The organism is Streptomyces sp. NPDC052687 (assembly GCF_040678395.1).
Taxonomy (GTDB): Bacteria; Actinomycetota; Actinomycetes; order Streptomycetales; family Streptomycetaceae; genus Streptomyces.
Genome location: NZ_JBFATR010000002.1, coordinates 328,374 through 383,448, shown reverse-complemented (window position 1 = coordinate 383,448; position 55,075 = coordinate 328,374). Strand labels below are relative to the sequence as shown.

At 73.3% G+C, this 55,075-nt stretch carries 56 protein-coding genes (1 of these 56 running past the window's edge); 19 read left to right on the top strand and 37 right to left on the bottom strand.

Going from position 1 to position 55,075, the window contains the following annotated elements:
- The 9 genes from AB0K92_RS04620 to AB0K92_RS04580 all read right to left on the bottom strand — a co-directional run.
- A protein-coding gene (locus tag AB0K92_RS04620; RefSeq protein ID WP_365919336.1) for an amino-acid N-acetyltransferase crosses the window boundary here: on the bottom strand, positions 1 to 135 show its 5' portion. The gene continues 462 nt to the left of window position 1, outside the view; only the first 135 of its 597 coding nucleotides appear in the window; it begins with the start codon at positions 133 to 135; its stop codon lies off the left edge, out of view.
- 9 nt (positions 136 to 144) lie between these two features.
- Entirely contained in the window at positions 145 to 642 is a 498-nt protein-coding gene (locus AB0K92_RS04615) for a BlaI/MecI/CopY family transcriptional regulator (RefSeq protein ID WP_365919334.1), read from the bottom strand.
- Positions 643 to 766: 124 nt separating this feature from the next.
- Positions 767 to 958 (bottom strand): hypothetical protein, encoded by a 192-nt coding sequence (locus tag AB0K92_RS04610; RefSeq protein WP_166001116.1) that lies wholly within the window; start codon positions 956 to 958, stop codon positions 767 to 769.
- 52 nt (positions 959 to 1,010) lie between these two features.
- Entirely contained in the window at positions 1,011 to 1,685 is a 675-nt protein-coding gene (locus AB0K92_RS04605) for a hypothetical protein (protein ID WP_365919413.1), read from the bottom strand.
- Between the two features lie 449 nt (positions 1,686 to 2,134).
- The gene (locus AB0K92_RS04600; protein WP_086736398.1) at positions 2,135 to 2,932 is read right to left on the bottom strand and encodes a type III pantothenate kinase; all 798 of its coding nucleotides are present in this window, start codon (positions 2,930 to 2,932) and stop codon (positions 2,135 to 2,137) included.
- 9 nt (positions 2,933 to 2,941) lie between these two features.
- Positions 2,942 to 3,916: a carboxylating nicotinate-nucleotide diphosphorylase gene (nadC, locus tag AB0K92_RS04595; RefSeq protein WP_365919332.1), complete on the bottom strand. Its 975-nt coding sequence runs from the start codon at positions 3,914 to 3,916 to the stop codon at positions 2,942 to 2,944.
- Positions 3,917 to 3,921: 5 nt separating this feature from the next.
- Positions 3,922 to 5,652 carry an L-aspartate oxidase gene (locus tag AB0K92_RS04590; RefSeq protein ID WP_365919330.1) on the bottom strand — a complete coding sequence of 577 codons (1,731 nt, stop codon included), beginning with the start codon at positions 5,650 to 5,652 and terminating at the stop codon, positions 3,922 to 3,924.
- Positions 5,649 to 6,659, bottom strand: a complete 1,011-nt coding sequence (panC, locus tag AB0K92_RS04585) for a pantoate--beta-alanine ligase (protein WP_365919328.1) — start codon at positions 6,657 to 6,659, stop codon at positions 5,649 to 5,651. The genes AB0K92_RS04590 and panC overlap by 4 nt, the downstream gene beginning before the upstream one ends.
- Positions 6,656 to 7,588: a DUF2520 domain-containing protein gene (locus tag AB0K92_RS04580; RefSeq protein ID WP_166001104.1), complete on the bottom strand. Its 933-nt coding sequence runs from the start codon at positions 7,586 to 7,588 to the stop codon at positions 6,656 to 6,658. The genes panC and AB0K92_RS04580 overlap by 4 nt, the downstream gene beginning before the upstream one ends.
- A gap of 181 nt (positions 7,589 to 7,769) precedes the next feature.
- Between AB0K92_RS04580 and AB0K92_RS04575 the strand changes: the two genes are divergently transcribed.
- Complete coding sequence (locus AB0K92_RS04575; RefSeq protein ID WP_365919326.1) at positions 7,770 to 8,993, top strand: beta-eliminating lyase-related protein; 1,224 nt, start codon at positions 7,770 to 7,772, stop codon at positions 8,991 to 8,993.
- Between the two features lie 687 nt (positions 8,994 to 9,680).
- Here the strand turns inward: AB0K92_RS04575 and AB0K92_RS04570 are convergent.
- Positions 9,681 to 9,890 carry a hypothetical protein gene (locus AB0K92_RS04570; RefSeq protein ID WP_365919324.1) on the bottom strand — a complete coding sequence of 70 codons (210 nt, stop codon included), beginning with the start codon at positions 9,888 to 9,890 and terminating at the stop codon, positions 9,681 to 9,683.
- Positions 9,891 to 10,063: 173 nt separating this feature from the next.
- Here AB0K92_RS04570 and AB0K92_RS04565 point away from each other — a divergent pair, with 173 nt between their 5' ends.
- A complete protein-coding gene (locus tag AB0K92_RS04565; protein WP_365919322.1) occupies positions 10,064 to 11,170 on the top strand; it encodes a DUF5937 family protein in 1,107 nt (368 codons plus the stop codon).
- A gap of 58 nt (positions 11,171 to 11,228) precedes the next feature.
- Here AB0K92_RS04565 and AB0K92_RS04560 read toward each other — a convergent pair whose 3' ends face one another.
- From AB0K92_RS04560 to AB0K92_RS04550, 3 genes are all read right to left on the bottom strand, one after another.
- Entirely contained in the window at positions 11,229 to 11,861 is a 633-nt protein-coding gene (locus tag AB0K92_RS04560) for an AAA family ATPase (protein ID WP_365919320.1), read from the bottom strand.
- 146 nt (positions 11,862 to 12,007) lie between these two features.
- Complete coding sequence (locus AB0K92_RS04555) at positions 12,008 to 12,679, bottom strand: response regulator transcription factor (protein WP_365919411.1); 672 nt, start codon at positions 12,677 to 12,679, stop codon at positions 12,008 to 12,010.
- A 101-nt stretch (positions 12,680 to 12,780) separates the two neighbouring features.
- The gene (locus AB0K92_RS04550) at positions 12,781 to 13,983 is read right to left on the bottom strand and encodes a sensor histidine kinase (RefSeq protein WP_365919318.1); all 1,203 of its coding nucleotides are present in this window, start codon (positions 13,981 to 13,983) and stop codon (positions 12,781 to 12,783) included.
- 118 nt (positions 13,984 to 14,101) lie between these two features.
- Here AB0K92_RS04550 and AB0K92_RS04545 point away from each other — a divergent pair, with 118 nt between their 5' ends.
- A complete protein-coding gene (locus AB0K92_RS04545) occupies positions 14,102 to 15,109 on the top strand; it encodes an SAM-dependent methyltransferase (protein ID WP_365919316.1) in 1,008 nt (335 codons plus the stop codon).
- Positions 15,110 to 15,306: 197 nt separating this feature from the next.
- Here the strand turns inward: AB0K92_RS04545 and AB0K92_RS04540 are convergent, their stop codons facing one another.
- Positions 15,307 to 16,458, bottom strand: coding sequence for an NADH-quinone oxidoreductase subunit D (locus AB0K92_RS04540; RefSeq protein WP_365919314.1), 1,152 nt, complete (start codon positions 16,456 to 16,458; stop codon positions 15,307 to 15,309).
- A 31-nt stretch (positions 16,459 to 16,489) separates the two neighbouring features.
- On the opposite strand from AB0K92_RS04540, the gene AB0K92_RS04535 reads away from it, so the two are divergent.
- Positions 16,490 to 16,993: a PH domain-containing protein gene (locus AB0K92_RS04535; RefSeq protein WP_365919312.1), complete on the top strand. Its 504-nt coding sequence runs from the start codon at positions 16,490 to 16,492 to the stop codon at positions 16,991 to 16,993.
- Positions 16,994 to 17,052: 59 nt separating this feature from the next.
- Positions 17,053 to 18,342: a PH domain-containing protein gene (locus tag AB0K92_RS04530; protein ID WP_365919409.1), complete on the top strand. Its 1,290-nt coding sequence runs from the start codon at positions 17,053 to 17,055 to the stop codon at positions 18,340 to 18,342.
- A gap of 74 nt (positions 18,343 to 18,416) precedes the next feature.
- Here AB0K92_RS04530 and AB0K92_RS04525 read toward each other — a convergent pair whose 3' ends face one another.
- Positions 18,417 to 19,937 carry a hypothetical protein gene (locus AB0K92_RS04525; RefSeq protein ID WP_365919310.1) on the bottom strand — a complete coding sequence of 507 codons (1,521 nt, stop codon included), beginning with the start codon at positions 19,935 to 19,937 and terminating at the stop codon, positions 18,417 to 18,419.
- Positions 19,938 to 20,173: 236 nt separating this feature from the next.
- Positions 20,174 to 21,289 carry an alpha/beta hydrolase-fold protein gene (locus AB0K92_RS04520; RefSeq protein WP_365919308.1) on the bottom strand — a complete coding sequence of 372 codons (1,116 nt, stop codon included), beginning with the start codon at positions 21,287 to 21,289 and terminating at the stop codon, positions 20,174 to 20,176.
- 369 nt (positions 21,290 to 21,658) lie between these two features.
- Here AB0K92_RS04520 and AB0K92_RS04515 point away from each other — a divergent pair, with 369 nt between their 5' ends.
- From AB0K92_RS04515 to AB0K92_RS04490, 6 genes are all read left to right on the top strand, one after another.
- Positions 21,659 to 23,464 carry a phosphatidylglycerol lysyltransferase domain-containing protein gene (locus tag AB0K92_RS04515; RefSeq protein WP_365919408.1) on the top strand — a complete coding sequence of 602 codons (1,806 nt, stop codon included), beginning with the start codon at positions 21,659 to 21,661 and terminating at the stop codon, positions 23,462 to 23,464.
- Between the two features lie 128 nt (positions 23,465 to 23,592).
- Complete coding sequence (gene folP / locus AB0K92_RS04510) at positions 23,593 to 24,639, top strand: dihydropteroate synthase (RefSeq protein ID WP_365919306.1); 1,047 nt, start codon at positions 23,593 to 23,595, stop codon at positions 24,637 to 24,639.
- Positions 24,636 to 25,139: a nuclear transport factor 2 family protein gene (locus AB0K92_RS04505; RefSeq protein WP_365919304.1), complete on the top strand. Its 504-nt coding sequence runs from the start codon at positions 24,636 to 24,638 to the stop codon at positions 25,137 to 25,139. Before folP ends, AB0K92_RS04505 begins: the two co-directional genes overlap by 4 nt.
- Positions 25,140 to 25,419: 280 nt before the next feature.
- Positions 25,420 to 25,779: a dihydroneopterin aldolase gene (gene folB, locus AB0K92_RS04500; protein WP_166001081.1), complete on the top strand. Its 360-nt coding sequence runs from the start codon at positions 25,420 to 25,422 to the stop codon at positions 25,777 to 25,779.
- Entirely contained in the window at positions 25,776 to 26,387 is a 612-nt protein-coding gene (folK, locus tag AB0K92_RS04495) for a 2-amino-4-hydroxy-6-hydroxymethyldihydropteridine diphosphokinase (RefSeq protein WP_365919302.1), read from the top strand. The genes folB and folK overlap by 4 nt, the downstream gene beginning before the upstream one ends.
- A gap of 73 nt (positions 26,388 to 26,460) precedes the next feature.
- Complete coding sequence (locus AB0K92_RS04490) at positions 26,461 to 26,949, top strand: DUF3180 domain-containing protein (RefSeq protein WP_365919300.1); 489 nt, start codon at positions 26,461 to 26,463, stop codon at positions 26,947 to 26,949.
- Positions 26,950 to 27,008: 59 nt separating this feature from the next.
- Here the strand turns inward: AB0K92_RS04490 and folE are convergent, their stop codons facing one another.
- The 6 genes from folE to dacB form a co-directional block, all read right to left on the bottom strand.
- Positions 27,009 to 27,614 carry a GTP cyclohydrolase I FolE gene (gene folE / locus AB0K92_RS04485; protein ID WP_166001076.1) on the bottom strand — a complete coding sequence of 202 codons (606 nt, stop codon included), beginning with the start codon at positions 27,612 to 27,614 and terminating at the stop codon, positions 27,009 to 27,011.
- Between the two features lie 170 nt (positions 27,615 to 27,784).
- Complete coding sequence (gene ftsH / locus AB0K92_RS04480; RefSeq protein ID WP_365919297.1) at positions 27,785 to 29,833, bottom strand: ATP-dependent zinc metalloprotease FtsH; 2,049 nt, start codon at positions 29,831 to 29,833, stop codon at positions 27,785 to 27,787.
- 205 nt (positions 29,834 to 30,038) lie between these two features.
- Complete coding sequence (gene hpt, locus AB0K92_RS04475; RefSeq protein WP_031165039.1) at positions 30,039 to 30,599, bottom strand: hypoxanthine phosphoribosyltransferase; 561 nt, start codon at positions 30,597 to 30,599, stop codon at positions 30,039 to 30,041.
- A 50-nt stretch (positions 30,600 to 30,649) separates the two neighbouring features.
- The gene (gene tilS, locus AB0K92_RS04470) at positions 30,650 to 31,648 is read right to left on the bottom strand and encodes a tRNA lysidine(34) synthetase TilS (protein WP_365919295.1); all 999 of its coding nucleotides are present in this window, start codon (positions 31,646 to 31,648) and stop codon (positions 30,650 to 30,652) included.
- 193 nt (positions 31,649 to 31,841) lie between these two features.
- Complete coding sequence (locus AB0K92_RS04465; RefSeq protein WP_365919293.1) at positions 31,842 to 32,972, bottom strand: zinc-dependent metalloprotease; 1,131 nt, start codon at positions 32,970 to 32,972, stop codon at positions 31,842 to 31,844.
- Positions 32,973 to 33,443: 471 nt separating this feature from the next.
- Positions 33,444 to 35,054 (bottom strand): D-alanyl-D-alanine carboxypeptidase/D-alanyl-D-alanine-endopeptidase, encoded by a 1,611-nt coding sequence (dacB, locus tag AB0K92_RS04460; RefSeq protein ID WP_365919291.1) that lies wholly within the window; start codon positions 35,052 to 35,054, stop codon positions 33,444 to 33,446.
- 79 nt (positions 35,055 to 35,133) lie between these two features.
- Here dacB and AB0K92_RS04455 point away from each other — a divergent pair, with 79 nt between their 5' ends.
- Both AB0K92_RS04455 and AB0K92_RS04450 read left to right on the top strand, forming a co-directional pair.
- The gene (locus AB0K92_RS04455) at positions 35,134 to 35,625 is read left to right on the top strand and encodes an inorganic diphosphatase (protein WP_029381130.1); all 492 of its coding nucleotides are present in this window, start codon (positions 35,134 to 35,136) and stop codon (positions 35,623 to 35,625) included.
- A gap of 127 nt (positions 35,626 to 35,752) precedes the next feature.
- Positions 35,753 to 37,378 carry a threonine/serine exporter family protein gene (locus AB0K92_RS04450; RefSeq protein WP_365919289.1) on the top strand — a complete coding sequence of 542 codons (1,626 nt, stop codon included), beginning with the start codon at positions 35,753 to 35,755 and terminating at the stop codon, positions 37,376 to 37,378.
- Between the two features lie 22 nt (positions 37,379 to 37,400).
- Here AB0K92_RS04450 and AB0K92_RS04445 read toward each other — a convergent pair whose 3' ends face one another.
- From AB0K92_RS04445 to AB0K92_RS04415, 7 genes are all read right to left on the bottom strand, one after another.
- Positions 37,401 to 38,399 carry a VTT domain-containing protein gene (locus tag AB0K92_RS04445; protein ID WP_365919287.1) on the bottom strand — a complete coding sequence of 333 codons (999 nt, stop codon included), beginning with the start codon at positions 38,397 to 38,399 and terminating at the stop codon, positions 37,401 to 37,403.
- A 190-nt stretch (positions 38,400 to 38,589) separates the two neighbouring features.
- Positions 38,590 to 39,351: a MerR family transcriptional regulator gene (locus tag AB0K92_RS04440; protein WP_365919285.1), complete on the bottom strand. Its 762-nt coding sequence runs from the start codon at positions 39,349 to 39,351 to the stop codon at positions 38,590 to 38,592.
- 127 nt (positions 39,352 to 39,478) lie between these two features.
- Positions 39,479 to 40,240, bottom strand: a complete 762-nt coding sequence (locus AB0K92_RS04435; protein WP_365919283.1) for an ABC transporter permease — start codon at positions 40,238 to 40,240, stop codon at positions 39,479 to 39,481.
- Positions 40,237 to 41,193, bottom strand: a complete 957-nt coding sequence (locus AB0K92_RS04430; protein ID WP_365919406.1) for an ATP-binding cassette domain-containing protein — start codon at positions 41,191 to 41,193, stop codon at positions 40,237 to 40,239. Before AB0K92_RS04430 ends, AB0K92_RS04435 begins: the two co-directional genes overlap by 4 nt.
- Before the next feature lie 98 nt (positions 41,194 to 41,291).
- Entirely contained in the window at positions 41,292 to 41,933 is a 642-nt protein-coding gene (locus AB0K92_RS04425; protein ID WP_365919281.1) for a PadR family transcriptional regulator, read from the bottom strand.
- A gap of 32 nt (positions 41,934 to 41,965) precedes the next feature.
- A complete protein-coding gene (locus AB0K92_RS04420) occupies positions 41,966 to 43,426 on the bottom strand; it encodes an aldehyde dehydrogenase family protein (protein WP_365919279.1) in 1,461 nt (486 codons plus the stop codon).
- Positions 43,427 to 43,518: 92 nt separating this feature from the next.
- Positions 43,519 to 44,343: a helix-turn-helix transcriptional regulator gene (locus tag AB0K92_RS04415; RefSeq protein WP_365761321.1), complete on the bottom strand. Its 825-nt coding sequence runs from the start codon at positions 44,341 to 44,343 to the stop codon at positions 43,519 to 43,521.
- 365 nt (positions 44,344 to 44,708) lie between these two features.
- Between AB0K92_RS04415 and AB0K92_RS04410 the strand changes: the two genes are divergently transcribed.
- A complete protein-coding gene (locus tag AB0K92_RS04410) occupies positions 44,709 to 45,179 on the top strand; it encodes an ATP-binding protein (RefSeq protein ID WP_365919277.1) in 471 nt (156 codons plus the stop codon).
- A gap of 82 nt (positions 45,180 to 45,261) precedes the next feature.
- Here the strand turns inward: AB0K92_RS04410 and AB0K92_RS04405 are convergent, their stop codons facing one another.
- The 5 genes from AB0K92_RS04405 to rpmG form a co-directional block, all read right to left on the bottom strand.
- Entirely contained in the window at positions 45,262 to 45,480 is a 219-nt protein-coding gene (locus tag AB0K92_RS04405; protein WP_073943372.1) for a DUF397 domain-containing protein, read from the bottom strand.
- Between the two features lie 318 nt (positions 45,481 to 45,798).
- A complete protein-coding gene (gene rpsR, locus AB0K92_RS04400) occupies positions 45,799 to 46,032 on the bottom strand; it encodes a 30S ribosomal protein S18 (protein ID WP_365919275.1) in 234 nt (77 codons plus the stop codon).
- A 6-nt stretch (positions 46,033 to 46,038) separates the two neighbouring features.
- The gene (locus AB0K92_RS04395; protein WP_365919273.1) at positions 46,039 to 47,169 is read right to left on the bottom strand and encodes a GTP-binding protein; all 1,131 of its coding nucleotides are present in this window, start codon (positions 47,167 to 47,169) and stop codon (positions 46,039 to 46,041) included.
- A gap of 5 nt (positions 47,170 to 47,174) precedes the next feature.
- Complete coding sequence (locus AB0K92_RS04390) at positions 47,175 to 47,423, bottom strand: type B 50S ribosomal protein L31 (protein WP_166001050.1); 249 nt, start codon at positions 47,421 to 47,423, stop codon at positions 47,175 to 47,177.
- A 5-nt stretch (positions 47,424 to 47,428) separates the two neighbouring features.
- On the bottom strand, positions 47,429 to 47,593 hold the full coding sequence (gene rpmG, locus AB0K92_RS04385; protein WP_365919271.1) for a 50S ribosomal protein L33: 165 nt from the start codon (positions 47,591 to 47,593) through the stop codon (positions 47,429 to 47,431).
- Positions 47,594 to 47,655: 62 nt separating this feature from the next.
- On the opposite strand from rpmG, the gene rpmB reads away from it, so the two are divergent.
- The 3 genes from rpmB (at position 47,656) to AB0K92_RS04370 (ending at position 48,862) form a co-directional block, all read left to right on the top strand.
- Positions 47,656 to 47,892: a 50S ribosomal protein L28 gene (gene rpmB / locus AB0K92_RS04380; protein WP_365919269.1), complete on the top strand. Its 237-nt coding sequence runs from the start codon at positions 47,656 to 47,658 to the stop codon at positions 47,890 to 47,892.
- Entirely contained in the window at positions 47,892 to 48,197 is a 306-nt protein-coding gene (gene rpsN, locus AB0K92_RS04375; protein WP_365919267.1) for a 30S ribosomal protein S14, read from the top strand. The genes rpmB and rpsN overlap by 1 nt, the downstream gene beginning before the upstream one ends.
- A 149-nt stretch (positions 48,198 to 48,346) precedes the next feature.
- Positions 48,347 to 48,862, top strand: a complete 516-nt coding sequence (locus tag AB0K92_RS04370; RefSeq protein ID WP_365919265.1) for a hypothetical protein — start codon at positions 48,347 to 48,349, stop codon at positions 48,860 to 48,862.
- 42 nt (positions 48,863 to 48,904) lie between these two features.
- Here the strand turns inward: AB0K92_RS04370 and AB0K92_RS04365 are convergent, their stop codons facing one another.
- A complete protein-coding gene (locus AB0K92_RS04365) occupies positions 48,905 to 49,603 on the bottom strand; it encodes a hypothetical protein (protein ID WP_365919263.1) in 699 nt (232 codons plus the stop codon).
- Positions 49,604 to 49,769: 166 nt separating this feature from the next.
- Positions 49,770 to 50,894, bottom strand: coding sequence for a DUF2786 domain-containing protein (locus tag AB0K92_RS04360; protein ID WP_365919261.1), 1,125 nt, complete (start codon positions 50,892 to 50,894; stop codon positions 49,770 to 49,772).
- Between the two features lie 274 nt (positions 50,895 to 51,168).
- Here AB0K92_RS04360 and AB0K92_RS04355 point away from each other — a divergent pair, with 274 nt between their 5' ends.
- Positions 51,169 to 51,921: a Clp protease N-terminal domain-containing protein gene (locus tag AB0K92_RS04355; RefSeq protein WP_365919259.1), complete on the top strand. Its 753-nt coding sequence runs from the start codon at positions 51,169 to 51,171 to the stop codon at positions 51,919 to 51,921.
- Between the two features lie 40 nt (positions 51,922 to 51,961).
- Positions 51,962 to 53,665 (top strand): bifunctional 3'-5' exonuclease/DNA polymerase, encoded by a 1,704-nt coding sequence (locus AB0K92_RS04350; RefSeq protein ID WP_365919257.1) that lies wholly within the window; start codon positions 51,962 to 51,964, stop codon positions 53,663 to 53,665.
- 48 nt (positions 53,666 to 53,713) lie between these two features.
- Here the strand turns inward: AB0K92_RS04350 and AB0K92_RS04345 are convergent.
- Positions 53,714 to 55,075 (bottom strand): tetratricopeptide repeat protein (locus AB0K92_RS04345; protein ID WP_365919255.1); only part of this gene is annotated, 1,362 nt, incomplete at its 5' end.

Here is a 55,075-nt window from a genome sequence, read left to right as displayed (position 1 = left end):
GGGGACATCGCTGGTCCGGGCCCGGCGGACGGTGATGGCTTTAGCGGTGACTTCGGGGTTCTCCCGGAGGTTCCCGGCGGGGTTCTCGGTGCCGTTCTCGGTGCCGTTCTCGGCGGAGGGCCTCTCTGCTGACATGTGCGGACGCTATCGTCCGTCGCGCTCCGACGCCGAGGCGGGGTTCTCGGCCGGGGGTTCCGGGGCCGCTTGCCGTTCCGGCGCGCGTTCCCGTTCCGGCGCGGGTTCCGGTTCCGGTGCGCGTTCCGGTTCCGGTTCCGCTGTTTCCGGGCCCTGGACGATGCGTACGGCGTCGCGGAGGGCCATGCGCTGTTCGTCGCTCATCATGCCGAAGAAGGCGACGAGCGCGGCGGCGGGGTTGTCGCTCTGCGACCAGGCGTCGTTCATCAGGGCCGCCGCGTAGGCGGCGCGCGTGGAGACCGCCTCATATCGATAGGCGCGGCCTTCCGCCTCGCGGCGGACCCAGCCCTTCTGATGGAGATTGTCCAAAACGGTCATCACCGTGGTGTAGGCGATGGTCCGTTCCCGCTGGAGGTCTTCCAGGACTTCTCGAACGGTCACCGGGCGGTTCCACTTCCACACCCGCGTCATGACCGCGTCTTCGAGTTCTCCCAATGGGCGAGGCACAGCTTGAACAATAGTAGGAGATCCGGGTTATGGCGTGCCGGACGGGCCCTTTAACTGCAAACGGGAGCAAAAAGGACGCCCGAGGCGGCGCGGGCGTGGGGGTGGGGTGGCCGGGTGCGGGTGGTCAGGCGTCCGTGGGGCCGGACGTGGCCGGGGAGGACGGGCGGGCGTTCTCCGCGCGCGCGAGGGCGGCGTCCACGGCCGCGTCCTCCTTGGCCTTGTTGGCCCCGCCCTGGGACTTCACGATCACCCGGATCACGCTGATGAAGAAGACGGCCATGACGACCGGCGGCAGGAGCGCGGAGACGTAGTCCATGGCTCCAGGGTAGTCGCGCGTGCGGGGCGCCCGGGGCGGGGGGCGGTCGGTGTCAGCCGACGGCGAGCTGCTGCGGCGGGTTCGCCGGGCTCTCGGGGTCCGCCGGGGGCTGTGGCGGCTTGCGGCGGGGGAAGACCTCGCCGGGGGTGGGGATCGGGCGGCGGGCCGGCTGCCCGGGCGCGCCGGGGGCCGGTGAGGCCGGCTTCCGCGCCGGTTTCCGCTCGGGTTCGCGGGCGGGGCGGTCGGCGGCCGCCTCGTCGGCGCAGCGGCCGCCCGGGAGGGCGAGGAGGCGGGTGCGGGACGCCGGGAGGAGGGGGTTCGGGCGGGTCTGCCCCGAGGTGTCGGCGGTGGCGGTGCGGCGGGCCAGGCGGGCGCGTACGTCCTGCTCGGCGAGGGTCTGGCAGCGGCCGAGGAGGGCGGCGGCGACGGGGTTGCCGCGCAAGGCGCGCAGGGCGGCGAGGTCGTCGGGGGCGGGGCGGTGGCCGGCGCCGAGGGCTTCCTCCAGGAGGGTGAGGTAGCCGGCCGCGGTGCCGGGGAGGGCGGCGCGGTAGCGGGCCAGGTCGGCCACGAGGAAGGCCCGCAGGCGGGCGCCTTCGCGCATCGCCTCGTCGAGCGAGTCGGCGAGGCGGAGGCAGTCCTGGACGTCCTCGGGGGAGGCCTGGCCGGGGTGGAGGGCGAGGGCGAGGGCGCGGCGGAGCACACGCAGCTCCTCCACACCGAACGCCATGCCGCCGCGGGATCCGTAGGGCGTGGGCATGACGGCGACGATACGCGCTAATCAGACAAACTTCGCACGGCTGCTTCGGTGTGGCGTGGGAGCCACCCGTATGCGGGGGCGCGGGTGTGTGTGGGGTGGCTGCGGGTGTCTGTCCGGGGGTGCCTGCGGGTGTCTGTCCGGGGGTGCCTGCGGGTGTCTGTCCGGGGCTGTCTGCGGCGGCCTGCGCGGGTGGGTGGGGGTGCCGTCTGGGGTGCGTTGTGGGGGGCGGGGCGTTGTGGGGGGGGGCGGGCCGCGCCGGGGGTGTCCGTCCTCGGTCCGGGCGGGGCTGTGCCTGGTGAGGTGCGCGGTGTCGGACGCCCGGACGCTGCGGGCGGGCCCCCCGGCACATCCCCTTCCCGCCGTCGGCGGCCGGCCTTCGTGGTGGCCGCCGACGGTCGGCCGGCCCGTCGTGGGCGCGACTACATGCGGGAGACGTTGCGCTCGTAGACCATCCTCAGGCCGATCAAGGTGAGCCAGGGTTCGTGCTCGTCGATGACCGAGGACTCGCCGAGGACCATGGGGGCGAGGCCGCCCGTGGCGATGACGGTGACGTCGTCGGGGTCGTCGGCGAGTTCGCGGGCCATGCGGTTGACGACGCCGTCGACCTGGCCCGCGAAGCCGTAGACGATGCCCGCCTGCATGGCCTCGACGGTGTTCTTGCCGATGACGCTGCGGGGGCGGGCGACCTCGATCTTGCGGAGCTGGGCGCCCTTGACGCCCAGGGCCTCGACGGAGATCTCGATGCCGGGGGCGATGACGCCGCCGACGTACTCCCCGCGCGCGGAGACCGCGTCGAAGGTCGTGGCCGTGCCGAAGTCCACGACGATCGCGGGGCCGCCGTAGAGCTCGACGGCGGCGACCGCGTTGATGATGCGGTCGGCGCCGACCTCCTTGGGGTTGTCGGTGAGGATCGGGACGCCCGTCTTCACGCCCGGCTCGACGAGGACGGCGGGGACGTCGCCGTAGTAGCGGCGGGTGACCTCGCGCAGTTCGTGCAGGACGGAGGGGACCGTGGCGCAGATGGCGATGCCGTCGATGCCGTCGCCCAGTTCGTCGCCGAGCAGGGGGTGCATGCCCATCAGGCCCTGGAGGAGCACCGCCATCTCGTCGGCGGTGCGGCGGGCGTCGGTGGAGATGCGCCAGTGTTCGACGATGTCCTCACCGTCGAACAGACCGAGGACGGTGTGCGTGTTGCCTACGTCGATCGTCAGCAGCATCCCCGTCTCCTACTCCGCCGCTCGCAGGTCCAGGCCGATGTCGAGGATCGGCGAGGAGTGGGTGAGGGCGCCCACGGCGAGGTAGTCGACGCCCGTGTCCGCGTAGGCCCTGGCGTTGTCCAGGGTGAGGCGGCCGGAGGCCTCCAGGGCGGCGCGGCCGTGGACGATGGCCACCGCCTCCTCGCACTCGCCGGGGGTGAAGTTGTCCAGCAGGATCAGGTCGGCGCCCGCGTCGACGACCTCGCGCAGCTGGTGCAGGGTGTCGACCTCGACCTCGATGGGGAGGTCGGGGAAGCGTTCGCGGACGGCCTCGAAGGCCTGGGCGACGCCGCCCGCGGCCAGCACGTGGTTGTCCTTGACGAGGGCCGCGTCGGAGAGCGACATGCGGTGGTTGACGCCGCCGCCGCAGCGGACCGCGTACTTCTCCAGGGAGCGGAGGCCGGGGGTGGTTTTGCGGGTGTCACGCACGCGTGCCTTCGTACCCTCCAGGACGTCCGCCCACGCGCGCGTGGCGGTGGCGATGCCGGAGAGGCGGCACAGGAGGTTGAGGGCGCTGCGCTCGGCGGTGAGCAGGTCGCGGGTGCGGCTGGTGACGGAGAGCAGCCTCTGGCCCGCCTCCACGCGGTCGCCGTCCGCCGCGAGGCGTTCCACCTCGAACTCGTCCTCGCAGACGATCGAGATCACGGCCTCGGCGATGTGGAGGCCGGCGACCACGCCCGCCTCGCGGGCGACGAAGTCGGCGGTGGCGACGGCGTCCTCGGGGATGGTGGCGACCGTCGTCACGTCGACGCCGCCCGCCAGGTCCTCCTGGACGGCCACGTTGGCGATGTCCTCGACCTCGACGGGGTCGAGGCCGGCCTCGGCGAGGAGTTCGGCGAGCGCCGGGTCGAGGCCGCACTCGAGGTATTCCTCGGTGTCCGCGCCGCAGGCGCAGCCGTCGCCGCAGCCGCCGTCGTCGGCGAGGGGAAGGTCGGGGGTGCTCACTGGTCTCACTGCTCCTGGGGACGGTGCGCCGACGGGTTCGGCCGGGTCGGGGGGAAGTCTGCGGTGTCGGTGGTGTGCACGGCGAGACTGCGGTCGGGGTTGAGCCGTACGACGATGTGGCGGCGCCACGCGGTGTCGTCGCGGTCGGCGTGGTCCTCGCGCCAGTGGCAGCCGCGGGTCTCCTCGCGCAGCAGGGCGGCGGCGACCAGGACGCGGGCCACACACAGGAGGTTGGTGGCCTCCCAGGTGTCGACGCCGGGCTCGGCGGTCTTGCCGTTCTCGGTGAGGGCGTCGCGGGCCTCGGTGTGCAGCCGCTGGAGGCGGTCGGCGGCCTTGGCGAGAGAGGCGGCGGAGCGCAGGACGCCCGCGCCCTCGGTCATGATCCGCTGGATGGTGAAGCGGGCCTCGGCGGGCTGCAGGGGGTGGGCGGGGACCTCGGGGTACGGGACCGGTTCGGGCACGCGCGCGTGGAGGCCGCTTTCCGCGTGGGCCGCGGCGATGTCGGCGGCGATGCGCTCGGCGTAGACCAGGCCCTCCAGGAGGCTGTTGGAGGCGAGGCGGTTGGCGCCGTGGACGCCGGTGCAGGCGACCTCGCCGCACGCGTACAGGCCGGGGACGGTCGTCCGGCCGTGGGAGTCGGTGCGGACGCCGCCGGAGGCGTAGTGGGCGGCCGGGGCGACCGGGATGGGCTCGTGGACCGGGTCGATGCCGTGGGCGCGGCAGGCGGCGAGGATCGTCGGGAAGCGCTGCTCCCACATCTCGGCGCCGAAGTGGCGGGCGTCGAGGAACATGTGCTCGGCGTCCTGCTCCTGCATACGGCGCATGATGCCCTTGGCGACGATGTCGCGCGGGGCGAGTTCGCCGAGTTCGTGCTGCCCGGCCATGAAGCGCACCCCGTCGGCGTCGACGAGGTGGGCGCCCTCGCCGCGGACCGCCTCGGAGACCAGGGGTTGCTGGCCCTCCGCCTCGGGGCCGAGGAACAGCACGGTCGGGTGGAACTGGACGAACTCCAGGTCGCTGACCTCGGCGCCCGCGCGCAGGGCGAGGGCGACGCCGTCGCCGGTGGAGACCGAGGGGTTGGTGGTGGCGGAGAAGACCTGGCCCATGCCGCCGGTGGCGAGGACCACCGCGGGGGCGTGGACGGCGCCGACGCCGTCGTGCTGGCCCTCCCCCATGACGTGCAGGGTCACGCCCGCGGTACGGCCGTCCGCGTCCGTGAGGAGGTCCAGGACGAGGGCGTTCTCGACGGTGCGCACGCCGCGCGCGCGGACGGCCTCCACGAGGGCGCGGGAGATCTCCGCGCCGGTCGCGTCGCCGCCCGCGTGGGCGATACGGCGGCGGTGGTGGCCGCCCTCGCGGGTGAGCGCGAGGCCGCCTTCCGCGGACTCGTCGAACTGGGCGCCGGTCCGGATGAGCCGGCGTACGGCGTCGGGGCCCTCGGTGACGAGGATCCGCACCGCCTGCTCGTCGCACAGGCCCGCGCCCGCGACCAGGGTGTCGTCCAGGTGCTGTTCGGGGCTGTCGCCCTCGCCGAGGGCGGCGGCGATGCCGCCCTGGGCCCAGCGGGTGGAGCCGTCGTCGAGGCGGGCCTTGGTGACGACGACGGTGTCCAGGCCGGCGGCCTCGCAGCGCAGGGCCGCGGTCAGGCCGGCCACGCCGGAGCCGACGACGACCACGTCCGCGTCGATGTGCCAGCCGGGGGCGGGCGCGTGCAGTCGTATGCCTGTGCTGGTCACGAGGCGGCTCCGAAGGTGAGGGTGATGTTGTCGATCAGCCGGGTCGTGCCGACCTTGGCCGCGACGGCGAGGACGGCCTCGCCGGTGTAGTCGTCGGGGACCTCCGAGAAGTCGGACGGGTCGACCAGGGCCAGGTAGTCGAGGACGAGCGGCGGGTCGAGGCGGGCGGCCTCGTCGAGGACCAGCCGGGCCGCCGCGCGGACCTCGGCGGGCCCGCCGGGGGCGGCCTCGGCGACGGCGTGCGCGTCGGCGGCCGCGCGGGACTCCCCTATCGCGCTCAGCGCCTCGGCACGCGCGCGCGTGGAGTGCACTTCCCGGGCTCGGGCGCGCAGCGCCTCCAGGGCCGCGTGGCGGTCCTGCGCGGCGAACAGCGCGCGGGACAGCGCGAGGGCGGTGCGGCGCTCCTGAGGGGAGAGGTAGCGGTTGCGGCTGGACAGGGCCAGGCCGTCCTCCTCGCGGACGGTCGGCACGCCGACGATCTCGACGGGGAAGTTCAGGTCCCGCACCATGCGGCGGATCAGGGCGAGCTGCTGGGCGTCCTTCTGGCCGAAGAAGGCGACGTCGGGGCGGGTGAGGTGGAGCAGTTTGGCGACGACGGTGAGCATGCCGTCGAAGTGGCCGGGGCGGGAGGCGCCCTCCAGGCGTTCGCCCATGGCACCCGCGCGGAGGGTGATCTCGGGCCTGCCGTCCGGGTACATCTCCTCGACGGACGGCGCGAAGACGATGTCCGCGCCCGCCTGCTCGGCGGTCTTCAGGTCGGCTTCCAGGGTGCGCGGATAGCGGTCCAGGTCCTCGCCCGCGCCGAACTGGAGCGGGTTCACGAAGACGGTGACCACCACGTAGCCCTTGCGGCCGACGTGCTCGCGCGCGGTGCGGATCAGGGTGGCGTGGCCTTCGTGCAGCGCGCCCATGGTCATCACGACGGCGGTGCGGCCGGGCACCGAGAAGTGGTCCAGGACGTAGCCGAGGTCGTCCAGGGTGGGGACGAGTTCGAAGTCGCGGCTCATCGGTCTCCCCCGTTCTCGGGCAGCGCCGCCCCGTCGGCGAGCACCCCCAGCAGGTCTTCGGCCAGTTCCGGCTTCAGCAGGCCGGAGGCGAGCGCCCGGTCGGCGGTCGCGCGGGCCATCGCCAGATAGCCGGCGACGGTCTGCGGGGCGTGGGCGCGCAGTTCGGCGATGTGCGCGGCGACGGTGCCCGCGTCCCCGCGCGCGACGGGGCCGGTCAGGGCGGCGTCGCCGGAGCGCAGGGCGTTGTCGAGGGCGGCGCCGAGCAGCGGGCCGAGCATCCGGTCGGGGGCGCCGACGCCCGCCGCGCGCAGCAGGTCCAGGGACTGGGCGACCAGGGTGACCAGGTGGTTCGCGCCGAGCGCGAGGGCCGCGTGGTAGAGCGGCCGGTGTTCCTCGGCGATCCACTCGGGCTCGCCGCCCATCTCGATGACGAGGGCCTCCGCGGCCAGCCGCAGTTCCTCGGGGGCGGTGACACCGAACGAGCAACCGGCCAGGCGCTGGACGTCCACGGGGGTGCCGGTGAAGGTCATCGCCGGGTGGAGGGCCAGCGGGAGGGCGCCCGCGCGCAGGGCGGGGTCGAGGACCTTCGCGCCGTAGCGTCCGGAGGTGTGGACGAGCAGCTGGCCGGGGCGGACAGCGCCGGTCTCGGCGAGGCCGGACACGAGGCCGGGGAGGGTGTCGTCGGGGACGGTGAGCAGCACCAGGTCGGCGCGGCGCAGCACCTCGGCGGGCGGGACCACCGGCACGTCGGGCAGCAGCTGCGCGGCGCGCCGCCGGGAGGCGTCGGAGACCGCGGAGACGGCCACCGGGCGGTGCCCTGCGAGCTGGAGGGACGCGGCGAGTGCGGGGCCCACGCGGCCGGCGCCGACGACGCCGACGGTGAGCCGCGCGGGGCGGTCCCGGGGATCTGGCTGTTGGCTTGTACTCACGCGACGGCGGCCTTCCCGTTCCAGTCCGCTCTGGGTACCGGACGATTTCTCGTCATGTTAACGCGATCGGTTCGAGGGGCGTTCGGTTGTCCACAGGCTGTGGGTTTCTGTCCGAGGTTCCCCGGCGGGCTGTGCGGAAAAGCGGTGTCCGCGCGGAAAGCCGCCCGCGATGATCTCGGACATGAGCGATTCGGCCCAGCAGCCGGCCCCGCGGCCGGCCTCCCCGAGCACACCGGAACCGTCGTCCGCCGACGAGCAGCGCAAGCGCCGCAGAGAGCGGCGCATCAGCGCTGGCAGGAGCGCGCGGCGCATTCTCTCGCGCCCCGCTTCCCTGTCCACGCTGCGTGAGCGCCTGGCGCTGCTGGACGCGGCGGCCGGGCTGTACGACCTGGACGAACGGGCGGACTTCTACGGCGACGGCGTCGTCGAGGCCCTGGAGGAGAAGGTCGCCGGGCTGCTCGGCACCGAGGCCGCCGCCTTCTTCCCGACCGGCACGATGGCCCAGCAGGTGGCTCTGCGCTGCTGGGCCGGCCGCACCGGCAACCCGACCGTGGCCCTGCACCCGCTCGCCCACCCGGAAGTGCACGAACGCCATGCCTTCAGCCAGGTCGGCGGGTTGCGTCCGGTCCATGTGACGCGCGCGCCCCGGCAGCCGACCGCCGAGGAGGTACGGGACCTGGAGGAACCGTTCGGCGCCCTGATGCTGGAACTGCCCCTCAGGGACGCCGGGTTCCTGCTGCCGTCCTGGGAGGAGCTGACCGAGGTGGTGGAGGCGGCGCGCGAGCGTGAGGCGGTGGTGCACTTCGACGGCGCGCGCCTGTGGGAGTCGACGGTCCACTTCGGCCGTCCCCTGGAGGAGATCGCGGGCCTCGCGGACAGCGTCTACGTGTCGTTCTACAAGTCCCTCGGCGGCTTCGGCGGTGCCGCGCTGGCCGGCCCGCGGATCCTGGTGGAGGAGGCGAAGGTCTGGCGGCACCGGTACGGCGGCACGGTGTTCCAGCAGTTCCCCACCGTGCTGTCGGCGCTCGCGGGGCTGGAGCGGGAGCTGCCGCGGCTGCCGGAGTACGTGCGGCACGCGCGCGTGGTGGCCGCCGCGCTCCAGGAGGGGTGCGCGGAGGCGGGGCTGCCGTGGGCGCACGTGCACCCGGAGGTCCCGCACACCCACGAGTTCCAGTTCTGGCTGCCGTACGACGCCGACGTCGTCGCCGAGGCGGCGGTCCGCACGGCCGAGGAGACCGGAACCCTGCTCTTCGCCAACGGCTGGGACCACAGGGTCCCCGGCATCGCCATGACGGAGCTGAACGTCCGCGCGCCGGGGCTGGAGTGGACGGCCGAGGACGTGCGGTCGGCGGTGAGGGAGTTCGCGCAGCGGTTGGCGGAGGAGAGCGGGGGCGGGAAGGGGTGAGGGGCAGGAGGGAGCGGTGAGAGGGCCGGCGGAAGAGCTGGTGGGGGGCGGTGGGGAAATTGGTGGGCTGGCCGGTGAGGTCAGGGTCGGCGCCTTGACGGGTGGTCGGCGCCGCCGGGGTCGTGGTCGGGACGTCTGTGGCGCGGTCTGCGGCGTCGGGCGGCGGCCGGTGCCCAGGGCGTGTGGCGCGCGCTGGCGGGCGGCGGCCGGTGCCATCGCGTGGCACCCGCTCGCGCCGCCGGGCGGCGGCCGGGTGCCACCACCCGGGGGGCGGCCTCGGCGGGTCGTAGCCGGCGTCTTCGTGACGCGGCCGGCGCCGTCGGAGCAGCGGCCCATGCCATCGCCTGGCGGCCCGCGCCGGCGGATCGGCCGATGCCCCCGGGGCGGCCTGCACCGACGGGTCTAGCCAGGGCCTTCGCGACGCGGCCGGCGCCGCCGGAGCAGCGGCCCATGCCATCGCCTGGCGGCCCGCGCCGGCGGATCGGCCCATGCCACCGCGCGCGGCCCGCATCGGTGGTTCCTGGCCCCGTGTCATCGCGGCGCGGTCGACACCGTGGGTCGTGGCCCGTGCCAGCGCGGCGCGGTCTGCGTCGCCGGACCGCCGTCAGCGCTCTCCGCACGCAGCCGGCGTCTGCGCGTCGCGGGCAGTGAGCCACCGCGCGTCCTCCGAGCCGGGCGGTCTGCGTGCTAGAAGCGTGGCCGCAGGCGGGTCCACCGGCTCAGGGTGTGCCGTAGGCGGCCATGGGCCGGGCGGCCGGTGAGGATCGCCTCGAACTCGCGGCGGTCGCGCCACTCGCGGACGACCTGCCAGTCGTGGGCGCCGGGCTGGGGCGGAACGGCCTCGCCGAGCCGGCGGGCGCGGTAGGCGTCGAGGAGGTACTGCTGGGTGATGCTCATGGCGGATCGCCTCTCGGGGAGGTCGGGGACACAGGGAACGGGAGGTTCCGGGAGGCTTCGCGGCGGCCCCCCGGTGACCTCAGCCTGCGCCCGGTGACGCGGGCCGGTCGCGCCAGTTGACGGCACCCGTCAATCGACGGGGCGGTGTCAGTGGGGCCGTGCACCATGGGGTCATGAGCGTGAGCATCGACATCACCGGGCTGCCGCAGGAGCGGATCTTCTTCGTGCCGTCGCCGCTGGCCGAGCTCGGCATGGCGCTGCACGCGCTCAGCGAGCCGGGGCACCATCCGGGGCTCCAGGGGTGGGCAACGGCGGTCTCCTCGCAGCTGGACCCCGGCCTCGCGGACCGCCTGTGCGAGGCGGACTTCCTGTGGCGGACCACCTTCTCCGACGTGTTCGCCCCGTTCGCCGGCGTCCCGGGCAGCACCCGCACCCTGCCGGGCGCCACGCTCACCGAGGAACTCGACCTGCTGGACAAGCTGACCGACGAGCAGTTCGTGCACGCTGCCCTGGAGTTCACCTGCCAGATCGGCTACGACACCCGGAGCGCCGGCCCGCTGGAGGACGAGACGGTGCGGCGGCGCGCGCTGGAGATGGCCGCCGCGCGGGGCTGCGTCCAGGAGCGGTTCACCCGGCGGCTGCTGGACGACCCGCCTGCCGTGCGCGGCTGGTTCCGGCAGCTGATGCGGGACTGCGAGGAGGCCTTCTTCGCGGACGTCTGGGCGCGGGTCCAGCCGCAGCTGGCCGCCGACGCGCGCCACAAGACGGAGCTGTTGCGGCGCAAGGGCCTCGCCGCCGCCCTCACGGCGGTGTCCTCGGCGGTGTCGCTGGACGAGGCGGCCGGGCTGATCACGGTCGACAAGCTGATCGAGGGCCGCACCGCCACCGGGGACGGGAGCCTGGTGCTGGTCCCGACGAGCCTGGGCTGGCCGCATGTGATGGTGCTGCACCGGTACGGCTGGCAGCCGGCGATCACCTACCCGGTCAGCGGCCCCGCGCCGCAGGCGCCGTCCGTCGAGCAGCTCACCCGCCGGCTGGAGGCACTGGCGCACCCGGTCCGGATGCGGCTGTGCCGCCACCTCGCCCGCGCCCCGCACACCACCGGCGAGCTGGCCGACGCGCACGGCATGTCGGCGCCCGAGATATCCCGGCACCTGAGTGTTCTCAAGAAGGCCGGCCTAATCACCACCCGCCGCCGCGGGCGGTACGCCCAGCACCAGCTGGATTTGTCGGCGGTGGCCCGCCTGGGCAGCGACTTCATCGAGGGGGTGCTGCGGTGACGGCGGGGGGCCCGGACGCCTCCCGGTCCGTCGGCCCGGCCCATCGACCCCCGGTCGGTCAGTCGAAGCGGATGTGGCGCAGGCCCACCCGAGCCTGGCGTAGCCGCGTGCGCAGCGCACCCCCTTGGTGCGGGCGGAGCGTGAGGCCCGCCAGGACGGCGATGCGGTCGGCCGTTCTCGGGACGGTGAAGTGATCCGTCCACAGATGCTCGGCGAACTCGGGAGCGCGCAGCCGCTCCAGGCAGTGGTCGAGTCGCTGGACGGCCCAGCTCTCGCCGCGCGGTGCGGCGTCCTTCCCGGCGGCGAACCGCAGCAGGTGGCCGAGGCCGCGCTCGCGCAGGCGCGCGAGGACGGTCTCGCGCTGCGCGAGGAGGGTGAAGTGCCGTACGTCGTGGCCGAGTTCCCGCAGCCGTCCGACGGTCTCGGCGAAGTAGCCGGAGTGGGTGACGGTCATGGGCACGATGACCACGCCGTCGTGCCGGGTCAGGGCGAGGTCGAGGACCTCGACGACGCCCTGCCGCCAGGAAACCAGGTCCTGGAAGTCGCCGCGCAGTCCGGGCGGCAGCATGCGGCGCAGGCCGAAGCCGGCGTGCTCGGGGTCGCAGACGACGCTGCCGGGCAGCCGGTGCTGTATCTCGTGTGCGGTCTGTGTCTTTCCGCCCCCGAAGGGGCCGTTGATCCACAGGAGCATGCGCAGGACCCTACCGGCGGCCCCGGACGGCGTCAGGCGCTCCGCCGGCCCCGGACGGTGTCAGGCGCTCCGCCGCCGCCACCGCGCCCCGCCGGGCCCCACCCGCCCCGCCCCGCTTTCAACCCTGCCTGCCCGCCGCCCCGCTCTCAGCCGTGCCCGCCGGCCCGCACCAGACCCGTCTCGTACGCCAGGACGACGACCTGCACCCGGTCCCGCAGGCCGAGCTTGGTCAGGATGCGGCCCACGTGGGTCTTCACGGTGGCCTCGGACAGCACCAGCCGGGCGGCGATCTCGCCGTTGGACAGACCCTGCGCGACCAGCATCATCACCTCGCGCTCCCGCTCGGTCAGCCGCTCCAGCTCCTTGTGCTGCGGCTCCTTGCCGGTGCTGGGCAGCATCGGCGCGAACCGGTCGAGGAGGCGTCGCGTGGTCGACGGGGCCACCACGGCGTCACCGCTGTGCACCGCGCGGATCGCGGCGAGCAGCTCGCCGGGCGGCACGTCCTTGAGCATGAACCCGGAGGCGCCCGCCTTCAGCCCGGAGAAGGCGTACTCGTCGAGGTCGAAGGTGGTCAGGATCAGCACCTTGGGCGGGTTCGGCTCGACGCAGATGCGGCGGGTGGCCTCCACGCCGTCGAGCTTGGGCATGCGTACGTCCATCAGGACGACGTCGACGTCCGTCGAGCGCACCACCTGCAGGGCCTCGACGCCGTCACCCGCCTCGGCGACGACCTCCATGTCCGGCTGGGCGGCGAGCACCATCCGGAACCCGGTGCGCAGCAGCACCTGGTCGTCGACGAGCATCACGCGGATCGTCATCGGGGCCTCTTCCATGTCCATGGTCATGAGCGGGTGGGGGCGTGCGGGGCGTGCGGGGCGTGCGGGGCGTGACAGGTGTCAACAAGGGGCGTGCGTATGCGTCAATGCGCTGGTTTGAGCGGCAGCAGCGCACTGATGCGGAATCCTCCGCCGGGGCGGGGGCCCGCGTCCAGGGTGCCGCCGACCATCCCGACCCGCTCGCGCATGCCGATCAGGCCGTGGCCCTGTCCGTCGACGCCGCCCTCCTCGTACAGCTCGTGCGGGGCGCCCTTGCCGTCGTCCTCGACGAGCAGGCCGAGGCCGTCGTCGAAGTAGACCAGGCGCACGCTGGCGCCGGCGTTCGGGCCGCCGTGCTTGCGGGTGTTGGTCAGCGCCTCCTGCACGATGCGGTAGGCGGTCAGCTCCACACCGCTGGGCAGCGGGCGCGGGGTGCCCTCGATCCGGAAGTCCACGGGCAGCCCGGAGCCACGGCACTGCTCGACCAGCTCCTCGATCTGCTGGACATCGGGCTGCGGGACGTACTCCCCGCTCTCCTGGTGCTCGCCGGTGCGCAGCACACCGAGCAGCCGGCGCATCTCGGCGAGCGCCTGCCGGCCCGTCGAGGAGATCGTCTCCAGCGCCTTCTTCGCCTGGTCGGGCGCCGCGTCGAGGACGTACGCGGCGCCGTCGGCCTGCACCACCATCACGGACACGTTGTGCGCGACGACGTCGTGCAGCTCGCGGGCGATCCGGGCGCGCTCGGCGGCGACCGCGACCTTGGCCTGCGCCTCGCGCTCCTTCTCCAGGCGCGCGGCGCGTTCCTCCAGCTGCGCCAGGTACGCGCGGCGGGTGCGCATCGAGTCGCCGAGCACCCAGGCCAGGGCGAACGGCACGGTCTGGAAGACGGCGACCGCGATGTCCCCGAGCAGGCTGGAGTCGGTGGCCGGCCAGCGGATCTGGGCGAGGGGCGCCGCGCACAGTCCGCCGATCAGCGCCAGCCGGGAGGCCCAGCGCGCCCCGTCGGCGGCCGCCGTGTAGACGATCAGCAGCATGGCGAAGTTCGCGGGCGTCGTGTAGACGTCCAGCGCGAGCTGGGCGACGCCCACCACCGCCGCCAGGACCAGCATCTTCTCCGGCATCCGGCGGCGCAGCGCGACCACGGCGCACAGCAGCAGGACGACCGGCAGGATGAGCAGCGGCCGGTCCGTACCCATGCCTTCCGGGTCGACCTGTCCGCTCACCAGGGAGAGCCCGAGCAGGACCGTGGCCCAGAAGCCGTCGACCCATGTCGGGTGGTTGCGGAGGAAGTCATAGAGGCGCTGCACGTAACCCAGCGTAGGGAAGCCGGATGCGTGCATGGGTCAACCGGAGGACCGATCCGGGCCACGCACGCGTACTCCGCAAGGTGGAGGAGCCCCCTCCCCGTGCGCCTAGCCTGGCGGTGTGACGGATGAGACGGCGGGGACCGGGTGGCAGGGCTGGCGGAGCTGGCGGGCGGCGACGGAGGCCGCGCTGTACGGGCCGGGCGGCTTCTACCGCAGGCCCGAGGGCCCCGCCGGGCACTTCCGTACGTCCGTGCACGCGTCGCCGCTGTTCGCGCGGGCGGTGGCCGGGCTGCTGTGCCGGGTCGACGAGGCCCTGGGCCGCCCGGAGCGGCTGGACTTCGTGGACATGGCCGCGGGCCGGGGGGAACTGGCCGGCGGAGTGCTCGCCGCGCTGCCCGCCGAGGTGGCCGCCCGCACGCGCGCGTACGCCGTCGAGATCGCCGAGCGCCCCGCCGGGCTCGATCACCGCATCGAGTGGCGCGCCCGGCTGCCGGAGTCCGTCACCGGGCTGCTGTTCGCCAACGAGTGGCTGGACAACGTACCCGTGGAGGTCGCGGAGACCGACGCGGCGGGCGTGGCCCGGCGGGTGCTGGTGCGCGCGGACGGGACGGAACGGCTCGGGGAGCCGGTCGGCGAGGCGGAGGCGGAGTGGCTGGCCCGGTGGTGGCCGCTGCCGGCCGAGGAGGGGCTGCGGGCCGAGATCGGGCTGGAGCGGGACACCGCGTGGGCGTCGGCCGTGTCCTGTGTGGAGCGCGGTCTCGCGGTGGCGGTGGACTACGCGCACACGGTGGACACGCGCCCTGCGTTCGGGACGCTCACCGGTTTCCGGGAGGGGCGCGAGACGGCACCCGTGCCGGACGGGTCGTGCGACATCACGGCCCACGTGGCGCTGGACGCGTGCACGCTCCCCGGGGGGCGCGTGCTGACACAACGCGCCGCCCTGCGCGCCCTGGGAATCGCAGGCGCACGCCCCCCGCTCTCACTCGCCTCCACGGACCCCGCGGCGTACGTGCGCGCCCTCGCGGGCGCCGGCGAGGCCGCCGAGCTGACCGCGCCGGGCGGGCTCGGCGACTTCGGCTGGCTGGTGCAGCCGGTCCGCATCCCGGACCCACTGGCCCAGGCGTGACCGCCGGCGGCCGAACCCTGACCGCTGCCGCCGCGCCCTGCCGACGACGGCTGAGGCCTGACCGCTGCCGCCGCGCCCTGCCGACGACGGCTGAGGCCCGCTGAAGTCGACTGAGGCCCGCCGACGTCGACTAGTCCCCGCTGACGTCGACTGAGGCCTACTGCCGTCGGCTGAGCCCCGCCGACCGCGGCTGAGCCCTACTTGTCGATGTCCCCGACCACGAAGAACATCGACCCCAGGATCGCCACCATGTCCGCCACCAGCGTCCCCGGCAGCAGCTCGGTCAGCGCCTGGATGTTGTTGTACGAGGCCGACCGCAGCTTCAGCCGGTACGGCGTCTTCTCGCCCTTGCTGACGAGGTAGTAGCCGTTGATGCCGAGCGGGTTCTCGGTCCAGGCGTACGTGTGCCCCTCGGGCGCCTTCAGCACCTTGGGCAGGCGCTGGTTGATCGGCCCGGGCTCCAGCTCGGCGAGCCGGTCGAGGCAGGCGTCGGCGAGGTCGAGCGCGTTGTGCGTCTGCTCCAGCAGGCACTCGAAGCGGGCGAGGCAGTCGCCCTCCCGCCGGGTGGCGACCTTGAGGGTGTCCTGGAGCTCGCCGTAGGCGAGGTACGGCTCGTCGCGGCGCAGGTCGAAGTCGACGCCCGAGGCGCGCGCGATGGGGCCGCTCACGCCGTAGGCGTGCACCGCCTCCGGGGCGAGGACGCCCACGCCCCGCGTGCGCCCCCGGAAGATCTCGTTGCCGAGCACCAGGTCGTCGTAGACGTCCATGCGCGAGCGCACGGCGGCGACGGCGGCACGCGCGCGTGCGGTCCAGCCGGCCGGCAGGTCCTCCTTCAGGCCGCCGACGCGGTTGAACATGTAGTGCATACGGCCGCCGGAGACCTCCTCCATGACGTTCTGGAGGACCTCGCGCTCGCGGAACGCGTAGAAGACCGGCGTGATGCCGCCCAGCTCCAGCGGGTAGGACCCGAGGAACATCAGGTGGTTGAGCACCCGGTTCAGCTCGGCGAGGAGCGTGCGCGTCCACACCGCGCGCGGGGGCACCTCCATGCCGAGCATCCGCTCCACGGCCAGGACCACGCCCAGCTCGTTGGAGAACGCCGACAGCCAGTCGTGGCGGTTGGCGAGCATGATGATCTGGCGGTAGTCACGCGCCTCGAACAGCTTCTCGGCGCCCCGGTGCATATAGCCGATCACCGGCTCCGCGCGCGTGATGCGCTCGCCGTCCAGGAGCAGCTTCAGCCGCAGCACGCCGTGCGTGGACGGGTGCTGCGGCCCGATGTTGAGCACCATGTCGGTGCTCTCCGCGGCGCCGCCGATGCCGACCATGGTCTCCGTCGTAGGAGTCATGGACCCAGTCTCTCCTACGTACGCTGGCCGTATGGAAACGGGGAGCGCGCGGGGCGCGCAGGTGGCGGGGGACGAACCTGTGTGGACGGGACTGCCGCCGGGGCTGCTGCGGCTGCGGCGGCTGTTGCTGGTGGTGTGGCTGGGCGCGCTGGCGGTGGCCGCGGGGCTGCTGCTCGGACTGCTGGTGGGACCCGCGTGGGCGGCGTTCGCGGTGCTGCCGCTGGCGCTGATGGCGTGGGGCTGGGGCATGGTCGAGCGCAACTGGCGGTCCTGGCGGTACGCCGAGCGCGCCGACGACCTGCTGATCAGCCGGGGTGTGCTGTGGCACGAGGAGACGGTCGTACCGTACGGCCGCATGCAACTGGTGGAGGTCACCTCCGGCCCGCTGGAGCGGCACTTCGGGCTGGCCAGCGTGCAGCTGCACACCGCGGCCGCCGCGACCGACGCGACCATCCCGGGCCTGGACCCGGCCGAGGCGGAGCGGCTGCGCGACCGGCTCACGGAGCTGGGCGAGGCCCGATCGGCGGGGCTGTGAGCGCGCCGGGCACCGAGGGCACCGAGGGCACCCGTGACCGGGTACGCCAGGCCGGCGACGTGACCGAGCGGCGGCTGCACCCCGTGACGCCGCTGCGGCGGGCGTGGGCGCCGGTCGCCGTGCTGATCGGCTGGGCGCTGCACGACCCGGACCAGGCGCAGCGCCAGCTGGACCGGCTGACGACGACCACGCTGCTGATCGCGCTCGCCGTGCTGATCCCGGCCGCCGCGCTGTACGGCTTCCTCAGCTGGTGGTTCACGCACTTCGCGGTGACCGAGACGGAACTGCGCATCCGCACCGGCCTGGTCTTCCGGCGCACGGCGCACATCCGGCTGGAGCGCATCCAGGCCGTCGACGTCACCCAGCCGCTCCTCGCGCGCGTGGCGGGCGTCGCGAAGCTGAAACTCGACGTCATAGGAACCGACAAGAAGGACGAACTCGCCTTCCTCGGCGAGGGCGAGGCCCGCGCGCTGCGCGCGGAGCTGCTCGCGCGGGCGGCCGGTTTCGCGCCCGAGACGGCGCACGAGGTGGGCGAGGCGCCGGCGCACCGGCTATTGCGCGTGCCCCCCAAGGTCCTCGCGCTCTCCCTGGTGCTGACGGGCGCCACCTGGGGCTCGCTGGCCGCCGCGCTCGTCGTGGTACCGCTGCTGTGGTTCGCCACCCACAGCCTGTGGACAGTCCTCGCGACCGGCCTGCCCCTGCTCGGCGCGGCGGGCGCGAGCAGCGTCGGGCGGTTCGTCGCCGAGTACGACTGGACGGTGGCCGAGTCCCCCGACGGGCTGCGGATCGACCGCGGGCTGCTGGACCGGGTGCACGAGACCGTCCCGCCCGGTCGGGTGCAGACCGTACGGATCGTGGAGCCGCTGCTGTGGCGGCGGCGCGGCTGGGTGCGGGTGGAGCTGGACGTGGCCGGGTCGTCGAACTCCGTGCTGCTGCCGGTCGCGCCGCGCGAGGTCGCCGAGGCCGTCGTCGGCCGCGTACTGCCCGGCGTGACCGTGCCCGCGCGCCCGGAGCTGTCGCGGCCACCGCGCCGCGCGGGCCGGTGCGTACCGCTGTGGTGGCGGGGCCACGGTTTCACCGCCACCGACGCCGTGTTCGCCGCCCGGCACGGACTGCTGCGCCGCAGCCTCGCCCTCGTCCCGCACGCCAAGATCCAGAGCGTTCGCCTCACGCAGGGCCCCTGGGAGCGCCGGTGGGGCCTCGCGGACGTCCACGTCGACACCGGCGCGAACAAGACCGTCACCGCCCGCCTGAGGCCCGTCGAGGAGGCCGCGGCCCTGCTCCGGGCCCAGGCGGAACGCTCCCGCACGGGCCGCAGGGACGCCCGGCCGGACCGGTGGATGGCGTAGCCGGGGCGCGCGCGGGGTGCCGTGGCGTGGGCGCGCGGTGGCGGGGAGCCGTGGCGTGGGCGCGCGGTGAGGGTTCAGGACGCCGCGGTGCGCAGTCCCTGTACGTCGATCCGCTCGGTCTTGTCGTGGGCGGTGAGGTCGATGACCTGGCCGGCCACCTGCCCGGCGGCGGGGCCCGCGGGCCGGAACCCGCTCTCGGTCTCGGCCTTGTGCAGCTCCAGCGCCTCCTGGCCGACGACGTCCGCCAGGTCCTCGTTCTGCACCGCCTCCATCGCGGCCGAGCTGCCCTTCGTCTTCGTACCGAAGAAGTCGAACCCGCCCTCGGTGGCGGCGCGCCGCGCGGGGGTGGGCGGTACGACGGCCACCGCGGTCGGCACGGTGAAGTGCCCCGCGGGCCGCGTCGGGGCGGAGATCCCGGTGTCGGAGGCGGCGGCCGCGTGCTCCTGCCCGGCGGCCGCCTCGGGCTTCCCCTGCGCCTCGTCCTCCCGCGCGGCCTCCGCGTCGCCGCCGCGCCCGGCGCGGGCCTCGGTGGGCTGCTGCGGAAGGGGTGCCGTACCGGACTGGGTGGCGGCGCGCGAGGGTGCCTGGGTGCCGGGGGACGGGGCGGACGTCGCGGCGGACGGAGCGGCCTTCGGGGACGGAACCGTCTGAAGGGACGGGACGGCCTGCGAGGACGAGGCATCCTCCGGCGACGGAACCGCCTGCGAGGACGAGGCACCCTCCGGCGACGGAACGGACTCCGCGTCGGCGGGGACCGGCTCACGAACCTCCGCGCCGGCCTCCGGAGCGGCCTCCGCAGCTGCCCGCCCACCGGCCTCAGGACCGGTCTCCGCAGCGGCCTGTGCGGTCTGCGCAGCCACCTCCGCAGCAGTCCCCGTACCGGCCCCCGCATCAACCTCCGGTGTGTCGCCGGACGCCGCCCGCGCCGCAGGCACCCGTACCGCACCCTCGCCGGTCGCGTCCGCGCCCAGCCGGGCCAGTGCCCGCCCGGCCCGCCGGAACAGCCGGGCGCCCTCCGGGGAGAAGAGCGCGGGCACGGCCGGCCTCGCCTCGGCGGCGGACTCCGCCTCCTCGCTCACCACGGACTCCTGCCCCCGCGCGCCCTGCCCGGAGGCCGCGGGCAGCGCCCGCGCGGGCGTGGCGGCCTCGAGTTCCAGCAGGCGCCGGCCCTCCAGCGCGCTGGCGCGTTCGGTCTCGGCGGTGGCGTAGCGCCGCAGCAGGGCCGCGTGTTCGTTGCGCAGACCGGCCAGTTCGGCGCGCTTGGCGCGCAGCCGCTGCTCCAGCTTCTGGCGCAGCTCGCGGGATTCCTCGAGGTCGGTCTCCAGCTCGGCGACCCGTTCCTCGAACCGCCACTCGTCGCTCGCCCGCGCACGAGTCAGCTCGGCGACGCGCTTGCCCGCCTGGATGTCCCAGCGCCGCATGACGACCGCGCCGACCACCGCCGTCACCGCGGCGGCGGCCGCCAGCCCGCGCAGCACCATGGGTTCCTCGAACACCCAGGGGCCGAGGGCGCAGACGAGGGAGACGCCTGCGATCGCCGACGGCGGAAGCAGCCTGTGCAGGGGAGGGGAATGGCGGTGACGTCCACGTGGCATGGCCAGAAACTTACCGCGCGTAGGGGAATCGTGGTGCCCCGGGCCGTAAAAAGAAAGCCACGGCGAAGGGTTCACCCACCATCAGGAACGGATAGCGGAGGGAATGACTCCGTCGCCGAATTCCCGTACGGCCGAAACCGGGCCACAAGCCGGGACACAACCGGACCATACCTGGGGCACAACGGTTTCCCACCCGTGCCGGAAGGCCCTCCGCCCCCGCTCAATTCAAGATCATTTCAAGCCCCGCCGAGCCGCCCGCTCATCCACTCCAGTGCCGCCGGGATCTCCCGCCGCCAGGTGTTGAAGTTGTGCCCGCCCCTTTCCAGGATGATCGACGAGATCCGCGTGGGGGGCGCCGCTTTCACCCGCTCGACGAACTCCAGGGTGTCCTTGTAGTTGGACTCCCCCGACTTGCTGCTGGTGACCAGCAGCGAGGTGTCCGGCGCGGGCAGATGCTCCAGGCACCACCACAGGTCCGCGCGGTCGCGCACCGTCTCGTCGCCCCGGTACAGGTCACCCGTCGTGGCGTCGACCGGCGCCTTGTAGTACGCGGACAGGCCGGCGCCCGCCCCGAACACCTCGGGGTGGTGCATCGCGAGTTTCAGCGCGCAGTAACCGCCCGTGGAGTCCCCGATGACGCCCCAGCGGCCGGGTTTCCCGTCCACCCGGTAGTGGGCGCCCACGGCCTCCGGCAGGTCCTTCGCGAAGAACGACTCCGCCTGCGGGCCGCCGGGCACGTCCACGCACTCGGTGTCCCGCGGCGGCGCCACGGTCGGCCGGAGCATCACCAGGATCATCGGTTCCATCCGCCCCGCCGCGGCCAGTTCCCGCGCGGTGCGCGGAAAATGGAGCTTGTCCACCAGCGCCCTGGCCGTGCCGGGATACCCCGTGAGCACGATGGCCGCGGGGAAGGTCCGTGCGCGGTGGCGCGGCTGGAAGTACTCCGGCGGCAGGTACACGTACGCGTGCGTCGCGATGTCGGTCGTACGGCCCGCCACGGCCACCTTCTGCACCCGGCCGCCGCTCGCCGGCAGGGCACCGGGCGCCCCGGCCACCCGCTCGTTCTCCAGCACCTCCAGGCCGCCGCCCCCCGCGTGGTCGACGACCACGCCGAGGTCGTCCTCCTGCCCGAACAGGTCCGCCCAGCCGGCGTAGAAGCCGAACGCCTGGTTGGCGGCGAGCCCCACCGACGCGAACAGCGCCACCTGTGTGGCCAGCAGCAGGCCGATCCGGCCGGCGACCGCCCGCGGGCCGCGCCGGGCCAGCCGCGGCCACAGCCACACCGTCGCGGCGAACAGCGCGACGGCCGATCCTGCCGCCACCGCGAGCGTCACGTCGCTCGTGAGTCCCATGGGGTGTCACCCGTCCCCGTCCCTTGGCGCTTTCCCTGACTTTCCCCGACCTTTGACCCCGCGCGGGAGACCGGAGTGAACCTCCCTCCCCGAGACGCCGTCCTAGAGGGCGCAATGTCGCCGGATGCCCGATGGGCACCGGATTCAAGCTCTCTCGCAGAACCACGGGATGCGATGTCTGTCAGGGAAGATGGGGAAATGTCGGGCGGGGTTCCGGGCGTGATCACGGACCGGACCGGCGGGCCCGGCGGGACCGACGGTCATGGACGTCCCGGCAGGACCGACCGGACCGGCAGCACCGGCGGGCCCGGCAGGACCGACCGGACCGGCAGCACCGACCGGGCCCGCCGGCCGAGCCGTACGCTCCGCCTGCCGCGCGGCCCGCGGCCGGAGGCCGTACCCGTCCTCGTCGCCAGGGCCTGCGCCCTCGTGGGGCTCCTGGACATCGCGGCGGGCGTGTTCCCGCGCTTCCGGTACAGCAGGATGCACGCCCTGGCCGAGGTCCTGCCCGGCGCGCTCGGCCCGTTCGCCGCGGCCCTCTCGCTCAGCGCCGGTGTGCTGTTGCTGCTGCTCGCGCACGGCCTGAAGCGCCGCAAGCGGCGCGCCTGGCGGGCCGCCGTCGCCCTGCTGCCGGCCGGCGCGGTCGCCCAGTTCGCCTACCGGCACTCCCTGCTGGGCGTGCTGCTCTCGGTCGCCCTGCTCGCCGTCCTGCTGCGCCACCGCGACCAGTTCGCCGCCCTGCCCGACCCGCGCTCCCGGTGGCGTGCCCTGGCCAACTTCGTCCTCATGGGCGCCGGTTCCCTCGCCCTCGGGCTGGTCGTCGTCAGCGCCCACCCCGGCCGCATGGTCGGCGACCCGAGCCTGGCGGACCGTATCAGCCACGTCCTGTACGGCCTGTTCGGCTTCGAGGGACCCGTCGACTACCGCGGCAACACCTCCTGGACGGTGGCCTTCTCGCTGGGCGCCCTGGGCCTGCTCACCGCCGTCACCACGGCCTACCTCGCCCTGCGCCCCGAACACCCCGCCGCGCGGCTCACCGAGGAGGACGAGGCGCGGCTGCGCGCCCTGCTCGCCCGGCACGGCGGGCGGGACTCCCTCGGCCACTTCGCGCTGCGCCGCGACAAGGCGGTGGTCTTCTCCCCCAGCGGCAAGGCGGCGGTCACCTACCGCGTGGTGTCCGGCGTGATGCTCGCGAGCGGCGACCCGATCGGTGACGTCGAGGCCTGGCCCGGCGCCATCGAGCGGTTCATGGACGAGGCCCGCGCCCACTCGTGGACCCCCGCCGTGATGGGCTGCTCCGAGACCGGCGGTGAGGTGTGGACCCGTGAGACCGGCCTGGACGCCCTCGAACTGGGCGACGAGGCGGTGGTGGACGTCCCGGATTTCTCCCTCGCCGGCCGCGCGATGCGCAACGTGCGGCAGATGGTCAAGCGCATCGAGCGCGCCGGTTACCAGACCCGGGTACGACGCGTGCGTGACCTCGCCGAGGCCGAGCTGGAGCGCATCCGCCGCGCCGCCGACGACTGGCGCGGCACCGACACCGAGCGCGGCTTCTCCATGGCGCTGGGCCGCATCGGCGACCCGGCCGACGGCGACTGTCTGATAGCCACCGCCCACAAGGCGGACGCCGAGCCGGGACCGTACGGCGATCTGAAGGCGATCCTGCACTTCGTGCCCTGGGGCCGCGACGGCGTCTCGCTGGACCTGATGCGCCGTGACCGCGCGGCCGACCCCGGCATGAACGAGCTGCTGATCGTGGCCGCCCTCCAGGCCGCGCCGAAACTCGGCATCGCGCGCGTGTCGCTGAACTTCGCGATGTTCCGCTCAGCCCTCGCGCGCGGCGAGAAGATCGGCGCGGGTCCGGTGCTGCGCGCCTGGCGCGGACTGCTGGTGTTCCTGTCCCGCTGGTTCCAGATCGAGTCGCTGTACAAGTTCAACGCCAAGTTCCGGCCACGCTGGGAACCCCGTTTCGTGGTCTACCGCGCGTCCGCCGATCTGCCCCGCATCGGCTTCGCGGCGATGCAGGCCGAGGGCTTCCTCGACCCGGCACAGCTGCTGCCCCGCCCGCTGCGCCGCCGCCGGCCCGCGCCCCGCCCCTGCGCCCACGCCGCGCGGGACGCCGTACGGGACCACGATGTCCGCCCACTGCCGGAACGCGACGTCCGCGCGGCGTGACGCGGAAGGCGGGCGGGGCGGCGGGCGGGGCGGGCGGCTCACCACCGTCCCGCCGGCCCCGAGCGGTTTCCGCGCGGGCGGCACACCGTCCGGAGAGCCGGGAGGCCCCGGGGGCCTACGCTGAACGTATGAGCAACCAGAGCGGACGCGGACGCATCGCGGGCCTCCCGGAATGGGACCGCTGCGCGGTCATGGGCGTGGTCAACGTGACGCCCGATTCCTTCTCCGACGGCGGCCGCTGGTTCGACACGACCGCCGCGGTCAAGCACGGCCTGGAGATGGTCGCCCAGGGCGCCGACCTCGTCGACGTCGGCGGCGAGTCCACCCGCCCCGGCGCCACCCGGGTCGACGAGGCCGAGGAGCTGCGGCGCGTCATCCCCGTCGTCCGCGAGCTGGCCTCCGAGGGCGTCGTCGTGTCCGTCGACACCATGCGCGCCTCGGTCGCCGCCCAGGCCCTCGCGGCCGGCGCCGCCCTCGTCAACGACGTCAGCGGCGGCCTCGCCGACCCGGCGATGATCCCGGCCGTGGCCGACGCCGGCGCGCCCTTCGTCGTCATGCACTGGCGCGGCTTCCTGGCGGGCGGCAACGTCCGGGGCGTCTACGACGACGTCGTCACCGAGGTCGTCGACGAGCTGCACGCGCGCGTGGAGGCCGTGCTGGCGGGCGGCATCGCCGCCGACCGGATCGTCGTCGACCCCGGCCTCGGCTTCTCCAAGGACGCCGAGCACGACCTGGCCCTGCTCGCCCACCTCGACCGGCTCCGCGCCCTGGGCCACCCGCTGCTCGTCGCCGCGTCCCGCAAGCGGTTCCTCGGCCGGGTGCTCGCCGGCCCGGACGGCGCCCCGCCGCCCGCGCGGGAGCGCGACGCGGCGACGGCCGCCGTCTCGGCCCTCGCGGCGCACGCCGGCGCGTGGGCGGTCCGCGTGCACGAGGTACGCGCGACGGCGGACGCGGTACGCGTCGTACGCGCCGTCGAAGGAGCGCGTACGGCGGCCGGCGCGCCCGGCGCGCCCGGCGCGGACCGCGCCCACCAGGCGCACGGCACCCCCCACACGCCCGGCGCATGCGCCCCCGACGCCCGCCCCGTCGACACCACCGCCACCACCGCGGCTGCCGCCACCACCCCCGCCGCCTCCGACACCACCGGCGCACGCGCCTCTGAAGGAGCCCGGTGAGCGCCCCCCACACCGACGTCGAGCAGGTCGAGCTCGCCAACACCGCCTTCTACGAGGCCCTGGAGCGCGGCGACTTCGAGACCGTCTCCCGGCTCTGGCTCACCCCCGCCGACCTGGGCGTCGACGAGACGTACCACGACCCGGCGGACACCGGCGTGATCTCCTGCGTGCACCCCGGCTGGCCGGTGCTGACCGGCCGCGGCGAGGTGCTGCGGTCGTACGCGCTGATCATGGCGAACACCGACTACATCCAGTTCTTCCTCACCGACGTGCACGTCTCCGTCACCGGCGACACCGCCCTCGTGACCTGCACCGAGAACATCCTCAGCGGCGGCCCCGCCCCCGCGGAGGGCGACGAGCTCGGACCGCTCGTGGGCCAGCTCGTGGTCGCCACCAACGTGTTCCGGCGCACATCCGACGGCTGGAAGCTCTGGTCGCACCACGCTTCACCCGTACTGACCGAAAACGACGAGGACGAGGACGACGACACCCCGGCCTGAGTGGGTAGGCGTTCCCGTGAAGGCCCCGACGCGACGCGCGACAGGGCCCGAAGGGACCAAGGAGTGGTTGGGATCACGGCCCTCGGGGTAGAGGCGGCTACCAGCCCCTGATCCGCCGGGTTCCCCGGGGGAGACACACGGTGAACCCACCGGGCGCCGGTCCGGACCCACGCCCGTGGCCCGGCACTGCCGGTGCCCGCGGGTAGATTCGTCCGAGGCCGGTGTGCCGTCCGCACACGGCACGAGCCGGCCGCAACCGACGATTGCAGGAGTGATTCGCGTGGATCGTGTCGCGCTGCGCGGCCTGAAGGCCCGCGGGCACCACGGAGTGTTCCCCAAGGAACGCGAGGAGGGCCAGACCTTCATCGTGGACCTGGTCCTGGGCCTGGACACCCGACCGGCCGCGGCCGACGACGACCTGGCGAAGACCGTGCACTACGGCATCGTGGCGGAGGAGGTCGTGGCCGTCGTCGAGGGCGAGCCGGTGAACCTCATCGAGACCCTTGCCGAGCGCATCGCCCAGGCCTGTCTGAAGCACGAGGGGGTCCAGGAGGTCGAGGTCCGCGTCCACAAACCCGACGCGCCGATCACGGTCCCCTTCGACGACGTGACCGTCACCATCACCCGGAGCCGAGTATGACCGCATCCTTCACGCAGGGTCCGACCGACCCGACCGTACAGCCGGTGCCCGCCTCCGTCGTCGAGAAGGTCGACGCCGCCGACACCACCCTGCACAACCCGCAGCGCGCCGTGCTCTCCCTCGGCTCCAACCTCGGCAACCGCCTGGAGACCCTCCAGGGGGCCATCGACGCGCTGGAGGACACCCCGGGCGTGCGGATCAAGGCGGTCTCGCCGGTGTACGAGACGGAGCCCTGGGGCGTCGAGCCCGGCAGCCAGCCCTCGTACTTCAACGCGGTCGTCGTCCTGAAGACGACCCTGCCGCCGTCCTCCCTGCTGGAGCGGGCGCACGCGGTCGAGGAGGCCTTCCACCGGGTCCGCGACGAGCGCTGGGGCGCGCGCACCCTGGACGTGGACATCGTGTCGTACGACGGCGTCGTCTCCGACGACCCGCGGTTGACCCTCCCCCACCCGCACGCCCACGAACGCGCCTTCGTCCTCGCCCCCTGGCACGACGTGGACCCCGACGCCCAGCTGCCCGGCCGCGGCTCGGTCGCCGAACTGCTCGGCGCGCTCCCCCGCGAAGGTGTCGCGCCCCGCGCGGACCTGGAACTCCGGCTGCCCGAGTAGTCGTTAAGGTCAAGACGACCACCGTCGGGGAGATCCCCCGGCCGAAGACCGGGGAAGAAGCCGAAGGGACACCGTGAGAGAGCTGCGCATCAGGGTGCTGGCCGGCGTGTTCGTCGTCGCCGCAGTGCTGTCCTGGGCGGGCGCCCGCCTGTGGACGTCGCTGGGCACCCTGCCGAGCGTCCCGCTGGCCGCCCCCATCGTCCTGGCGCTGATCGCCGTGGTGCTGCTGGCCACGGCGCTCTCGCTGCGCTCCCGGCTGAAGGCCCAGCGCGAGCGCCGCCCCGAGGCCAAGGGCGTCGACCCGCTGATGGCGGCCCGCGCGGTGGTCTTCGGCCAGGCCAGCGCCCTGGTGGCCGCCCTCGTCGCCGGGATGTACGGCGGTACGGGCGTCGTCCTGCTGGAGTCCCTGGACATCCCCGCCCGCCGCGACCAGGCGATCTACGCCGGCTTCTCGGTACTGGCCGGCATCGCCGTCATAGCGGCGGCGCTGTTCCTGGAGCGGGTCTGCCGGCTCCCGGAGGACGACGAGCCGGGCGGCCCGGGAACGGCACCGGCGGCCTGACCCCGGCCGCCCCGGGCGCCCAGCGCCCTCAGTGCACCCCCCAGCGCCTTCAGTACCGCTCAGTGCGCCATGATCAGGCTCATCGCCTCGTTGCGCGTCGCCGCGTCCCGCAGCTGCCCGCGCACGGCCGAGGTGATGGTCTTCGCGCCCGGCTTGCGGATGCCGCGCATCGACATGCACATGTGCTCGCACTCGATGACGACGATCACCCCGCGCGGCTCCAGGATCTCCATCAGGGAGTCCGCGATCTGCGTGGTGAGTCGTTCCTGCACCTGGGGGCGGCGGGCGTAGACGTCCACCAGCCGGGCCAGCTTCGACAGCCCGGTGATCTTGCCGGTGGTGGACGGGATGTAACCGACGTGCGCGACACCCCGGAACGGCACCAGGTGGTGCTCACAGGTCGAGTACACCTCGATGTCCTTGACCAGCACCATCTCGTCGTGCCCGAGGTCGAAGGTGGTCGTCAGGACGTCCTCGGGCTTCTGCCACAGCCCGGCGAATATCTCCTTGTACGCCCGCGCCACCCGCGCCGGCGTCTCCCGCAGGCCCTCGCGGTCCGGGTCCTCGCCGACCGCGATCAGGAGTTCGCGTACGGCGTTCTCGGCGCGCTTCTCGTCGAACTCGCCGATCGTGCCCTCGCCGTCCAGCGTCACGGGGTCGGTCATGTGGTGCCTCGTTCCTGTGTGTCGTGCTTTCCCGGCAGCGCCAGCCGGGCAGCGGCCGGGAAATGGCGGATGCCGCGCCCCAAGGCTAGAACCAGGGGGGCGCGGCATCCATTCCGGGCCTGCTGAGGCCGTCGGGCGCGCTGTGGCCGCCGGGGCGGCCACCGGGCGGGTCAGCTGTCGGAGCGGTCCTCCTGGACCGGTTCCGCGGCGGACTCCGCCGTCGTCGGCTTCGCCGTGGTCGACTTCGCCGTGCCGAGCGACGCCGTGGCACCGTTGGCGCCGTTGGTCAGCGCCAGCTCCTTCGGGGAGAGCACCGGCGGGCGGGTCGACGGCGTACGCCGCGAGGAGCCGGTCCACGCGGGCCGCGGCGGGCGCTTGACGATCGGGGCGAAGATCTCGGCGATCTCCTCCTTGCCCAGGGTCTCCTTCTCCAGCAGCTGGAGAACGAGGTTGTCGAGCACGTCGCGGTTCTCGACCAGGATCTCCCAGGCCTCGTTGTGCGCGGTCTCGATGAGCTTCTTGACCTCTTCGTCGACCAGCGCCGCGACCTCTTCCGAGTAGTCGCGCTGGTGCGCCATCTCCCGGCCGAGGAACGGCTCGGTGTTGTCGCCGCCGAACTTGATCGCGCCCAGGCGCTCCGTCATGCCGTACTGCGTGACCATCGCCCGGGCCAGGTTGGTGGCCTTCTCGATGTCGTTGGCGGCACCGGTGGTCGGGTCGTGGAAGACCAGCTCCTCGGCCGCGCGGCCGCCCAGCATGTAGGCCAGCTGGTCCAGCATCTCGTTGCGCGTGGTCGAGTACTTGTCCTCGTCCGGGAGCACCATCGTGTAGCCGAGGGCGCGGCCGCGGGACAGGATCGTGATCTTGTGGACCGGGTCGGAGTTCGGCGAGGCCGCCGCGACCAGGGCGTGACCGCCCTCGTGGTACGCGGTGATCTTCTTTTCCTTGTCCGACATGATCCGGGTCCGCTTCTGCGGGCCCGCCACGACGCGGTCGATCGCCTCGTCGAGCATCTTGTTGTCGATGAGCTTCTGGTCGCTGCGGGCCGTCAGCAGGGCGGCCTCGTTCAGCACGTTCGCCAGGTCGGCGCCGGTCATGCCGGGGGTGCGCCGGGCGACGGCCGCGAGGTCGACGTCCGGGGCGACCGGCTTGCCCTTCTGGTGGACCTTGAGGATCTCCAGACGGCCCTGCATGTCCGGGCGGTCGACGGCGATCTGCCGGTCGAAGCGGCCCGGGCGCAGCAGCGCCGGGTCGAGGATGTCCGGGCGGTTCGTCGCGGCGATGAGGATCACGCCGCCCTTGACGTCGAAGCCGTCCATCTCGACGAGCAGCTGGTTCAGGGTCTGCTCGCGCTCGTCGTGACCGCCGCCGAGGCCGGCGCCGCGGTGGCGGCCGACCGCGTCGATCTCGTCGACGAAGACGATCGCCGGGGCGTTCGCCTTGGCCTGCTCGAACAGGTCACGGACACGGGAGGCACCGACACCGACGAACATCTCGACGAAGTCGGAACCGGAGATCGAGTAGAACGGCACGCCGGCCTCGCCGGCGACGGCGCGCGCGAGCAGGGTCTTACCGGTGCCGGGCGGACCGTACAGCAGGACGCCCTTGGGGATCTTCGCCCCGACGGCCTGGAACTTCGCCGGCTCCTGGAGGAACTCCTTGATCTCGTGCAGCTCCTCGACGGCCTCGTCGGAACCCGCGACGTCCGCGAAGGTCGTCTTGGGGGTGTCCTTGGTGATGAGCTTGGCCTTCGACTTGCCGAAGTTCATCACCCGGGAGCCGCCGCCCTGCATCTGGTTCATCAGGAACAGGAAGACGACCACGATGAGGACGAAGGGCAGCAGGGAGAGCAGGATCCCGACGATCGGGTTCTGCTTGGACGGCGAGACGGTGTAGCCGTCCGGGATCTGCTTCTCCTGGAACTTGTTCTGCAGCGTGTTGGCGATGTCCACGCCCTGGTCGCCGATGTAGCTCGCCTGGATCTTCGAGCTGTCCTCGACCTCTACGCCGTCCTTGAGCTGGACCTTGATGATCTGCTCGTCACCGGTGGTCAGCTTGGCCGACTCGACCTTGTTCTCATTGATCGCCTGGACGACCTGGCCCGTGTCCACCGTCTTGTAGCCGCCGGACGAGCCGACGACCTGCATCAACACGACCACGGCAAGGACGGCCAGCACGATCCACATGACCGGCCCACGGAAGTATCGCTTCACGTCCATCCATACGGAGCGGTGCCGCCCCGTCCCTCCTGCCATAGTGAGTTTGATAAGACAGTTCTTCTGACGGTACCCCAGCATCGGCGCCCGAAGCCGTACGGGACGGCTGGCAAGCCCGTCTGCATGCTCCAACGCCGCGTGACCCGCCGGGGTTCCCAATCACGCCGGAAAGGCGCTCCGCCGGCCCAGCCGACGCACGGGCGCGGCGTCAGCCACCGTAGACGTGCGGCGCGAGCGTACCGACGAACGGCAGGTTGCGGTACTTCTCGGCGTAGTCCAGGCCGTAGCCCACGACGAACTCGTTGGGGATGTCGAAGCCGACCCACTCGACGTCGATGGCGACCTTGGCGGCGTCCGGCTTGCGCAGCAGCGTGCACACCTTCAGGGAGGCGGGCTCGCGCGAGCCGAGGTTGTTGATCAGCCAGGACAGGGTCAGGCCGGAGTCGATGATGTCCTCGACGATCAGGACGTGCTTGCCCTTGATGTCGGTGTCCAGGTCCTTGAGGATCCGTACCACGCCGGAGGACTGGGTGCCCGCGCCGTAGGAGGACACGGCCATCCAGTCCATGGTGACGGGGGTGGACAGCGCCCGCGCGAGGTCGGCCATGACCATCACCGCGCCCTTGAGCACGCCGACGATCAGCAGGTCCTTCCCCGCGTACTCCGCGTCGATCTTCGCGGCCAGCTCGGCCAGCTTGGCGTCGATCTCTTCCTTGGTGATGAGCACCTGCTGGAGGTCGGCACCCATGTCTTTCGCGTCCACCCGCATCACTTTCGGTCGTCCCACCGGCTGCCCGCCCCGTCGAGGGGGGCCGGGATTCAGCCTTGCCGAATCACCAGTCTGCCACCCTGCCGCTGGGCGACGACTTTGCCGGGGAGGTTGATGGCTCCCTGACCGCGCCATCCGGTGATCAGCCGGTCGACTTCCTCGATGTGGCGGGCGAACAGCGAGCCGGCCGGGGCGCCGGCCTCGATGGCCGCGCGGCGCAGGATCCGGCGGCGGACGGCGGGCGGCAGGGCGTAGAGCTTGGCGCACTCCAGCAGGCCGGCGGCGTCGCGGACGGTGGCCTCGGCCTGGCGGGCCCAGGCGTCGAGGGCGTCGGCGTCGTCGCGGGAGAGTTGGGCCGTCCGGGCGAGGGCCTCGACGACGCCCTTGCCGAGGGCCTTCTCCAGCGCGGGCAGGCCCTCGTGGCGCAGCCGGGAGCGGGTGTAGGCGGGGTCGGCGTTGTGCGGGTCGTCCCACACGGGCAGCGACTGGACCATGCAGGCCTTGCGGGCGGTCTGCCGGTCGAGTTCGAGGAAGGGGCGCCGGTAACGGCCGCCGGCCCCCGAGACCGCGGCCATTCCGGACAGCGAGCGGATGCCGGAACCGCGGGCGAGCCCCAGCAGTACGGTCTCGGCCTGGTCGTCGCGGGTGTGGCCGAGGAGGACGGCGGCGGCGCCGTGGCGTTCCGCCGCGGTGTCGAGCGCGGCGTACCGGGCGTCCCGGGCGGCGGCTTCGGGGCCGCCCGCGCGGCCGACGGTGACGGCGGTGGCCTCGACGGGGTCGAGGCCGAGTTCGCGCAGCCGCAGGCAGACCTCGGCGGCGCGCAGGTCCGAGCCGGGCTGGAGGCCGTGGTCGACGGTGACGCCTCCCGCGCGGATGCCGAGTTTGGGCGCCTCGAAGGCGAGGGCGGAGGCGAGCGCCATGGAGTCAGCGCCGCCGGAGCAGGCCACGAGGACGAGCGGCGGGGAGGTGGTGCTGTGGTCGTTGAGGATGTCGTGGAGGACGCGGCGGACCGCCAGGCGTATCGCCGCGACCGCAGGATGGGGACCCATGTCCGGTTCCCTTCATGAAGTTTTCCGGGGGGTGAGCCCGAGTCGGTCACTCAGAGTGTGTAGATGGTGACAGAACCGGGCCGTTCCCCGAGCATTGCACGCCTGTGCACGCCTCACGCTCCCTCGGACGGGTGATTACAGGGGCGTTCGCCTGCCGTCGGCCGGATTCGTTTCACGACCGTCTCACCCGATGTCACGTTTCACTGCGGCGGTGCACCCGCGCGATCCAATCCGCCGGTTTGGCGATCTCCCCCTTGGTGGGGAGAGTGTTCGGGGAGGTCCACACGCGGTTGAAGCCGTCCATGCCGACCTCGTCGACGACGGCCCGGACGAAGCGTTCGCCGTCGCGGTACTGCCGGAGCTTGGCGTCCAGGCCGAGGAGCTTGCGCAGGGCCAGGTCGAGGCGGGAGGCGCCCTTGGCGCGGCGCTGCTGGAACTTCTCGCGGATCTCGCCGACGGACGGGACGACCGCGGGGCCGACGCCGTCCATCACGAAGTCCGCGTGGCCCTCCAGGAGGGACATCACGGCGGTGAGGCGGCCCAGGATCTCGCGCTGGGCGGGCGTCTGCACCAGCTCCACGAAGGAGCGGCCGCCGTCGTCCTCCTCCGCCTCGGGGCGGCCGCCGGCGAGCGTCTGGGCGGCTTCGCGAACGCGTTCGAGGACCGTCATGGCGTCCACGTCGGTCTCCGCCAGGAACGACTGGATTTCACCCTCCAGGTGGTCCCGCAGCCAGGGCACCGCGGAGAACTGCGTGCGGTGGGTCTCCTCGTGCAGGCACACCCACAGGCGGAAGTCGTGGGGCCGTACGTCTAGTTCGCGCTCGACGTGGACGATGTTCGGGGCGACGAGCAGCAGCCGGCCGCCGCCTTGCCCGCCCGCGGGGAGGTCGCGGGTGGCGGGGGCGAAAGTCTCGTACTGGCCGAGGACGCGGGAGGCCAGGAAGGACAGCAGCATGCCCAGCTCCACGCCGGTGACCTTGCCGCCGACGGCGCCGAGGACCGCGCCGCCGGGGCCGGAGCCGCGGCGCTCCTGCATCTTCTCCAGCAGCGGGCGCAGGATCTCCCGGAAACCGGCGACGTTCGCCCGGATCCAGCCGGGGCGGTCGACGACGAGGACGGGGGTGTCGTGGGTGTCCTCGGTGCCCATATGAGTGAAGCCCCGGACGTGTTCCTCCGAGGCCTTGGCGTGGCGGCGCAGCTCCGCGACGACGGCGCGGGCCTCGTCGCGCGTCACCTCGGGGCCCGGCCGTACGAGCCGGGTCGCGGTCGCCACCGCGAGATTCCAGTCGACCATGCCGGATGCCGTGCCACCGATGCTCGTCATGTGTCAACCGTACGTGAGGCCCCCGCACGGGGGCAGGCCGTGGGAAGGCCCCCGGCGGTCCGGGGGTGCCGCGAACCGGCGCCCCCGCTCTGCGGCGCGCAACCATGTCCGGCTCCCCGCGCGCGGCGGTGTCCCGCTCCCCGCGCGGTGGTGTGCGGCTTTCGCCGTACGGCTGTGACCGCCCCGAGCGTCAGCCGCGAGGCGTCTCGAACCACGCCACCACCTGCGGCCGGCCAGCCGCACCGCGTGGAGGCCCCACCCCGCGTGACCGCCGCCGGCTGTCCGCGCGGCGCCTCCGGCTGCACGGCGAGGCTCTGTCCGGCTCGGCCTGCGCCTCGGCCTCGGCCCCCTGGGGTGCTTCCCCGGCTCGGACCGCACAGCCGCCGTACGGTCTCGATCGCCCCGCGACCTGCGGCCCTCTCCAGCCGGCCACGGACCAGGCCGCCAGGGCCCTCGCCGCGCGGCGCCCTCTCAGTCGCAGGTGCAGGCCGCCAGGGCCGTTGCCGTGCGGTCCAGGGCGGACTGGGCTGCGGGGGTGTCGAGGGTGTCGGAGGTGAGGAAGGCGAAGGCGAGGACGCGGCCGGAGTCGTCGACGACGGTGCCGGCCAGGGCGTTGACGCCGGTCAGCGTGCCGGTCTTGGCGCGGACGAGGCCGGCCGCGCCGTCGCCGTAACGGGTGGTCAGGGTGCCGGTGAAGCCGGCGACGGGGAGGCCGGTGAGGGTGGGGCGCAGTTCGGGGTGGGCGGGGTCGGCGGCCGCGGTGAGGAGCGCGGTGAGCAGGGAGGCCGTGAGCTTGCCGGCGCGGTCGAGGCCGCTGCCGTCCTTGATGACGGCGCCCTCGACCGGCAGGCCGAGCTTCTTCAGCCGGGCTTCGACGGCGCGGCCGGCCCCGGCGAAGTCGGGGCGTTCGCCGGTGGCGATGGCGGTGTGCCGGGCGAGGGCCTCGGCGATGTCGTTGTCGCTGTTGGTGAGCATCTGCTCGACGAGGGCGGACAGGGGCGGGGAGGAGACGGCGGCGAGGCGGTCCGCGCGGCCGGTGGCCTTGGACGGGCCGGGGGCCGTCGTCCTGACTCCCTCGGCCTCCAGCAAGTCCGCGAAGGCGCGGGTGGCCGCGGCGGCGGGGTCGGGGTGGCGCGTCGCGGGACCGCTGACGGAGTCGTCGGTGCGGGCCTCGTCGGCCATCAGGGCGGTGACGCGGGCCAGGTTGTCGTTGACCCCGATGGGGTGAAGGTCCGAGCCGGCGTACAGGGTGGTGTCGTACGACAGGGTCACCGCGCGGACGTCCCGTTTCTCCAGCGCGGCGGCGGTCTTCGCGGCGAGGGTGCGCAGGCTCGCCCGGCCCTCGGCGTCGCGGTCGGCGGTGAGGGTGGGGTCGCCGCCGCCGACCAGGACGAGTTCCTTGGTGTCGGGTTCGAAGACGGCCCGGGTGGTCAGGCGGTGCTCGGGGCCGAGGGCGGACAGCGCGGCCACGGCGGTGGCGATCTTGGTGGTGGAGGCGGGGGTGAGCGGCTCGTCCTGGGCCGTGCCGTAGAGCCGTTCGCCGGTGGCGATGTCGACGACGGCGGCCGCGCGGCGGGGGCCGAGCGCCGGGTCCGCCATCAGCGGGTCCAGCGTGGCGGCGAGGGCCCGGGCGTCCGGTCCCGGCCGGCCGGTGCCCTTCGCGCCGCCGAGACCGGCCAGCACCGACGCGGCGCTGGGCGCCGGACGCGGTCCCCCGGTCCCGCTCGTCCCGCCCCGGCCGGAGGCGCCGCCGTGAGATGCGCCACCCGCGTGGCCGGCGGCGGCGGCGCGGACCCGCTCGGCCGTACGCTGACCCGTGGAGTCCCAGGGTCCCGCGGCGGTCACCAGACCGGCGGCCAGCGCCAGACCGGCGGTGGCGGCACCCGCGGTGTACTGCCAGGTCTTCACCCGCGTGATCCGCGCGACCCGCGGTGACGCGGCCCGCGCCAGCCGCGCGACCCGCGGCCCCGACGCCGCCACGGCACGGGCGAGCGGAGGGCGCACGGCATCCGCGACCCGCGTCAGACCCCGTCTCAGACGCGGCCCCGCGGCCCGCCACGGCCTCAGCTCGACCACGACCACCAGCCCCTTTCGCGACCACACACCTGCGTGAGGGACACTTAACCACCAGAACTGTGTGTTGATCATGGAGGAGCCACCGGTGGAGTTCGACGTCACGATCGAGATCCCGAAGGGTTCGCGCAACAAGTACGAGGTGGACCACGAGACCGGTCGGATCCGCCTGGACCGCCGCCTGTTCACGTCGACCGCCTACCCGACGGACTACGGCTTCGTCGAGAACACCCTCGGCGAGGACGGCGACCCGCTGGACGCGCTGGTCATCCTGGACGAGCCGACCTTCCCGGGCTGCCTCATCCGCTGCCGCGCGATCGGCATGTTCCGGATGACCGACGAGGCCGGCGGTGACGACAAGCTGCTGTGCGTCCCGGCGACGGACCCGCGTGTGGAGCACCTGCGCGACATCCACCACGTGTCCGAGTTCGACCGCCTGGAGATCCAGCACTTCTTCGAGGTGTACAAGGACCTGGAGCCCGGCAAGTCCGTCGAGGGCGCCAACTGGGTGGGCCGCACCGACGCCGAGGCGGAGATCGAGCGGTCGTACAAGCGCTTCAAGGAGCAGGGCGGTCACTGACCTGCTGCTCGCCGGGTCACTGACCTGCCGCTCGCTGGGTAGACGGGCCGTACGCGTGTGCGTGCGGCCCGTTCGTCATGTGTGCGCATACTGAGGTACCGGAGGTGTCGTACAGGGAGCACTGCACGTGACGGACGCGGAGGACCGCAAGCCGCTGTCGGACGAGGCGAGGATGGCGTTCACGCCGCCCGCCGGTGTCGAGGTCGGGGACAGCGAGTCGGAGACCACCTCCGAGTTCGCCCTTCCGGACGGGCTGGACGTCCCGCACCCGCCGAGCGCGGAGCCCGAGGGGTCGGCGTTCGTCCCGCCGCGCGCCTACAGCGCCCGGGAGGCGCCCGCGTTCACCCCGGCCGCCGGGATACCGGCGGTCAGCCTGACCAAGGACGCGCCGTGGCAGGACCGGATGCGCACGATGCTGCGGATGCCGGTGACCGAACGGCCCGCGCCGGAGCCGGTGCAGCGGACCGAGGAGGGCGGCCCGGCCGTCCCGCGCGTGCTGGACCTGTCCCTGCGTATCGGGGAGCTGCTGCTGGCGGGCGGTGAGGGCGCGGAGGACGTCGAGGCGGCCATGTTCGCGGTCTGCCGCTCGTACGGCCTGGACCGGTGCGAGCCGAACGTCACCTTCACCCTGCTGTCGATCTCGTACCAGCCGTCGCTGGTGGACGATCCGGTGTCGGCGGCGCGGACCGTGCGGCGGCGCGGGACGGACTACACGCGGCTCGCGGCCGTCTTCCAGCTGGTGGACGACCTCAGCGACCCGGAGACGCATCTCTCCCTGGAGGAGGCCTACCGACGGCTCGCGGAGATCCGCCGCAACCGGCACCCGTATCCGACCTGGGTGCTGACGGCGGCCAGCGGGCTGCTCGCGGGCGCGGCGTCGGTGCTGGTCGGCGGCGATCTGATCGTGTTCGTCGCGGCGGCGCTGGGCGCGATGCTCGGGGACCGGCTGGCGTGGCTGTGCGCGGGGCGCGGGCTGCCGGAGTTCTACCAGTTCACGGTCGCCGCGATGCCGCCGGCCGCGATCGGGGTGGCGCTGACCGTCGCGCACGTGGACGTCGCGGCGTCCGCCGTGATCACCGGTGGGCTGTTCGCGCTGCTGCCCGGACGGGCGCTGGTGGCGGGTGTGCAGGACGGGCTGACCGGCTTCTACATCACCGCGGCGGCCCGGCTGCTGGAGGTCCTGTACTTCTTCGTGGGCATCGTGGTCGGCGTGCTGGTGGTGCTGTACTTCGGCGTCCAGCTCGGGGCGCAGCTGAACCCGGAGGCCGCGCTGGGGACCGCCGAGCAGCCGCTGGTGCAGACCGCCGCGTCGATGCTGCTGTCGCTGACCTTCGCGGTGCTGCTGCAGCAGGAACGATCCACCGTGCTCGCCGTGACGCTCAACGGCGGCGTGGCGTGGGTGGTGTACGGCGCGCTGCACTACGCCGGCGATCTGTCGCCGGTGGCGTCCACGGCGGCGGCGGCCGGGCTGGTCGGTCTGTTCGGGCAGCTGATGTCGCGGTACCGGTACGCGTCCGCGCTGCCGTACACGACCGCCGCGATCGGGCCGCTGCTGCCGGGTTCGGCCACCTACTTCGGGCTGCTGGCGATCGCGCAGAACGACGTCGACGGGGGCCTCGGGTCGCTGACCAAGGCGGCGGCGCTGGCGATGGCCATCGCCATCGGCGTGAACCTGGGGTCGGAGGTGTCCCGCCTCTTCCTGCGGGGCGCGGGCCGGGGCCGCAAGGCGGCCAAGCGGACGCGGGGCTTCTGACCCCGCGTCCCGCGGGTGCGGCTCAGTAGCCCTGGTTCTGGTTGTACGGGTACGGCTGCTGCTGGGGGTACGGCTGGTTCCCGTACGGCTGCTGGTCCCCGTACGGCTGCTGCCCGCCCTCGTAGGGCTGCTGCTGGTCCCCGTAGGGCTGCTGCGGGGAGGCGTAAGGCTGCTGCGGGGAGGCGTAGGGCTGCTGGGTGCCGTAGCCGCCCTGGTCGTAGCCGTACTGCCGGTGGTCGTGGCCGCCGTCGTACTGCTGCTGGTCGTAGCCGTACTGCTGGGGCTGCTGGGGCTGCTCGACGCGGCGGAGCTGGGTGGTGGCGTCGTCCATCACCGGGTACGCCTGCTGCTGCGGGGCCTGGGGCTGGCGGGGCTCGGCGGTCTGCTGCGGGCCGGCCTTCTTCTTCTGCGACCGGGCGCGCCAGAACTCGATGATGATCGGGACGACGGAGATGAAGACGATCAGGATCAGGATCGCTTCGATGTTCTTCTTGACGAAGTCGATGTTGCCCAGCCAGGAGCCGAGCAGGGTGACGCCGGCGCCCCAGAGGATGCCGCCGAGGACGTTGAAGATCAGGAAGGAGCGGTACCGCATGCCGCTGACGCCGGCGATGATCGGCGTGAAGGTGCGGACGATGGGCACGAAGCGGGCCAGGACCAGCGATTTCGGGCCGTACTTCTCGAAGAACTCATGGGCCTTGGTGACGTTCTCCTGCTTGAAGAAGCGGGAGTCCGGCCGGGTGAACAGCGCGGGGCCGACCTTCTTGCCGAACATGTAGCCCGCCTGGTCGCCGAGGATCGCGGCGACGCAGATCAGCACGATGGCCAGCCACAGCGGGAAGTCCAGCTCCTTGGAGGCGATCAGCAGGCCCGCGGTGAACAGCAGCGAGTCACCGGGCAGGAAGAAGCCGATGAGCAGGCCCGACTCGGCGAAGACGATGAGGAGCAGACCCCAGATCCCGAAGGTGTCGAGCAGGTAGTTCGGATCCAGCCAGCTGGGTCCGAGGGCGAGCGTCGTCACGATTCCGGGCTCCTGAGGGGGTGAGGGGGAGTGCGGCGTCCAGTGCGGCCGGACAACGCTATCAACGTGCCGCGCCCGTGCCGGGTTCCACCGGTGTTCTTCAGGATGCCAGGGTGCACCGCGCGCCCGCGGGGACCCAAGCCGTCGTGGCCCGGGAGCCGGCCCGCGGGACCGGTCCCGGGCCACGACGTCAGGAGGAGTGGCGGGCCGCGTTCGCGACGATGGCGTCCCTGAGGTGCTCGGCGAGACCGGGGCGCATGGTGTCGTAGAACGCCTTGAAGCGCTCGTCCGAGACGTACATCTCGCCCAGGCAGCGGTGCATCTCGTAGCCGCAGTCGTAGTACCAGCCGGTGATGTGCTGCCGGTGCTCCTCGGCGAGGTCCATGGCCCGCTCACCGGTGGGCGGCTCGCCGTCGGCCATCACGGCGCCGTAGCGCTCGGCCCAGTCGGCCGCCTCGGCCTGGATCCGCTTCCAGTCCTCCTTGGTGTAGGTCGCCGCGCGGCGCTGCGACTCGGCCCACGCCTCGGTGCCGCCCCAGCGGGCCTCGGCCTCCTCGGCGTACTGCTCCGGGTCCTTGTCCCCGAAGACCTCGAACCGCTCCTCGGGCGTGAGGTTGATCCCCATCTTGCGTGCCTCCATGGCGTGCTCCACGGCCGCCGCCATCTGCCGCAGCTTCTCGATCCGGGCGGTCAGCAGCTCGTGCTGCCGGCGCAGGTGGACCCGCGGGTCCGCCTCCGGGTCGTCGAGCAGGACGGCGACCTCGTCGAGCGGGAAGCCGAGCTCGCGGTAGAACAGGATCTGCTGCAGCCGGTCGAGGTCGGCGTCGCTGTAGCGCCGGTGGCCCGCGCGGCTGCGCTCGCTGGGCACGAGCAGGCCGATGTCGTCGTAGTGGTGCAGGGTGCGCACCGTCACTCCGGCGAAACCGGCGACCTGTCCCACGGAGTAGCTCACTTCCGCTCCCTTCTCGGTACGCCGTCCACGGTGCGGCCTCACGTCGCGTGAGGTGCAAGCCGCTTTTCCTGCGGGCGGCCCCGGTACCGGCCCGGAGACCCGGCCCCGGAGCCGGACCGGGGAACGGCTACGCGCTCAGCCGCGCGAACCTGCGCACCGCCAGGGGGAAGAACACCGCCAGCAGGCCCACCGGCCAGGCCACCGCCGCCCAGACGTGGTCCGCGGCGACCGTCCCGCCCGCGCACAGCTCGCGCACCGCGGTCGCCGTGTGGGACAGCGGGTTCCACTCCACGACCGTACCCAGCCAGCCGGGCATGGAGGCCGGGGTGGCGAGGGCGTTGGAGAGGAAGCCGACCGGCCAGACGAGGATCTGGACGGCCTGGACCATCTCCGGGCGCCCGGCGAGCAGAGCGAGGTGGATGCCGATCCACAGCATGGCGAAACGGAACAGCAGGAGCAGCCCGACGGCCGCCGCGAAGCCCGCGAGGCCGCCGCGCACCCGCCAGCCGAGGGCGTGGCCCACGCCCGTCAGCACGGCCAGGACCAGGGCCGACTGGAGCATGTCGGCGGCGGACCGGCCCACCAGGACGGCCCCGTCGGCCATCGGCATGGACCGGAAGCGGTCGATCACTCCCTTGTTCAGGTCCTGGGTGACGGCGATCATCGTGCCCTCCAGGCCGAAGGCCATGGTGAGGGCGAGCATGCCGGGGACCAGGTAGTCCACATAGGGCCCGCTGACGCCGCGGCCGCCGCCGATGAGGTAACCGAACATCAGCAGCAGCATCACGGGGAACACCAGGTTCACCACGACCTGGACCGGCTGCCGTGCCCAGTGGGCGAGTTCGCGGCGGGTCATCGTCCAGGAGTCGGTCAGGGCGTGGGTGCTCACACGGCCTCCTTCTCGCGGCTCTCGCCGCCTGTCAGGTGCAGGAAGACCTCGTCGAGCGTGGGCCGGCGCAGCGCGATGTCCTCGGCTTCGATGCCGGCTTCCGCGAGGGCGCGGACGACGCCGGTGAGGGCGGTCATGCGGTCGGTGACGGGGGCGCTGAGCAGCCGCCGGTCGGGGTCGATCCGGACGGTTTCCCGTGGCACCGGCAGCAGGGCGGCGGCCGCACCGAGCTCGCCGCCGTCGCGCAGGACGACGTCGACGCGGTCGCCGCCGAGGGCGGACTTCAGCTCGTCGGGGGTGCCCTCGGCGACGACCCGGCCGGAGTCGACCACCGCGACGCGGTCGGCGAGCTGGTCGGCCTCCTCCAGGTACTGGGTGGTGAGCAGGACCGTGGTGCCGCCGCCGACCAGGGAGCGGACCGCGGCCCAGACCTCGGCGCGGCCGCGCGGGTCGAGGCCGGTGGTGGGCTCGTCCAGGAAGAGCACCTCGGGATCGGTGACGAGCGAGGCCGCGAGGTCGAGGCGGCGGCGCATCCCGCCGCTGTACCGCTTGACCTGCTTGCGCCCGGTGTCGGCGAGGCCGAAGCGGGCCATCAGCTCGTCGGCGCGCATCCGCGCGGGGCGAGTGCCGAGGTGATGGAGGCGGCCGAACATCTCCAGGTTCTGCCGGCCGTCGAGTTCCTCGTCGACGGCCGCGTGCTGGCCCAGCAGGCCGATGCGCAGCCGGATCTCGCGCGCCCGGGTCACCACGTCGTGGCCGGCGACCTCGACGCGGCCCGCGTCCGGCTTCAGCAGGGTGGACAGGATGCGTACCAGGGTCGTCTTACCGGCGCCGTTGGGGCCCAGTACGGCCTGGACCGTGCCTCGCGGGACCACGAGGTCGAGTCCGTCGAGCGCCTTCTTGTCTCGGTATGTCTTGCGTGCGCCGTCCACGGTGATCGCCGTAGGGGTCACAGCCACCCACTCTCCAGCTAGTCAAACTTGACTACAGCCTCACCGTACTACCCGCCCACTCGCTCGTCAAACTTGATTAGTCGAGACGTCCTGCGCCGTCAGGCGGTGTCCCCAGGATGCCGCTCCTGTGTCGCGTACGGGTTCTCCTGCCCGTCGGCGAGGATCCCGACGAACGGCTCGCCCTCGCCCGCGAAGGTGTAGGCCCCGCCCTCGATCCGCTCGATCAGCGCCCGCGTCCAGGCCGCCTCGGCGTCGGCCGTGTGCAGCCACAGGTTCATGATCTCGCCGATGTGGCCGAGCTGTCCGGAACCCTCCTCGGGCACGTAGTGCTCGGTGACGGCGGCGCGCCACTCCTCGATGCGGCGGACGCGCTCGTTGAGCAGGGCGACCGCCTCCGCGCGCGGGAGGTCGACCATGAAGCCGATGGCCGCGGACTTGATGTCCATCTTCTGGTCGTAGTTGGTGAGCGCCTCGCGGACCATGCCGAGGTACTCCGCCATGCCCAGGTCGGTGATCTCGTACTCGGTGCGGGGCGGGCCGCCCGCGGTGGACGGGGCGATCTCGTGCGCGTGCAGCAGCCCTTGCTTCGCCATCTGCTTCAGCGCGTGGTAGATCGAGCCGGGCTTGGCGTTGGACCACTCGTGCGCGCCCCAGTACTCCAGGTCGTTGCGCACCTGGTAGCCGTGGGCCCGCCCGTGCTGGCGCACGGCGCCCAGGACCAGGAGTCGGATCGCTGACATGCGGTCCAGCCTAGGAGGTGTGCCGGACGCCCTCAGAACGGGAAGCCGCTCCGGCCGTGCTGGACCGAGATCCACTTCAGGGTGGTGAAGGCGTCCAGGGTGGACTCGCCGTTCAGCCGGCCGACACCGGAGTGCTTCTCGCCGCCGAAGGGGACGAGGGGTTCGTCGTGGACGGTGCCGTCGTTGACGTGGAACATCCCGGTGTCGACGCGCCGCGCGAAGCGGACGCCGCGTTCGACGTCCCCGGTGTGAACGGCGCCGCTGAGGCCGTAAGGGCTGTCGTTGACCAGGCGTACGGCCTCCTCCTCGCCGTCGAAGACCATGAGGAGGGCGACCGGGCCGAAGATCTCCTGACGCAGCAGCGGTGAGCCGGCCGGGACGTCGGTGAGGACGGACGGCTCGACCAGGTTGTCCCGGACGGTGCCGCGCAGCAGGGCCGTCGCGCCCTCGGCGACCGCCTGCTCCACCGCGCCCGACAGCGCCTCGGCCTGGGAGGCGTTGATGACCGGGCCGATGACGGTCTCCGGGTCGCGCGGGTCGCCGACCTTCAGGGACCGCACCTTGGCGACGAACTTGTCGGTGAACTCGTCGGCGACCGCGCGGTCCACCAGGATCCGGTTGGCGGCCATGCAGACCTGGCCCTGGTGGACGTAGCGGGAGAAGACGGCGGCGTCGACGGCGTAGTCGAGGTCGGCGTCGTCGAGGACCACCAGCGCGCTGTTGCCGCCGAGTTCGAGGACCGCCCGCTTGAAGTGCGTGGCGCAGACGGTGGCCACGTGGCGCCCGACCTTGTCGGAGCCGGTGAAGGAGATGACCTTGGGCACCGGGTGCTCGATGAAGGCGTCGCCGATCTCCGCGATGTCGGTGACGACGACGTTGAGCACGCCGGCCGGCAGGCCCGCTTCCGCGAAGAGCGCGGCGACCAGGGTGCCGCCGACGACCGGGGTGTCCTGGTGCGGCTTGAGCACCACGGCGTTGCCGAGCGCGAGGGCGGGCGCGGTGGACTTCAGCGAGAGCAGGAAGGGGAAGTTGAAGGGGCTGATGACGCCGACGACGCCGACCGGGACGCGGTAGAGGCGGTTCTCCTTGCCGGGGTCGGGCGAGGGCAGCAGCCGGTCCTCGGGGCGCGTCGCCAGGGCGGCGGCCTCGCGCAGGAACTCCTTGGCCAGGTGCAGCTCGAAGGCGGCCTTGACCCGGGTGCCGCCCAGCTCGGCGACGATCGCCTCGGCGATGTCCGCCTCGCGCTCCTCGACCAGCCGCAGCACCTTCTCCAGCACCGTGCGGCGGGCGAAGGCGCCCGCGCGGGCCCACTCCCGCTGGGCGCGTTCGGCGGCCCGGTAGGCCTGATCTATCTCGTCGACGGTGGCTATGGTGATCGAGGCCAGCTTCTCGCCGTCGTAGGGATTGAAGTCGATGATGTCCCAGGAGCCGGTGCCCGGGCGCCACTCGCCGTCGATGTACTGCTGAGCCAGGTCGGTGAAGTAGGACGACATGTGATCCCTCAATCCCTGCCGCGGGAGCAGACAGACAGACGCGCCTGATCGATCGTCATCCTACTGGCCGGTTCACCAACTTGGCCGCTGTATCAGGAGAGTTGGAGGAGGCCCCTGAGCAGGTCGCGGCTCTCCGCGGGGCCGGGGCTGTCGCGCTGGAGTTCCTTCAGGGCGGTCTCGTACTGGGCGACGTCCTCGGGCTTGTCCAGGTAGAGGGCGCTGGTCAGCTGCTCCAGGTAGACCACGTCCGACAGGTCGGACTCGGGGAAGCTGAGGATGGTGAAGGCGCCGCTCTCGCCGGAGTGCCCGCCGAAGCTGAACGGCATGATCTGCAGGCGGACGTTGGGGCGCTCGGAGATCTCGATGAGGTGCTGGAGCTGGCCGCGCATCACCTCGCGGTCACCGTAGGGGCGGCGCAGGGCGGCCTCGTCGAGGACGATGTGGAAGTCGGGGGCGTTCTCCGCGACGAGGTGCTTCTGCCGCTCGAGCCGCAGCGCCACCCGGCGTTCGACGTCGGCCTCGCTCGCGTCCTTCATGCCGCGCCGCACCACCGCGCGGGCGTAGTCCTCGGTCTGGAGCAGGCCGTGCACGAACTGCACCTCGTACGCCCGGATCAGGGACGCGGCGCCCTCCAGGCCGACGTAGGTGGGGAACCAGCTCGGCAGGACGTCGGAGTAGCTGTGCCACCAGCCGGCGACGTTGGCCTCGCGGGCGAGCGAGATGAGGGAGCCCCGCTCGTTCTCGTCCGTGATGCCGTACAGCGTCAGCAGGTCCTCGACGTCCCTCGTCTTGAAGCTCACCCGGCCCAGCTCCATCCGGCTGATCTTCGACTCGGAGGCGCGGATGTGGTAACCCGCCGCCTCGCGGGTGATGCCCCGCGCCTCGCGCAGTCGCCTGAGTTGCGAGCCGAGCAGCATCCGCCGCACCACCGATCCGGGCTCTCCCGCGCTCACGTTCGCCAGCCTCCCCAACCGTCTTCAGGGCCCGCAGTCTGCCACTAAAACACTCCGAGCTGTACTCGTCCGATTACACAGACGGAAAGAAGCCAAAGATTGCGAGCAGGAGCGCACACAGAGGTGGCAGGCGGACGGCGCACGAGCAACACCAAGATGGCGGAAAAAATGTCCAAGAAGTGGTACGGGTGGGACCAATTCGGTCTCGTGCACGTGCATCTGCCCTTGCATCTGGTGTGCGCTTCCGAAACCATGGGTGCCGCGCCACCGCTGCATCGCAACGACCGCGAATCCCGGGAGTGCCCCGCATGGCAACGAATGGATCGACCATGCTCGAGCCGTTACGGCAGGGCCTTCCGCCGCTGGACCCCGCGGCCGTGTCCAGCGCCGCGTCATGCGCTCTGCCCGCCCGCTTCGAAGCGGTGCGCGACGCCCGGCAGTTCACCCGCAGAACCCTCGACCAGTGGGACCTGGGCGACCGGTTCGACGACGTCTGTCTGGTCGTCTCGGAACTGGTCACCAACGCGCTGCGGCACGCCGTGCCCAGCGCCCCGCGCGGGGAGCTCGAGCCGGCGGTACGGCTGCACCTGATGCGCTGGACCGAGCGGCTGGTGTGCGCGGTGCGGGACCCCAGCAACGACAGCCCGGTGGCGCGCGAGGCCGACGACTTCTCCGCGGAGTCCGGCCGCGGGCTGTTCCTGGTCGACTCCTTCTGCGACGGCTGGGGCTGGCACCCGCTGGCCGGCACGCTCAGCGGCAAGGTCGTCTGGGCGTTGTTCCGGCTGCGGCCCGCCGACTGAGGAACCGCGGCACAGCTCGGTGCCGCGGTTCTACGCGCGTCACGGCGCAGGTGGGCCCGCTCCCCCGGTCGCTCGCGTGACCTCAGCCCGCCACCAGGTGGTCGAACTCGCCGTCCTTCACGCCGAGCAGCATGGCCTCGATCTCCGCCCGCGTGTACACGAGCGCGGGCCCGTCGGGGAAGTTCGAGTTCCGGACGGCCACCCGCCCGCCGGGCAGCCGGGCGAACTCCACGCACGAACCCTGCGAGTTGCTGTGCCGGCTCTTCTGCCAGGCCACACCGCGCAGCTCGGTGGCGGCCATGCCGTTGTACACGTCGTGGTCCACAGGTCGCTCCCCGGTGGTGCACTGGCTGTCGTGGCCATAGATGCAGTGGTCAACTGTGCCGGATCATAACCTTGTTCATGTGCAGATGCAGACGCAGATGCACGTGCACGCGGGGTGTTCCCGTGACTACAGCTTTGGCCCCCGCTTTACCGAATGGTTCCGGTACTAGGAACAGACGCATGTTGTCGGCTTTGTGTTCCATTGAACTTCCGTATACGCGCGGGAGGTTGGCGCAAACGCGGACGGGCCCCGCCTCCAGTGAGGCGGGGCCCGTCCGGTACCCGGCAGGACGCGTCAGCGGCTCGCGTACGGCAGCAGGGCCATCTCCCGGGCGTTCTTGACGGCGCGGGCCAGCTGTCGCTGCTGCTGGGAGGTGACACGGGTCACCCGACGGCTGCGGATCTTGCCGCGGTCGGAGATGAACTTCCGCAGCAGGTCGGTGTCCTTGTAGTCGATGTACGTGATCCCGGCCTGGTCCAGCGGGTTCGGCCGGTTCTTGGCGGGCTTGCGGTCGGACTTGCGGGGCATCGGGGTTCAGACCTCCAGGAGGGTGTCGAAGGCGTGCGGCAGCCGCTGCCAGGCGTCACGCCCGGCGGCGTACTCGGCGTCGGTGAGCAGACAGGACTCCAGCAGCCGCTGAAGGCCCTCGCCGTCGAGGCCGGGCGAGGTGAAGACGAGGTGCTGGCAGCGGTCCCCGTGCTCGGGGTGCCAGTCCAGCGCGGCGGCGGCGCGGCGCACCGGCGGGACCATCTCCCAGGCCGCGTCGGGCAGCGCGGCGAGCCAGGGGCCCGCGCTCTCCACGCACAGCGCTCCGCCGGCCGCGTCCCAGTGGAAGAGCGTGTCCGGCTTGTCGGCGAGCCAGAACCGGCCCCGGCTGCGGGCGGCGGCGCAGGTCAGGTCCTCCAGCGCCGCGTACAGCCGCTCCGGGTGGAAGGGGCGGTGCCGGCGCCAGACGAGGGTGGTCACGCCGTGCGCGTCGGCGTCCGTGGGCAGCAGGGCGCACGCCGGGTGCTGGGCGGCGGCCGCGGCCTCGACGTCGAAGCCGGCGAGCGCGGCGCCCGCCAGGTCACCGTGGCCGATCGGGACCCGGCGGGCCGTCGGGTGCAGCTGGGCCAGCAGCTCGCGGTCCTCGTCGTCGGCCTCCTCGGACTCCGCGACGGCGAGGACGGGGGCGTACTCCAGCTGGCGGGCGAAGGTGTCGGCGACGGTGCGCTGGTCGGTGGCGGCCGCGGCGAGCCCGGCCTCGGCGAGGTCGTCGCCGTTGCCGAGGTACGGCAGCAGCAGCGCGGGGTCGACGGCGGTGATCACGCCGGTGACGGTGAGGCCGCCGGCGGTGACGACCTCGGCCATGGCCTTGGGCTCGACGGAGTCCCACAGCTCGACGACCGCGAGGCGGGTGTCCCCGGCGTCGGCGAGCCGCCGCAGCTCGGGCACCAGGTCCTCGCGCAGGGCGCAGCACGCGCAGTCGTTGACCAGCGGCGTCTCGCCGGTGTCCCGGACGCCGCCGGCGTCGCGGACCGTGCGCACGACAGTGCCGGACGCGGCCGTCGCCAGGTCGTGGTGGAGGACGACGCTGCCGGGGACCTCGGCGAGCAGCCGGTCGACGGCCCGCTGGCGGGCGTCGGCGTGCAGCCCGCCGACGATCACGACGGAGAGGTCGGGCACGGCGCTCAGCTCCGCTTTCCGTACCGGCGCTCGAAGCGCTCGACGCGGCCCGCGGTGTCCAGGACGCGGGCGGTGCCGGTGTAGAAGGGGTGGCTGACGTTCGAGATCTCGACGTCCACGACCGGGTACGTGTTGCCGTCCTCCCACTCGATCGTCTTGTCGCTGGTCATGGTCGACCGGGTGAGGAAGGCGTAGTTCGCGGCACGGTCACGGAAGACGACGGGACCGTAGTCGGGGTGGATTCCCTTGCGCATGGCGGTCAGCGCTCCTCTCGGAAGTCGACGTGGCGGCCGGCGACCGGGTCGTACTTGCGCAGGGACAGGCGGTCCGGGTCGTTGCGGCGGTTCTTGCGCGTCACGTAGGTGTAGCCGGTGCCGGCGGTGGACCGGAGCTTGATGACCGGGCGGAGTTCGTTGCGTGCCATGCTGCTATGTTACTGAAAATGAATTCCATTACGACACCGATCGAGGAGAGGTTCGTCACCCGATGTCCGCCCACTGCATGCTGACCGGCGCCCAGCCCGGTTTCGGCAACACGATCTCCCACTCCCACCGGCGGTCCTCGCGCCGCTTCGACCCGAACGTCCAGAGCAAGCGGTACTGGCTGCCCAGCGAGGGCCGGTACGTCCGGCTGAAGCTCAGCGCCAAGGGGATCAAGACCGTCGACACGATCGGGATCGAGGCCGCCGTGGCCCGGATCCGCGCGCGGGGGGTGCGGGTCTGATGGCGAAGAAGAGCAAGATCGCGAAGAACGAGAAGCGGCAGGAGATCGTCGCGCGGTACGCCGCGCGGCGGGCCGAGCTGAAGGAGATCATCCGCCGGCCGTCTTCCACCGACGCCGAACGCGCCGCCGCGCAGGCCGAGCTGCGCCGTCAGCCGCGGGACGCGAGCGCCACGCGCGTACGCAACCGCGACCAGGTGGACGGCCGCCCGCGCGGTTACTTCCGGGCGTTCGGGCTGTCCCGGGTGTCGCTGCGGGAGCAGGCGCACGCCGGATATCTGCCGGGGGTGCGCAAGTCCTCCTGGTAGCCGGAGAACTCTGGCCGCTCGAGGGAGGTGGCCGGGAGGTTACGGCCTGGTAGCTTGCTGCGGTCGTACCGTCGTACCGGTTCTTCCCCTGGGGGCTCGCAGTGACTTCGGCGGCGTACGCGCGCGGGGCGCGCAGGCGGATACGGACCGTGGCCCGGGCCGCGGCCGCGGGGCTGGGCGGTGTGCTGCTGCTCGGCGCGTGCGGCGGGGGCGGGGGCAGTGAGGAGGAGGCGACGCCGACCGCGCCGGCGGCGTCGTCCCCGTCTCCCTCCCCGTCGCCCTCGGCCTCCGGCTCGGCCGCTGGTGGCGAGCTGGACGGCAGCTGGCTCGCCACCAGCGGCGGGCAGGCCGTGGTGCTCGTGCTCAACGGCGACGAGGCGGGGCTGTTCGCGAGCCGCGGGACCGTGTGCGGCGGGCGGGTCACCGAGACGGCCGGGAAGCCGGCGATACGCCTGCTCTGCGGCGGTGAGGGCGGGAAGAACGGTGACGGCGGTGCCGGAGGTGAGGCCGGCCGGGACCGGGAGCGCGGCACCGGGACGGTCGACTCCGTCACGGCGGACTCCCTGAAGGTGACCTGGGAGGGGTCGGTGGGGGTCGAGACGTTCACCAGGGCCGAGGGGGGCACGCTGCCGTCGGGGGTGCCGACGGAGGGGCTGGGGTCGTAGAAGCTGCCCCCTGTCGGGGCGAGGACTCGGGGCGCAGGGCTCTCACCGGCGCTTCGCCGGAGTGCCGTTCAGGGCCTCGGAGAAGGCCGTGAGGGCGGTGGGCAGCAGTCTCGCGAGGCGTACGACGGTGTCGGAGGTGTCGGCCCAGGCGGGGTGGGTGAGGGCGGCGCGTACGGCGTCCCACTGGGGGACGCGGTGTTCCTGTACCGCCTTCGCCTCCTGGAGGGTGGCCTTGCGGAGGGCGTCCGCGAGGTGGGCGGCCGGGGCGACCGGCGGGGCGGCGGGGTCCGGCAGATGGGCCTCCAGGAGCATCGCCACGCGGCCCATCTGGGTCAGCGCGTCCTCGGCGTCGTCCGCCGTGACGCGGGACAGGCCGCGGTGGCGTACGGGTTCGTGCTCCGCGCGGGCGACCGCCGTGTGCCAGGCGGCGCGGGCCGCGCGGGCGGTGAGCAGGGCGTCCCGGATGTCGTCGGCGGAGGCGGACGCCGGGTCCGCGTGGTGGCGCAGTACGGCCGCGGCGTACGCGCCCTGGGCCGCCGGCCAGTCGGCGAGGCGGTCGCGCAGCCGGGGGGTCTCCCAGGCCGGGTAGACGGCGTACGGGAGCATCGCCCGTACGCCGCCCAGGAGGGTCGGCACGACGCGCTCGGGGACGGTCTGCGTCCACTGCTCGCCGCCCGTGCCCAGCAGGAAGACGACGTACGCCGCGATGCGGGCCTGCGCCGCGAACTGGCCCGTGCGCATCAGCAGGAGCTGTCGGGGCGTACCGGAAATGATCCGGAGGAAACGTCGGCGGTCGGCATGGGCCGCGGTCGGGGCCGATCGGGGCCGGTCCGAGCCTTCCGAGCCGGTCCGAGCCGGTCCAAGCCTGTCAAAGCCGGTCCGAGCCGGCCGGAGCCGGTCGGTCCGGTCAGTCGAGGCGCGGGCGGTGGCGCATCTGGGCCCGGTCCGCCGCGCGGGCGCCCTCGTGCCAGCCCGCCGCGTCGCTGACGCCGCGCAGCCGGGTGGTGACGGTCTCGGGGAACATGCGCTCCGCGCGGTCGGCGACGGCGACCTCGCGGGAGGCGAGGACGGGGAGCAGGTCGTCGGTCACCTGGGTCTGGGCGGCAGCCGCGAGGCGGGTGCCGACGCGGTGGGCGTAGGCGGCGAGGAAGGACTGCCGGAACGTTTTCGTGCGCTTGCGGCCGCCCGCGCGCTGGGCCGCCTCCGCCTTGGCCATGGCGGTGGTGGCCTGCACGAGCAGCGAGGTGTAGAGCAGTTCGACCGCTTCGAGGTCCGCGTCGAAGCCGACCACCGTGGAGAAGCCGAGGGGTTCGTTCCACACCGCTCGGCAGTGGTTGGCGGAGGCCACCGCGTCCAGCAGGACCGCCTTGGCCTGTTCGTACGGCGGCTCGACGCCGATCCGGCAGGCGGTCGGGGTGTCGGCGGCCGGGTCCGGGGAGCGGGCGGCGAGCAGCGCCTCGTCGATGCTGTGGCGGGCCATCAGCTCCTGCGCCTTGGCGCTCAGCGCCTCGGCCTCCTCCGGGTAGCCGGTCGCCTCCGCCTTGGCGAGCAGCGCGCGGATGCGGGCGAGCATCCGGGACTCGGCGGGCGCGTCGCGGCGTACCCGCTCGTGGTCGTCCAGGGGTTCGAGGGTGGGCAGACGCAGCAGGAGGCGGTACAGCTCCAGGACCGCGGTGGCGTGCGAGAAGCGGTCCGCGCGGGGCGGTGGCGCGGTGGGCAGGTCGGCGAGCTGGGCCTGCCAGCGGCGTCCGCGCGGGCGGTCGTCCGGGGCCTGGGCGCGGATCAGTTCCGCCACGAGGGCCACGTGGACGTCGTCCAGCTCGCGGCGCACGATCCGTACGACGTCGGCGGGCTGCCAGCCGCGCCGCCAGGCGGTCGCGACGAACTCCCGGCCCCGCCTGTCGCGCTCCGCGTCGGCGGCCGGGTCGGCGGCGAGCAGGGACGCGCCGGTGTCGAGGCCGGTGTCCCCGGCGCTGTACAGGGCTGCTTCGAAGGCGCGGTCGACGGTGCCGGGCGTACGGGGGGTGCTCACCCGGCGATGGTGCCACGCGCGCGTGCGGGCCGTTCCGTCCCACTCCCCGGATATCGGGACCGGTCCGCGCCCGGGACGAGGCCTCCGGCGGCGGCGCGGGGGCGGGGCTGCGGCGGGCGTTCCGGCAAGGGCTCGGTCACCAACGTGCTCAACCCCGAGGTGATCTTTGTTCGCGGTGGCGTTCCGGCCGCAGTTCGTGGAGCCCGGTCTTGGTCGCGTGCGGGACTGTCAACTGTCGGTTGACACTCGGGAGGGTGCAACCTACGGTTGACACATGTCGACGAACCCCAACATCACGGCATCCGTACGTCTCGACGACCTCATCGCGGCCATCAAGAAGGTCCACGACCAGCCGCTCGACCAGCTCCAGGACGCGGTCATCGCCGCCGAGCACCTGGGCGACGTGGCGGACCACCTGATCGGCCACTTCGTGGACCAGGCGCGCCGGTCGGGCGCGTCCTGGACCGACATCGGCAAGAGCATGGGCGTCACCCGGCAGGCGGCGCAGAAGCGGTTCGTGCCCAGGGAGTCAGCGGACCTGGACCCCAGCCAGGGCTTCAGCCGCTACACGCCCCGCGCGCGGAACGTCGTCATGGCCGCCCACAACGAGGCCATCGCCGCCCGCAACGCCGAGGGCCGCCCGGAACACCTGATCCTCGGCCTGCTCGCCGAGCCGGAGGGGCTGGCCGCCCACGCGATCACCGCGCAGGGCGTCACCCTGGACGAGGTGCGCCGGGCCGCGACCGCCGCGCTGCCGCCCGCCTCGGACGAGGTCCCCGAGCTGGTCCCCTACGGCCCCGACGCCAAGAAGGCACTGGAACTCACCTTCCGCGAGGCCCTGCGCCTCGGCCACAACTACATCGGCACCGAACACCTGCTGCTCGCCCTGCTCGAGTTCGAGAACGGCGAGGGCGTGCTGTCCGGCCTCGGCATCACCAAGGAGGCGGCGGAGCGGTACGTCACCGAGCTGCTCGCCAAGTTCCTGGACACCGGCAAAAGCACTGGTGAGGCGGCGTCGGAGGGCTGACGCCGAGCCGTTGTCAGACCCTCCTGCCACACTCGCTTGCATGACCGACCGGTGGGCGCTCGCACCGGCCGAGGGCGGCGGTGTGGAACTCGCCCCCCTCGGCCCGGACGGGCTGCCCGCCGGTCCGGTGGTGCGGGAGGAGGACCCGGCGTCGGCCGTGCGCGCGCGGCCGGAGGTGACGCGCTGGGTCTGGCGGTCCACGGCGGAGGTGTATCCGCGCCTGCTCGCCACGGGGGTGCGAGTGGAGCGGTGCTACGACGTCGAGGCCGCCGAGGCCCTCCTCCTGGGCCACGAGGGGCGGTCCGGCGAGCCGCGCTCGGCCGCCGCCGCCCTGGCCCGGCTGCGCGGCGGGCCGGTCCCGCCGGATCCGCCGCAGCGGCCGGCCGAGCCGGGGGCGCAGTCCCCGCTGTTCGAGCCGGAGGGCGGCCGCCCGCTCCCCCTCGCCGACCTGCTCACCGTCTACGCCGAGCAACAGCGGCGGCACGAGCACACCGCCCACCCCGACCGGATGCGGCTGCTGACCGCCGCCGAGTCGGCCGGGACACTGGTCGCCGCCGAGATGAACCACGCGGGGCTGCCGTGGAGCGCGGACGTCCACCGCGCGGTGCTGCGCGACCTGCTCGGCGAGCGGTACGCGGGCGGCGGGGAGCCCCGGCGGCTGGCCGAGCTGGCCGACGAGGTGTCCGCCGCGTTCGGGCGGCGGGTGCGGCCCGATCTGCCCGCCGATGTGATCAAGGCGTTCGCGCAGGCCGGGATCAAGATCCGGTCCACGCGGCGGTGGGAGATCGAGTCCGTCGACCACCCGGCCGTCAAACCGCTGGTCGAGTACAAGAAGCTGTACCGGATCTGGGTCGCCCACGGCTGGTCCTGGCTCCAGGACTGGGTGCGCGACGGCCGCTTCCGGCCCGAGTTCCAGGCCGGCGGCACGGTCACCGGACGCTGGGTGACCAACGGCGGCGGCGCCCTGCAGATCCCCAAGGTCATCCGCCGGGCCGTGGTCGCCGACCCCGGCTGGCGGCTGGTCGTCGCCGACGCCGACCAGATGGAGCCCCGGGTGCTCGCCGCGATCTCCCGCGACCCCGGCCTGATGGAGGTCGCCGGGCGGGAGAGCGACCTGTACCAGTCGGTGTCCGACCGGGCCTTCTCCGGCGACCGCACCCAGGCCAAGATCGCCGTGCTCGGCGCGATCTACGGGCAGACCTCCGGCGACGGGCTGAAGAACCTCGCCGCGCTGCGCCGCCGCTTCCCGAAGGCGGTGGCCTACGTCGACGAGGCCGCCCGCGCCGGTGAGGAGGGGCGGCTGGTGCGCACCTGGCTCGGCCGGACCTGCCCGCCCGCAGCCTCGGGCGAGGACCCGGCCGGGGAGGCCGGCATCCCGGTGGCGGACGAGGACGGCGAGGACCGCGAAGACCGCGAGGACCGCGCGTGGGCGCCGGGGTACGCCTCGACGAACGCCCGCGCCCGCGGCCGCTTCGCCCGCAACTTCGTGGTCCAGGGCAGCGCCGCCGACTGGGCCCTGCTGCTGCTCGCCGCGCTGCGCCGGGCCTGCGCGGGGCTCTCGGCCGAGCTGGTCTTCTTCCAGCACGACGAGGTGATCGTGCACTGCCCCGAGGAGGAGGCGGAGACGGTGGTGGCGGCGATCCGGGAGGCATCGGCGCTGGCGGGACGGCTGACCTTCGGGGAGACACCGGTGCGGTTCCCGTTCACGACGGCTGTGGTGGAGTGCTACGCCGATGCCAAGTGAGGGGGCGGGGGGGACGGTGGCGGCGGGCGCCCAGGGGGGTGACGGGGATCAGCGGCAGGCGCTCGCGCCGGCGCTGTCGAGGAGCTCCCGCAGCTGTGCCGTGACCGCGCTCTCGTCCGTGCCGTCCAGCGCGGCGAGAGCGGTGCGCCACTCCTCGTACGCCCGCTGGTGCAGACCCTGGGCGCGCAGCAGCAGTCCGTGCTGATGGCGGGCGAGACCGCCGGTGTAGTGGTCGGCGCGGGCGTCCGCGCGGCGCATCAGTTCCGCGCACTCGCCCAGGGCGCGGTCGGTGTGGCCGAGCAGGCGCAGGGCGCGCACCAGGCCGAGGCGGGTCTGGGACTCGCCGTGCCAGTCGCCGTGGCCGCCGAGGATGCGCAGGCTCTCCTCGAAGTGCCGGGCGGCGGACTGCGGTTCGCCGAGGCGGAGATAGGCGTAGCCGATGTTGCAGTGCGCCGAGTGCTGGACGATGACCGCGCCGATCGCGACGCCGATGGCGAGGGAGCGGCGGTGCTGTTCGATGGCGGCGCGCGGGTCGGTGTGCTCGTAGAGGTTGCCCAGGTGGCTGTAGGTGACGGCCTCGCCGTGCGGGTCGTTCAACTGCCGTGAGTACGTGAGGCTCTGGCGGAGCGCGGCCTCCGACTCGGTGTACCGGCCCAGCCCTTCGAGGAGCAGCCCGCGGTTGTTCAGGCAGCGCCGGATCCAGGAGACCACCCCCAGGCGGCGCCAGATCCTCAGCGCCCGGTCGTTGAGGTCGAGGGCGTCGCCCTGACGGCCGGTCAGGAAGTGCAGTCCTGCCAGGTCGCCGAGGGCGTAGGCCTCGGCCGCGGGGTCGCCGAGGCGGCGGGCGGCGTCGAGCGCGGCGCTGCCCAGGATCTCCATCTCGGCGACGCGGCCGCTGCGGTGGACGTAGGGGAAGAGGAGGCGGATCAGGGTGGAGACGTAGGCGGCCGTGCGGTGGTCGTGGGCCGGGTCGCCCGCGTGCCGTGCCACGAGGGTGACGATGTTCGGCAGCTCCATGTCGCCCCAGGCGAACGCCTCTTCGGCGGACGCGAAGGGGGCGGTGCGGGCCACGCGCGCGGCGTGCTCGGGGGGCTGGGCGGCGGTGGGTCGGCGGCGGTCGTCCTGGTCGAGGCCGGGTTCGACGATGGCGGTGAGGGCGCGTTCGGCGACCGCCGCGTACCAGTGGAGGGCGGTTTCCACGGCCGTCGTGGGCGTGGAGGGGGTGCCGGAGGCGAGGGGGTTCGCGTCCGCTGCCGGGTGCGGGGACAGGCTGCCGTCCGCTGCCGCGTGCGGGGACAGACTGCCGTCCGCTGGCGGGTGCGGGGACAGGCTGCCGTCCGCTGCCGCGTGCGGGGACAGACTGCCGTCCGCTGGCGGGTGCGGGGACAGGCTGCCGTCCGCTGCCGCGTG

Bases quoted from the DNA above. Each gene is read 5' to 3' on its own strand.
- AB0K92_RS04610 (WP_166001116.1), bottom strand. From the start codon at position 958: ATGGACTACGTCTCCGCGCTCCTGCCGCCGGTCGTCATGGCCGTCTTC.
- AB0K92_RS04605 (WP_365919413.1), bottom strand. From the start codon at position 1,685: ATGGCGTTCGGTGTGGAGGAGCTGCGTGTGCTCCGCCGCGCCCTCGCC.
- AB0K92_RS04600 (WP_086736398.1), bottom strand. From the start codon at position 2,932: ATGCTGCTGACGATCGACGTAGGCAACACGCACACCGTCCTCGGTCTG.
- panC (WP_365919328.1), bottom strand. From the start codon at position 6,659: ATGAGCCGCGACTTCGAACTCGTCCCCACCCTGGACGACCTCGGCTAC.
- AB0K92_RS04575 (WP_365919326.1), top strand. From the start codon at position 7,770: ATGAGCGATTCGGCCCAGCAGCCGGCCCCGCGGCCGGCCTCCCCGAGC.
- AB0K92_RS04570 (WP_365919324.1), bottom strand. From the start codon at position 9,890: ATGAGCATCACCCAGCAGTACCTCCTCGACGCCTACCGCGCCCGCCGG.
- AB0K92_RS04565 (WP_365919322.1), top strand. From the start codon at position 10,064: ATGAGCGTGAGCATCGACATCACCGGGCTGCCGCAGGAGCGGATCTTC.
- AB0K92_RS04560 (WP_365919320.1), bottom strand. From the start codon at position 11,861: ATGCTCCTGTGGATCAACGGCCCCTTCGGGGGCGGAAAGACACAGACC.
- AB0K92_RS04555 (WP_365919411.1), bottom strand. From the start codon at position 12,679: ATGACGATCCGCGTGATGCTCGTCGACGACCAGGTGCTGCTGCGCACC.
- AB0K92_RS04540 (WP_365919314.1), bottom strand. From the start codon at position 16,458: ATGACTCCTACGACGGAGACCATGGTCGGCATCGGCGGCGCCGCGGAG.
- AB0K92_RS04535 (WP_365919312.1), top strand. From the start codon at position 16,490: ATGGAAACGGGGAGCGCGCGGGGCGCGCAGGTGGCGGGGGACGAACCT.
- AB0K92_RS04525 (WP_365919310.1), bottom strand. From the start codon at position 19,937: ATGCCACGTGGACGTCACCGCCATTCCCCTCCCCTGCACAGGCTGCTT.
- AB0K92_RS04520 (WP_365919308.1), bottom strand. From the start codon at position 21,289: ATGGGACTCACGAGCGACGTGACGCTCGCGGTGGCGGCAGGATCGGCC.
- folP (WP_365919306.1), top strand. From the start codon at position 23,593: ATGAGCAACCAGAGCGGACGCGGACGCATCGCGGGCCTCCCGGAATGG.
- folK (WP_365919302.1), top strand. From the start codon at position 25,776: ATGACCGCATCCTTCACGCAGGGTCCGACCGACCCGACCGTACAGCCG.
- folE (WP_166001076.1), bottom strand. From the start codon at position 27,614: ATGACCGACCCCGTGACGCTGGACGGCGAGGGCACGATCGGCGAGTTC.
- ftsH (WP_365919297.1), bottom strand. From the start codon at position 29,833: ATGGACGTGAAGCGATACTTCCGTGGGCCGGTCATGTGGATCGTGCTG.
- hpt (WP_031165039.1), bottom strand. From the start codon at position 30,599: ATGCGGGTGGACGCGAAAGACATGGGTGCCGACCTCCAGCAGGTGCTC.
- tilS (WP_365919295.1), bottom strand. From the start codon at position 31,648: ATGGGTCCCCATCCTGCGGTCGCGGCGATACGCCTGGCGGTCCGCCGC.
- AB0K92_RS04465 (WP_365919293.1), bottom strand. From the start codon at position 32,972: ATGACGAGCATCGGTGGCACGGCATCCGGCATGGTCGACTGGAATCTC.
- AB0K92_RS04425 (WP_365919281.1), bottom strand. From the start codon at position 41,933: ATGTCAGCGATCCGACTCCTGGTCCTGGGCGCCGTGCGCCAGCACGGG.
- AB0K92_RS04420 (WP_365919279.1), bottom strand. From the start codon at position 43,426: ATGTCGTCCTACTTCACCGACCTGGCTCAGCAGTACATCGACGGCGAG.
- AB0K92_RS04415 (WP_365761321.1), bottom strand. From the start codon at position 44,343: ATGCTGCTCGGCTCGCAACTCAGGCGACTGCGCGAGGCGCGGGGCATC.
- AB0K92_RS04410 (WP_365919277.1), top strand. From the start codon at position 44,709: ATGCTCGAGCCGTTACGGCAGGGCCTTCCGCCGCTGGACCCCGCGGCC.
- AB0K92_RS04405 (WP_073943372.1), bottom strand. From the start codon at position 45,480: ATGGCCGCCACCGAGCTGCGCGGTGTGGCCTGGCAGAAGAGCCGGCAC.
- rpsR (WP_365919275.1), bottom strand. From the start codon at position 46,032: ATGCCCCGCAAGTCCGACCGCAAGCCCGCCAAGAACCGGCCGAACCCG.
- AB0K92_RS04390 (WP_166001050.1), bottom strand. From the start codon at position 47,423: ATGCGCAAGGGAATCCACCCCGACTACGGTCCCGTCGTCTTCCGTGAC.
- rpmG (WP_365919271.1), bottom strand. From the start codon at position 47,593: ATGGCACGCAACGAACTCCGCCCGGTCATCAAGCTCCGGTCCACCGCC.
- rpmB (WP_365919269.1), top strand. From the start codon at position 47,656: ATGTCCGCCCACTGCATGCTGACCGGCGCCCAGCCCGGTTTCGGCAAC.
- rpsN (WP_365919267.1), top strand. From the start codon at position 47,892: ATGGCGAAGAAGAGCAAGATCGCGAAGAACGAGAAGCGGCAGGAGATC.
- AB0K92_RS04365 (WP_365919263.1), bottom strand. From the start codon at position 49,603: ATGCGCACGGGCCAGTTCGCGGCGCAGGCCCGCATCGCGGCGTACGTC.
- AB0K92_RS04355 (WP_365919259.1), top strand. From the start codon at position 51,169: ATGTCGACGAACCCCAACATCACGGCATCCGTACGTCTCGACGACCTC.
- AB0K92_RS04350 (WP_365919257.1), top strand. From the start codon at position 51,962: ATGACCGACCGGTGGGCGCTCGCACCGGCCGAGGGCGGCGGTGTGGAA.